Here is a 57,671-nt window from a genome sequence, read left to right on the forward strand (position 1 = left end):
CACACTGATACATCCCGAACTCAGAGGTGAAACGCTGCTGCGGCTACGATAGTTGGAGGGTTGCCTCCTGCCACAATTGCTCGGCGCCAGGTCTCTTTTTCCTAAAAAGCTCCTTAGTTCTAACATTGTACTGAGGAGCTTTTTAGTATTTATCTCTCTACTTTTAATATCCCTCTTCTGTAAAACCTCCTGGTATTACTACTTTAGTTCGTGGTCTTGAGCAGTTTGAATCCACCTTTTTTGGCTGGAAACTCGCTCTGGGTAAACTTGTGTGTACACCGTAGCCAGCAAGACGGGAAGAAAATCAACTCCAGTAGAAGTGATATTAAGGATGCTAGTCCTAAAACACTTACGCGGACTTAGTTACGAAAACACAATTAAAAATGTGAGAGAAAGTTTAATTTTGAGGCAGTTTTGTCGAGTATATTTTAATCCTCTGCCAAATAAAAGCACATTGATCCGTTGTGCGAATACTTTGAATGAAAAAACGTTGGAGGAGATTAATCAAAGACTGGCTCAAATTGCCACCCAGTTAAAAATAACTCAGGGTAAAAGAATGAGGACAGATGGTACAGTAGTGGCAACTAATATTCATTGCCCTTCAGATAACAGTTTATTAAGTTAAGTAAGAAATATGAGCAGAAGTTGATGCCTGGAGTCACCAAAGTAAAAATAGAAGAGTCAGCAGAGGAATTACGTGAGCTGCTGAAAAAACAAAAAACAGCATTAGGAAAAGAACGGATTCAAGCGTTGTATTTACTGAAAATACAGCAGGTAAAGACAATCCAAGATTTGGCAGTAGTGTTGGGAAGAGGAAGTGCCACAGTGCAAAGGTGGTTAAAGGCTTATGCAGAATCAGGAATTGAGACCCTGGTATCAAGAAAAAAGGGTTCAGGACGACCACCAATCATTAACACGGATGTTCGAGAACAACTTTTAAAAGAACTAGAAGACCCCCAGGGATTTAAAAGTTATGAAGTAATCCGAACATGGTTAAGAGCACAGGAGGGAGTAGAAGCTTCATACAAAGTAGTACATGACACGGTACGTTATCAAATGAAAGCGAAGCTAAAAGTGCCGCGTACAGTAGGTATAAAACACCAGCCCGAAGCGGAAGAGGAGTTTAAAAAAAACTGCCACAATACATAGAAGTAATTAAGAAATATGTCATACCACCAATAGATAAACAAAGAAGAACTAGATATTGGTGCGAAGATGAAAGCCGTGTGGGGTTAAAGACTCAAGCGGGTAGATTAATTACCAACTTTGGGACTAAACCTATCGGTATCATACAATGGAAACGGGAGAATTTTTATTTATACGGATTAGTAGAACCGTTAACGGGTGAATATTTTATTTGGGAATTTTCTCATTTAAATGCAGATTGTTTTCAGATTTTTTTAGAAAAATTCTCTGCTAATTATGCCCAAGATATACATATTATTCAGTTAGACAATGGTGCTTTTCATTTTAGTCAACATCTTCAGATACCAGAAAATATAATTTTGTTATTTCAACCCCCACACACCCCGCAAGTTAATCCAATTGAGCGATTATGGGAAGAAGTTAAAAAACATCTGGCTTGGGAAAGTTTTGGAACTTTGGATGAATTAAGACAATTTATCTGGAAGCGTTTGGAGAAATTAAACACATCAATCGTTGCTTCTATAACAGGGTGGGATTTTATTCTTGATGCTTTATTTGAATCAAATTTTTCGTGAATTGGTATAAGGCGGCAATTAAACAAGCTGAAACAGTGAAGTCAATTCTAGTGCAATTGGATGCCGTTAAATCACAGAAAATACTGCAAACATGGGAAATTTTTCTCCCACGTATAGAACAAGTTGTTGCACAAGCATCCCGCAGAGTTTTAGCTCAAGAAAAAGTTAGTGCTGCGGAGAAAATTGTGAGTATATTTGGAGTGCATACAGATATTATATGTAGGGGTAAACGGCATAACGGTATAGAAGGACGTATTAGTTTTTTGAAAAGATGCTTTGGATTCCAACGTTGTTTGTATAGAGGAGATAGGGGATTAAAACGTTGGGTAGGCTGGAGAATAATCGCTCATAATTTAACTATTATTAGTCGATGTTTAATTTCGCAGACTAAGACTATTAAATAAATTGAGATTTTTTATTCTACAAAACCCATTTCATATATATTACTTTCTTGACGAAGATAATTGAATTTCACTAATTTTTTGTTTGCTGCTATTATCGCTCTCCATTTTATCTTTTCTCTTCTAGCTTTAATAATACTTTTTCTTTATGCTGTCTTTAGTTTCGCACCGCGAACTAGCCTAAACTCCAGTTAATTAGGTTGAGCTACTTATTTTTGTCATACTAATTACTGAAGAACCGTACTTTATAGACTGCATAAACGAAGAACTCGCGCCTATGCGGATACGTGATAATTGCTACTAAAGTGTTTTGTTGTTGAACAGCTTTAATAGCTAAGGTCTCTCGTTTATGTTTTTTAATGACATAGACAGTAGCATAAGCATAGAAAGGCTTTTAAGCTAAATTCTACTAAAACATATCGTTATTACAGAACGATCGCCAAACTTTTCGGTCTACTGAGATTTAGTATTACCACTCCCTAATTGGTATGAAACGCCCTATCTTATACGTAGCTATAACTAATCACGGTTTTGGTCATGCTACTCGCACGGCATCTGTAGCTGCAACTATCCAAAAATTGTGTCCTAATGTACTTTTAATTATGGTGACGACTGCGCCGCGTTGGTTGCTGGAGTCATATATAGAAGGTGATTTTATCCATCGTCCCCGCGCTTTTGATTTGGGTGTCATACAAGCTGATAGTTTGACAATGGATAAAGAGGCGACTTTAGCAAAACTCTTAGAAATTAAAAAGCAGCAAAATTCTTTAATTGCGTCGGAAGTTAATTTTATCAGACAAAATCGGGTTGATTTAATCTTGGCTGATATTCCGTTTCTTGCATCTTTATTTGCCAAAGCTGCAAATATTCCTTGCTGGATGATGAGTAACTTTGGTTGGGATTTGATATATAGAGATTGGGGTGGTGAATTTGTGGCGATCGCAGATTGGATTAGTGAGTGTTATTCTAAATGCGATCGCTTGTTTCGTTTACCCTTTCATGAACCAATGCCGGCTTTTCAAAATATCACCGACGTGGGTTTGACAGGTGGTTCACCGCGTTATTCTGCTGATGAATTACGTGCTAATTGGGGCATAAATGCACCACAAGATAAAACTATTTTACTCACCTTTGGCGGCTTAGGTTTACAACAAATACCTTACGAAAACTTGCAAAATTTCCTAGATTGGCAATTTATCACCTTTGATAGTTCTGCACCGGATTTACCAAATTTAGTCAAGATTCATGATAATAAATATCGCCCTGTTGATTTTATGCCAATTTGCGGACGCATAGTTTCTAAACCGGGTTATGGTACTTTTTCCGAGGTGACAAGTTTAGAAATTCCTCTAGTGACAATTCCCCGCGATGATTTTGCCGAAGCTAGTTATCTTTTAGAGGGAATTACGAATTACAACCATCATCAAATTGTCACACCGACAGAATTTTTTACAGGTAATTGGAATTTCCTTTATGAATTACCCCAACCACCGCAGCAAAGCCAAAAAATCGCCAAGGATGGAAATGAAGCGATCGCACAAGCTATTATCAAGCAACTCACTTAACAATGAAGGCTACTGCATTTTACTTAAAGAGCTGATTCATAAAGAAATTGATGGGTCTGCGGTTACTCAAATTCATCAATGCTAGAAGCAGGTGTAGATTTTTTCTGTTTAGCAATATGAACCTCATACCAATTCATTAAAGGAGTTGCACTAATACCATGTACAATTACTGATGCCACAATGGTTGTATAAGTTATCCAGGCAATTTGTTCAGCAGCTTCTCCCTTCAAACCATTACCAAAAGTATAAGCCAGATAATAAAGGGAACCAACTCCACGAATTCCAAACCAACCAAACAGCCAGCGAGTTCCAGGATGTAGATGATAGCGATGGGAACTAAGGGGATGTTTACTAATTGTGCTGATCCACGCACCTAAAGGTCGTATCAACAAGAACAAGAAAATAATTACAACTAAAGATTGCCAAGCATAATCAACCATAGGCTTTAATAGTAAGATGGAGCCTAATAATAAAATTGTGCCAACTTCTAACAGCTTTTCTAATTGTTCGATAAATTCTAATTGAGCTAATGGCTTTTCTGGATTGTTATAACTGCGTTGTACTACTAAGCCAGCGACAAATACTGCTAAAAAACCATAACCATTAACAAATTCTGTTAAAGAATAAGTCAGCAAAATGATACTAATGCCAACAAAATCTTCCATTAATTTGTCAGCAGAACGACGCTTTTGGATATGTTGATCAAACCAGACGATGATTTTCGGAACTAAAATTCCCATGAATATTCCTGCTGCGATCGCCCAAAATATATCTATCACTATCCATTGTTTAAACCAATTATTCCAGTTATGATCTTTTAAAGCATAAATACCAAAATAAACAAAGGGAAAAGCTAAGGCATCATTTAAACCACCTTCGGAGGTTAAACCAAAACGTAACTCATCTCTATCATTAGTATCAGTCAGTTGCACTTCTGAAGCTAATACAGGGTCAGTAGGTGCTAAAATAGCTCCTAACAATATAGCTTCTCCCCAATTCATCCCTAAAAATAATTTGCCCACAGCAGCCAAGCTCAAAATAGAAATTGGCATTAATATTCCAATCAGGCGAGATGTAATTCCCCAAACTCGGAGATTTAGTGGCCGAATGATTTTTAAGCCACAACTAAACACCGAAATAATCACCACAAATTCTGTTAGCCTTTCTAGTAATTCCGCATTGAATACATCATCTCGACGTAATTGAATTAAACCTAAACCATAAGGGCCAAGGAAAATCCCAACCAATAGGTAGATAAGAGCAAAAGATAAAGGTAAGCGAGTAATCCAACCGGATGCTAATGTAACTACCAGTAAGACTAATCCAATCAAAAACAAGTCGATAATATAGATATCAAACATAGAAATTAGTATAAAAAAGTATACTAATTTGCAAGTTTAGTTGTAATATTTCTAGCAATAAATTACCTATAGGTAGATTTCAGCAAAAAACAGTCCGGTAATTAATACTCTTCTTAAGTTAGTGAAAATAGCAGTACCAGGAGCATTAGTTATGCAACTCCCAGAGAGTCCCAAAATCCCCAAATTCATGCAGTTATTACAATGGATTTATCAGCCATTGCAATTAATGGAAAATTCTGCCAAAGCACATGGTGACTGTTTTACATTATGGCTAACCAACAAACAGCCAATGGTGTTTCTCAGTAATCCACAAGCAATTCAACAATTATTTACAGAAAACCTCAGTAATTTAGATTCTAGAGGTTCTGCTCAAATTTTGCAGCCTTTGTTGGGCGAAAATTCTTTAATATTATTATCTGGCACATCTCACCAACGCCAGCGTAAGTTATTAACACCGCCTTTTCATGGCGATCGGATGAAAGCCTACGGTAATATAATCGCCGAAATCACCAAAGAAGTCATCAGTCAATGGAAATTTGGTCAACCGTTTTCTGCCCGCGACTCTATGCAAGAAATCTCTCTGAGAGTGATTTTGCAAGCTGTGTTCGGACTAACTGAAGGAGAACGTTATACTCAATTACAAAAACTGCTGGCTTCCATATTAGATTTAACTGGTTCTAGTTTACGTGCCACGATATCGTTTTTGCCAATAATGCAAGTAGATTTAGGTTCATGGAGTCCTTGGGGCATTTTTTTGCGTCAACGAGAGCAAATTGACCAACTACTGTATGCTGAGACTCAAGAACGTAGAAATCATCCAGAAACCTCTGGGAGTGACATTTTATCTTTAATGATGTCAGCGCGTGATGAAAACGGCGAACTTATGACTGATGTAGAGTTACGCGATGAATTGATGACTTTATTGGTTGCTGGTCATGAAACCACGGCTTCAGCCTTAACATGGGCATTGTACTGGATTCATCGCCAACCACAAATACGTGAAAAGCTTTTGTCTGAATTAGATAGTTGTGGAAACAATGCAGATTTAGAAGAAATTACTCGCTTACCTTATCTAACAGCAGTTTGCCAAGAAACTCTACGGATTTATCCCATCGCGATGATTACTATTCCTCGGATTGTGAAACAACCTATAGAAATTATGAATCATCAATTTGAACCAGGAACATTACTCGTAGGTTGTATTTATTTAACTCATCGCCGTTCAGATTTGTATGCAGAACCACAACAGTTCAAACCAGAAAGATTTTTAGAAAGACAATATTCTTTATATGAATATTTACCTTTTGGTGGAAGTAACCGTCGTTGCTTGGGTATGGCATTTGCCTTATTTGAAATGAAACTGGTGCTAGCAACAGTATTATCCCACGTAGATTTAGCATTAGTAAACAACTCTAGTGTTAAACCAATACGTCGTGGTATTACTTTAGCGCCTTCAAATGGAAAGTGGTTAATGGCAACCGGACTACGACAAAAAGCGAGTACTCCGATAAAAGTGTAGTTATTCACAACCTTTGCCAATTTAAGAGGATGAGTTGATGTATAAACTTCTATTTTTCTGAGGCTGGGCAAAAACAATAAATTCTCAAAATTCCTTCAAGGTTTCCCGTAAGCATTTTTTAATGTATCGCACATGGTATCAAGAATTTGAGCTTTCTAGCTCCCTGATGGGACTTAAGTATAAAAACGAAAAATCAAGGGTTGGGGAGAGGTGTAGGGTATATGTATCTACAACCCTTACACCTATTCTTCGCAGATAATCTTGGTCGTATGTCCTATGATTTATAAACCTCTCTCTCTTGTCTCCCTTGTCTGTTTTGTTCATCAAATAGGACTGCTATATTGACTAAACTTCTTTATTTGTTCGACTAATTCATCCATTTCTGACTCTAAAGTAAAGTAGTGGACGGTGGCGCGAATACAATCAGGTTTGGCAATTGTGCGGGTGAATATCTTGTTAGTTTCCAGAAACTGTACTAATTTGAAACTAGTTTGAGAATCATGCTGGACAAATTGAAAAGAAATTAAACCGCTTTCCGGTGGGGAAGTTCGCAGACATTTAATTTGCGGTAAGGCGGATAATTTGCGCCAGAGATATTCACTATTGCGGCAAATTTGTTGATAACGTTCCTCGGCTGTACCCCATTGTTGATGAAGTGCGATCGCCTCTACCAATCCCGCATAAAATGAATAAGCCGATGTCCCGACTTCATATCTCCGTCCATCCCGAAACAAATCTATCGGCTGTCCTTGACTATCTTTAATCACACCACGCCAACCAATAAATGTCGGCGCAAGTTTTTCTAAGGCTTCGGGTTTGACACATAACCCACCCACACCCGCCGGGCCACACCACCATTTATGCCCAGTAAACGCATAAAAATCTGCCCCCAATTGCGTTAAATTTAACGGCAATAAACCCACAGATTGAGCAGCATCTACTAATATTAAAGAATGGTTATCTCTGCATACTTCTATAATCTTGTCAAGGGGTAAAACTTGACCAGTATTCCAAAGGACGTGGCTGAGAATTACTAAGCGGGTATTGGGGCGTAAATTTTGGGCAATAACCGCCACAGGATCACCTGCATTTAAAGTTGCCATTAACGGACAGGTGGTAACTTCTACATGAAACCGTCGCCCAATTTCTTTAGCTGCGGCAATTACCCCTTGATGTTCACAGTCCGACAATAACAGATGGTCGCCTGGATGCCAATCAATCCCCCACAAAGGAATATTACAGCCCACAGTCACATTTTCTGTCAGAGTGATAGTTTCAGAGGGGGCGTTGAGTTCCGTGGCGATCGCTTGTTTGATAGTTTGAGTATAAGAACCTATCCAGCGTCCAACTTCATTACCAAAGGGGCCTAGCTGCTGAATATGAGTTTCAGTTTGAATTATGGCTTCAATTGCCTGTTTGGGTAACGGCCCTTGTCCACCGTAGTTAAAATAAAGCTTATTAGCTAAAGCAGGAAATTGCTCTCGATGGTGATGCAAGTCGGTTTGAATAGCAGAAACACTAGTCATGTGTCGAATCTCAATATTTTTACTCTCAACCCTTGGGGCAGGGGACAGTGACAAGTAAACAGAATAATTTCTGTAACCTGTAACTTGTAACCTTGATCTCAACCCCAAAAAGCCACAATTATTGTTAGCTTAAATGAATGTTGATTAATGCTGAACATTTACTACAATACCAACGCTGTAAACGCCGACCAATTTTAGATATTAATGCTGACAAAAGCCTGAGAGATGCACCGAATGACTTGTTGTCTAAATTGCAACAAGACAAAATTATCTATCATCAAGGGATTTTGGCAGGGTTTGACTATGAAAAACCGCAATATCCGCAAGGAAATCGGGAAGCAGCCCAAGCCGCCACATTAGAATTAATGCAGTGTGGCGTTGAGTATATTTATCAGGGAGTACTGTTAAGTAATTATCAAGACTGGGTAGAAACCGCCAGCGAAAACTATACACTCCTCAGCCGTCCAGATTTATTGGTAAAACAGTCAGGAGAGTCTTGCTTTGGTGATTGGATGTATGTTCCTGCGAATATGGAACTCGGTAAACGTCCCAAACAAGAATATCAAGTTATGTCAGCATTTCACGCCCAAGCCTTAGCCACAATTCAGGGAGTCACACCGGATAAAGCTTGGTTAATCTTACGTACCAAAGACATTAGTTATCCCGTAGATTTGGCGAAATGGACACCACAGATGTTGCAAATTCTAGAGGAGTTCATTGCAGCAATCAAATCACCAGAACCGCCAGAGATGTTTATTTCACGGCAAAAGTGTAATCTTTGCCACTGGCATAGTCAATGTTACGCGATCGCCCAAGCACAAAAACATCTTTCTTTATTACCAGGAGTCACACCCGTCCGCTACGCCCAACTCCAAACCCTTTCCCTCACCACCCTAGAATCTTTAGCCAATACAAATCCCACTATCTTAGAAGACTTACCAGGATTTGATAGTGTAGTAGCAACCAAGTTAACTATTCAAGCCCAAGCTGTTATTGAACAGCGTCCGTTAATTTTACCAACTTCTTTACCGCCAGCAGAACTGACCTTTACTGCGCCTGTAGAACTGTATTTTGATATTGAAGCCCAGCCCGACTTAGATTTAGATTACCTTTTAGGTGTTTTAGTTGTTGATAGACAAAATAATACACAAAAATTTCATTCTTTTTTAGCTGAAAATCCAGAGGATGAAGAATTAGTTTGGCGACAATTTATTAACTTAGTTTGGCAATATCCCGACGCACCAATTTATCATTTTTGTGTTTACGAATTTGACACAGTAAAAAGATTAGCCAAGCTATATCACACACCAAAATCTTTAGTTAATCCTGTTCTCAATAGATTTGTAGATGTTTATGAACAATTAATTCAAAGCGTCGCCTTACCTGTAGAAAGTTATGCCCTGAAAGTAATTGCGCGATGGTTAGGCTTTGAGTGGCGCGATAAAGAAGCCAGTGGCGCTAAATGTATCTACTGGTATGATCAATGGTTAGAAACAGGCGATCGCTCTTTCTTAGAAATTATCCAACGCTATAACGAAGACGACTGTCACGCAACACGCAGCGTCAAAGACTGGCTAGTAAATTTTTTTCAAAATGAATGCAGCATAATTCAAGAATCAGAAGTCAGTTTGTAAATCTATTCCAAAAATTTGTTTACTCAACAAAACCTCTATCCCCCTTGTCTTACTTATCCTCCTTGTTACCATTCTGAATAATAAGATATTTTTTTTGATTATGACGTTAGGGAGAGAGATATTCCATGATCGCTTACATTGTTTGCGAAGGAGCTTCCGACGTTGAATTACTTCAACGTGTTCTGCCAAAAGAACTACTGAATAACATTGAAATTGTTGCTGCTGGTGGATTATCTGCGATTAAATCACTGGCGCGTTCTTTAGTTGTTCGCCGACAAGTACCAATTGCTATTGTCGCTGATGCGGATTCAGTAGCTCCAGAGGTGGTTCAGGAACGTCTCAGCAGTATTGAAGAGATAGTGAAAAGTGTAGCTATTGATACGCAAGTTAATGAAATTGAGAGCTTGGTTTTTTGTCAGAACCTGATTGAGCAGATCAGGCTTTGCTGGTGATATAGGTGGGATTTGATGTGGCAAATAAAGCAATCTGGAGGCGATCGCGCAAATTCAAACGACTCAAGATATTGGTAATGTGATTTTTTACCGTTTTTTCAGAAATAAACAGCACCTCTGCAATTTCACGATTATTCGCCCCTTGAGCAATCAAGCGCACAATTTCCTGTTCGCGGCGGGTGAGTTTTTTCCACTCGACATCCAGATTAATCCCAGGATCGGGGATACGCTGAATTAACTTTCGTCCTACGCCCGGCCCTAATTGGGTATAGCCTTTGTGAACCGCCTGAATCGCTAGAGACAATTCTTCTACAGGGGTATTTTTTAACAGATAACCTGCTGCTCCATACCGCATTGCCTGAGCAATATTCTCATCATCATCATCAATACTAAGTACTAAAATTTTTGTCTCTGGAAATTGTTGGTAAATCACTCTGGTAGCTTCAACTCCTCCCATTCCTGGCATGACAATATCCATGAGAATTACGTCTGGTTTCAGAATTTCCATCTGAGCGATCGCCACTTCTGCGCTTTCCGCTTCCCCCACCAATTCCAGTCGGGGATCTTCGACCAGCAATAAGGACAACGCCCGACGGATTAGGGTTTGGTCATCAACAATCAGCACACGAATGGGCGGCATGGGTTAAGAAAAATGACTGAAAAAATAAACCGGACAATATACCTGGATTTGAAAGCTATTAGCTAATCGTCATTTAAACTGCACGCTTAATAGCTTACCAATTTCAATTCGGATGATTCCCTCAACCCTAACCTTTTCTTCTTTCAGTCGCAAGATTCTGCTGTCCTATTTGTTACTAGGACTTTAGACCTAGCTGAAATGGGGACGGATGTCTCATGTTTTCTGCATCTAGTTTTTTTAGGATGAACTCATTGAATGGAGTAAATCAAATGAGTACCGTCCTGGTTGTCGAAGATAGCTACACTCAACGTCATCTCTTAGAAGAATTACTGAAAGCAAACGCCTTTGATGTTAAGACTGCCTGTGATGGCATAGAAGCTTTGGAGCAAATTCAATTTGATTGCCCAGATATTATCATTCTTGATATAGTTATGCCCCGGTTGAATGGTTATGAAGTCTGCCGCAAAATCAAACGTAATCCTGAAACTCAGGCAGTGCCTGTCATCTTCTGTTCTTCTAATGCTGGCATGTCTGATCACTACTGGGGGCTAAAGATGGGTGCGATCGCCTACATCAGCAAACCGTTTCAACCCCAGGAACTGATCCAAACCATCAACCAGGTACTCAATCCTAATTAGTCTCACCAAAGTTTTCACTCAGTCCCACTTGTTATGTTAGTAAAATCACCTGCTCGTTTACTATGGGTGAATTAAGTGGCTATCTGCGATCGCCTGCTCTTGTAAGGTCATCAAAATGAAAATAGTTAAAAAAATTTGGCAATTACCCAAAATTATTTATTTAGGAATTGGGATTTTAATTGTCACAATTTTCATGATTAATTCTTCCTCGAATACTGTTGAAATCAGCAGTATAGATTTTATTGGAGAAGCAACATTAACCAAAAATTTATCTTTTCAAAAAACTGAAGTCGGTGGTTTATCAGGCATTACCTACGATGTCAAAAATGACCTTTATTATGCTATTTCCGACGATAGAGGGCAAAAAGCCCCCACACGTTTCTATACTTTTAAAATCGATTTGAGCAAAGGTTTGCTAGAAAATGATGATGTTGTGCCTGTCGGCGTAACAATGCTATTAAATCAAGATGGAAAAAATTTTCTCCCTGGAACCACCGATACCGAAGGAATTGCTTTAACTAATCAAGATACTGTTTTTATCTCCTCTGAAGGAGATAGGGAAAAATTAATTAGCCCTTTTATCAAAGAGTTTTCCTTAGCTTCTGGAAAAAGTATGACCACACTCAGAATACCTATAAAATTCTTACCAGATAAACAAGCGAAAATGGGTATTCGGAATAATTTGGCTTTTGAAAGTCTGACTATTACCCCCAACAATCAGTATTTATTCACTGCAACTGAAAATGCTTTAATTCAAGACGGTTCAGTGGCTAAACCAAATATTGGTACACCTTGCCGAATTTTGCAATATAATCTTCTCACCCAGCAGCCAGAAGGTGAATTTTTGTACCAAACTGAACCAGTCGCACCATTACTAGATATAGCTGGTAAGTTTGCTAGTGGCTTACCAGATTTACTCGCCTTAGATAATCAAGGACATTTTTTAAGTTTAGAAAGGTCTTTTACTGGATTAGGATTTGCGATTTTTTTATTTCAAGTTTCCCTAGCTGATGCTGATGATATTCACAATATTGACAGTCTTCTTAGCACCTCCAAAAATATTCACCCAGTAACGAAAAAACTTTTGTTCGATTTACGAACCCTAGACGTAGCCCTAGATAATCTGGAAGGGTTAACACTTGGCCCTTGGCTACCTAATGGACAACGTTCATTAATCCTGGTCAGCGATAATAATTTTAATTCTCTACAGCGTACTCAGTTTTTAGCTTTTCAACTTAAAATCGAACCACCTATTCTCAGATGGTTTCGGAGGATGCTAAGTTTTTTCCGTTGGTGATTAGCCTTCCTGGGAACTACTTGGAGTGCTGATTATTTTTAACCGTGGATTTACTGTTATTAGAACCCAGATATCGTCCAAGTATCCTTGGGTTCAGTGGATTTTCTCATTTATTTTCTTAATGAATATGTTACATAATGTTTAAGCGATTTTGCAGAACAATCAATTAGTGTTTTATTAAACCTTTATTCCCTCTTAAAGTGAGTTTTATAACTTATAATTGATTCTCTAAATTTAGTAAACTTATTAATGGTTACAATAAAAGCTTGAGCAATATTGATTTTAAAATTTTATAGCGTGACATTTCCAAATATGGTAGTGCCTAAAACCGACATCGATATTTATATTGGAAAGTTTTTAAACAATCGCTATTTAATAAAGGATTTGATTGGCAAAGGCGGGATGGGTAGGGTTTATTTAGCAGAAGATGCAGCAAAAGGTGGCCTTTTAGTTGCTGTCAAAATTTTAATGCTAAGTTTAGGAAATCAGCAAATATCGCAACGCTTTGCCAGGGAAATTTTTATTGGCGCTCAGTTAGGTCGTAAAAGTAAAAATATCGTTCAGGTATTAAGCTATGGCATGACAGATGATAAAACACCATTTTATGTAATGGAATATCTTCAAGGTAAAAATCTCAAGCAGATTTTGAAGGTACAACCATTAACTCTGGGAAAATTTATTGATATTTGTCAGCAAATTTGCTTAGGCTTACAGTGCGCCCATCAAGGTATTAGTCTAAAAGGCGAAATTTATCCAATTGTGCATCGAGATATTAAGCCAGAAAATATCTTTATTATTGATGATGCTCAACAAGGTGAGGTTGTAAAAATTCTTGATTTTGGCATTGCTAAATTTTTGACAGAACGTAGCGGTATGACGCTGACTGATTCTTTCATTGGGAGTTTACCTTATTGTTCTCCAGAACACATGGAAGGGCGTAAACTCCTAGATGTACGCTCTGATATTTACAGTTTGGGTGTATTAATGTTTGAAATGTTAACAGGAAAACACCCATTTCAAACAGATAGTAATACTTTTGGGAGTTGGTATCAAGCTCATCGTTTTCAAGCCCCACCCACACCTGAACAAGTTAATCCTGATGTCAAAATACCCCAAGCATTAAAAAAATTATTATTAACTTGTCTCGCCAAAGAAGTAACTGAACGTCCACAAACTATTAGTCAAATTTTAGTCGTTCTAGAGAAAATTAAGCGCCAGGTAGCGAGAGATATAGCCCTAGAAATTGATAGTAATAAATTGGAATATCCTGCAAACTTAGTTCCAGTAACTTCAATCTCAGAGAAAGAGTGCTTACAAAAAACATGGCCAAAAAATAAACCAATTGCTTCGATTGGGTTTCCTCATTTACTACATACTACCCAAGGCGTAATTCCCACTTTTTGGGCAATGTTACCAAAGCAAGAAATAATTAATTTTTGTGATAAATATCACAGTACAGAGTTTATTGACAAAATGAACTTATACCCGATGTTGTTGTGGGTGACTGTGTTATATAATGCTCAATACTCTCTAACGAAATGGCTATCTTATTTTTTAGATTTAAAAGATAACAGAGGTCAAAAAATTGCTCAACTTTTAGCTGACAGAGGCTATTATCACTTACTTTTTTTTGCATTGGAAGAACCAACTCAATGTGCTAATGTGATGACACTAACTCTGACAGCCAAACAAAGACAACAACTAACAGATTGGTTAGAAGTAGAGCAGAAATATAATGAAGCGATCGCCTCGGAACAAGCTAAAACAATTTTGAAATCAGAATACCAAAAGTTAAAGTCAGAAATTTTACAAAAATTAGTAGAAAGACAACAAATTGCCAAACTAGGTTTTAGAGCTTGGCTGTCTCAAATCTTTGATAAAATTCGCCAGATTTTATCAAGGCCTTAAAAAATATGAAATAAATTTTTAAGTATTTAATTGCGGCAATGTTAGAGGTTATAAAAGTGAATCACAGTGCATTCATCTCTCCACGGGTTACAGGATTGCTGGCCAATCGCTATCAGCTAAAACAGTTGATTGGTAGTGGTGGTATGGGTGAAGTTTTTTTAGCCGATGATATTTTATTAGGTGGAACACCTGTTGCCGTCAAATTTTTAACTCAAAAATTTTGTAGTGAAAAAATGCAGCAAGACTTTGCACGAGAAGCAATGTTGAGTGCTGCTTTAAGTCAAAAAAGTCTTCATATTGTGCGGGCTTATGATTATGGAATGAGTGCCGAAGGTAAGCCATTTTATGTTATGGAATATCTCAATGGTAAAAGTTTAAAAGATTTAATACCTATACCATTACCTAAGTTTTTGATTTTGACACGTCAGATTTGTTTAGGCTTACAATGCGCCCACCAAGGAATTAATATTGATGGCAAAGTTTATGCTTTAGTGCATCGAGATGTTAAACCAGCAAATATATTAGTTTTGCCAGATCCAATTTTAGGAAAGTTAGTGAAAATCCTGGATTTTGGCATTGCTAAATTTATTAATTATACAAACACAGTGAATACTAACAGAGGGTTTAACGGCACTTTACCTTATTGTTCTCCTGAACAATTAGAAGGTATAGACATTGATAGTCGTTCTGATATTTATAGTTTGGGTGTGATGATGTATGAAATGCTGACTGGGGCTAAACCTTGGCAACCAGAAACAGATTTATTTGGTGCTTGGTATAAAGCGCATCACTTTGAAGCACCACAAGCGATCGCATCTGTCAGTCCTGGCCTCAAATTACCCCCACAACTCAACAATTTAATCATGGCTTGCTTGGCAAAAAAACCAGGCGATCGCCCGCAAAACATGGCAGAAATTCTACAAGTCTTAGATAGTCTAGAAAAATCAAGCTGTCAGAATTTACCCACACCTTTAACTTCCACATACAATCCTCACTTAAATGTTGGTGCTGATTTACCTCCAACTCTGAAAACCAATTTGGCTAAACTTGTCTGGCCATCAAATAAACCCATTCAAGAAATTGTCTTTCCCCAAATCTTCCCCACACCCCAAGGAAACTTTGCAGCTTTGTGGCTGATGTTACCTAAACAAGAAATCAAAAAACGAGTTCTGTGTCAGCGTTACAACCATTTTGTCTTCATCACAACGCCTTACCCGATGCTGCTGTGGATCACGCTGCTTTACGATTCCGAACTCGGCCCGAAATGGCTACCTTGCTATTTAGATATGCAGAATACCCAAAACCAAGAACTGGTTTCGGCTTTGATCGAATATAGACGCTATTCCTTGATTTGCTTTACCTTGGAACTACCCAATAGCTGTGTTACAGTGCTGAACACTCATATTACTAATACCCAGCGCCAAAGATTAACACAGTGGCTTGAACAAAGTAAAATCTTGCCACACTCTGATCAAGCCCAGACAAGCAAGAATTTGCTCAAGCAGCAGTACAAGCAAATCCAATCTCAGATACTAGAACATCTATCTTCTCAACCACAGGTGGCGGCTTCCTCAACTTAGAAACTTAAATCAGCAACCCCTTGCCAAAATTATTTTAAACGCTATAATAGTAGATCGTTGAGTGAAAACGCAGCCGCCCTAAAAGCCAAAGCAAAAAAAGCACTTGACAAAGCTCAAAAAAAGAGCGATACTGATAAAGTTGCAAATTAAGGGACTGTAGTTCAATTGGTTAGAGCACCGCCCTGTCACGGCGGAAGTTGCGGGTTCGAGCCCCGTCAGTCCCGTTCAAAAACCAAACTGCTAAATGCTGATGTAAAGGATAACTCATCATCAGAAGCTTGGCAAAATGAAGTAATAATTCCACAAACCTATGCCGCTAGAGCGAAACTCGCTCAGTCTCAGCGTGTTATCAGTGGTGAAACACGACGCTAAATTGAAAATTTAGCAACCCATCAAGCAGTCTAAAATTAGTTGCGGGTCTTTTTCCGCCACTATATATTGATGCTGAATTTTGCTTTAAATTAATCATGCTTTGTGAAAGAGAGAATTAACTGTGACTGTTAGAGTCCGTATTGCACCAAGCCCAACTGGCAATTTACATATTGGTACAGCCAGAACTGCTGTATTTAACTGGTTATTTGCCCACCACCACGGGGGTAAGTTTATTTTACGTATTGAAGACACAGACCTAGAGCGATCGCGCCCCGAATATACCGAAAATATCTTAGCGGGATTACGCTGGTTGGGACTTAACTGGGACGAAGGCCCGTTTTTCCAATCCCAGCGCCTAGATTTGTACAAAACAGCAGTCAAAAAACTGTTAGATCAAGGATTAGCTTATCGCTGCTACACCACCCCAGAAGAATTAGAGGCTTTGCGCGAAACCCAAAAAGCCAAAGGTGAAGCTCCCCGCTACGACAACCGTCATCGCAACCTCACCCCAGAACAAGAAGCCGCATTCCAAGCCGAAGGACGTAGCTTTGTCATCCGGTTCAAAATCGATGATGACCGCGAAATTGTCTGGAATGACTTGGTACGAGACAAAATGGTGTGGCGCGGTAGTGACCTTGGTGGAGATATGGTAATTGCTCGTGCTTCCGCAGACGGCATTGGTCAACCACTGTACAACTTTGTGGTGGTAGTTGATGACATTGATATGCAAATTACCCATGTCATTCGCGGCGAAGACCACATAGCCAACACCGCCAAGCAAATTCTGTTATATGAAGCTTTAGGAGCAGAAGCCCCAGTATTTGCCCACTCACCCCTAATTTTGAATATGGATGGGCGCAAACTATCCAAGCGGGATGGTGTGACTTCGATTTCCGACTTTCAGAAAATGGGTTTCACCGCCGAGGCCTTGGTCAATTACATGACTTTACTGGGTTGGTCGCCACCAGATTCTACTCAAGAAATCTTCACCCTAGAAGCGGCTGCTAAAGAATTTAGCTTTGATCGGGTGAATAAAGCCGGTGCTAAATTTGACTGGGCAAAACTAGATTGGCTCAACAGTCAATATATCCACAATATGCCAGTGGATAAGCTGACAGATTTGCTCATACCTGTTTGGCAAGAAGCTGGATATAACGTAGAGGCGCGAGAACGTCCTTGGTTAGAGCAGTTAGTTGCTTTAATCGGCCCTAGTTTGACTCGTTTGGTGGAAGCTGTAGAGATGAGCAAACTCTTTTTCAGCGACACCGTAGAATTGAGCGAAGAGGGCAGTAAACAACTGCAACAAGAAGGTGCTTCTGCTGTGTTGAGTGCCATACTTGCAGCTTTAGAAAATCAACCCGAATTTACAGAAGCCATTGCTCAAGAAATTATTAAACAGGTGGTAAAACAACAGAACGTCAAGAAAGGCTTAGTGATGCGATCGCTCCGTGTTGCTTTAACTGGCGATGTTCATGGCCCAGACCTCATCCAATCTTGGTTACTGCTGAATCATCTTGGTTTAGACAAGGCAAGATTGAATCAAGCCATTAGTTCGTAATTCATCATTCGTAATTCGTAATTCGTAATTAAGTCTTTACGAATTACGAATTAGTTGAGAGTATTCCAAAAAATGAATTATCCCATTTGTTTACTCAACAAAACCTCTATCCCCCTTGTTCCCCTTGTCTTCCTTGTCCTCCTTGTCCCTCTTCTGAATAATGGGATATTTTTTTAATTGCAAGTCCTTAGTCAATTCCTCTCATCTTGGGAACTTAGAATGTAAAATTCGTGTCTTTCTAAGCACTGAGAAACCTGTGTAATCGCAATGTCGCAAACATCTTTAAATAGAGGGATACAATTATCTTTGGCAATATTGGCATTTTGTGTCGCATCCATAACTAATACCATCACTCATGCTCAAGAAGCACCAACAATATTTGGAGATGTGACCCTTAACCATCCCTTTTCCCCAGACCCTATTACCGTACGGGGAATGAGTGGCGGGTCAATTTCGGGAAATAAAGTTGCTGGGAGAAGAGAAACAATTACTGGGCCTTGTGATGGGTTTGTTGATGCAGCACCAGACCATACTTTAGAACTCAAGACTAAATTCGATTATCTCAGACTCCAAGTGCAAAGCCCTCAAGATGTTACCTTGATTGTGAGAGGCCCCGGTGGTACATGGTGTAATGACGATTTTGAAGGGAAAAATCCTGGGATGAGTGGTGAATGGCTACCGGGAAATTATCAAGTTTGGGTGGGTTCATACAATCAAGGTCAGTATTATCCTTATACATTGACCATTACTGAAGTGAAGTAGTCACTAGTACAACAAGGCAAAAGTAAAAAGTGAGCCATTGCGGTGGACGGGTTTCCCGGCATAAAGCAAATGGCGACCCGAAGGGCAAAAGGAAAAAGCAAGAATAGTTATAACACAAGCCTTTTAGCAATTCTAGATAGTCTGTTTATTTATGCCGAACTGTACTACCTGGATTTCTCTCTTGTGAGAAATCCAGGGGTGTGGGAGGAATGGGAAGGGTGGGAGGAGTGGGAGGATAGTGAACAAATCTTTCCCCCCACACTCCCCACCCATACGTGAGAAATTCGGGACTAGGGGTTAGAGGCTAGGGATTAGTTTTTTTCTCAGAAATCATCCCAATTCTATGAGAACAGCATTTAGTTACAAAGGCTGTCTGTGAAGAATGGTTGTCAGGGTTTTGCCGTAAGTCATATAGAAACTGCATTCGATAAAATCCTTGTAGAGACGTTGTATACAACGTCTCTACAACTTTTACTGCCACTTGGGCTGAATTGTTTCAAAGCTGTGCGATCGCAGCATTAGACTCTAAATATCCACATCTTAAATTTTGCTGTCATCATCCAAGCTGTATTAAAATTAAGTTAAATTTAATTAAGAATCTTTTCAGCGTCACACATTCATGGTGACGTGTGACTAGACATCAAATTAAACAAAATGGATTTATAGACATCCGTTGCAAAATCTAGTTACCAAGTGCGGCAATATCTTGCGGAAGATGATTCCCTAGATGAGTGCCAAGCTAGAAAGTAACTAAAAATGATTAATCGTATTGGCAGAGGCAAATTAAGATGAAATTTTCTTGGAGAGTCCTAGTACTCTGGACATTGCCTGCTTTGGTAATTGGCTTTTTCTTCTGGCAAGGAGCATTTGCGAATGCTCCTGCTGATATGGGTAAGAATGCTGCCAATACCCGCATGACCTATGGCCGTTTTCTAGAATACTTGGATGCCGATCGCGTCACTAGCGTAGATTTGTATGAAGGCGGTAGAACGGCAATTGTCGAAGCTATTGATCCAGATATCGAAAATCGCATTCAAAGATGGCGGGTAGACCTGCCAATTAGCGCCCCTGAGTTAATTAGCAAGCTTAAAGAAAAACAAATTAGTTTTGATGCTCACCCCATGCGTAATGATGGCGCAATTTGGGGATTATTAGGCAATCTTGTTTTCCCAATTTTATTGATCACTGGTTTGTTCTTTTTGTTCCGTCGCTCCAGCAATCTTCCTGGTGGCCCTGGACAAGCAATGAACTTTGGTAAATCCAGAGCGCGGTTTCAAATGGAAGCCAAAACAGGTGTAAAATTTGACGATGTGGCTGGTATTGAAGAAGCCAAAGAAGAATTACAAGAAGTTGTTACCTTCCTGAAACAACCAGAAAGATTTACTGCTGTTGGCGCACGCATTCCTAAAGGTGTGTTGTTAGTCGGCCCTCCAGGTACAGGTAAAACATTACTAGCAAAAGCGATCGCTGGTGAAGCTGGTGTACCATTTTTCAGCATTTCTGGTTCGGAATTTGTGGAAATGTTCGTCGGTGTCGGCGCTTCCCGCGTCCGCGACTTGTTTAAAAAAGCGAAAGATAACGCTCCCTGTATCATCTTCATTGATGAAATCGACGCAGTTGGTAGACAACGGGGTGCAGGTATCGGTGGCGGTAACGATGAGCGGGAACAAACCCTCAACCAGTTGCTGACCGAAATGGATGGTTTTGAAGGTAACACAGGGATTATTATTATCGCTGCTACCAACCGTCCCGACGTATTAGACGCAGCCTTGTTACGTCCCGGACGTTTTGACAGACAAGTAACTGTCGATGCACCAGATATCAAAGGACGTTTGGAAATTCTGCAAGTTCATGCACGTAACAAGAAATTAGACCCCAGCGTTTCACTAGAAGCCATCTCTCGGCGGACTCCTGGGTTTACTGGTGCAGATTTAGCTAACTTACTCAACGAAGCTGCAATTCTCACCGCCAGAAGACGTAAGGAAGCCATCACTCTGCGCGAAATCGACGATGCGGTTGACCGCGTAGTTGCAGGTATGGAAGGAACTCCGTTGGTAGATAGCAAGAGTAAGCGTTTAATTGCTTACCACGAAATTGGTCACGCTTTGGTGGGTACTTTACTCAAAGACCATGACCCAGTACAAAAAGTAACTTTGATTCCACGGGGACAAGCACAGGGTTTAACTTGGTTTACTCCCAACGAAGAACAAGGTTTAATTTCTCGTTCTCAACTCAAAGCCAGAATTACTGGTGCTTTGGGTGGACGTGCGGCTGAAGAAATCATTTTTGGTTCGGCGGAAGTGACAACCGGTGCTGGCGGTGACTTGCAGCAAGTAACCGGAATGGCGCGTCAAATGGTGACTCGGTTTGGGATGTCTGACTTAGGGCCACTTTCCTTAGAAAGTCAACAAGGTGAAGTATTCCTTGGTCGTGACTGGACAACCCGATCTGAATATTCCGAAGCGATCGCTTCTCGCATTGATGCTCAAGTAAGAGTTATCGTTGAACAATGCTATGAACACGCCAAACAAATCATGCGTGAACATCGCACCGTAACAGACCGCATCGTTGATTTACTCATTGAAAAAGAAACCATCGACGGCGAAGAATTCCGCCAAATCGTTGCTGAATACACTGATGTTCCTGAAAAACAACAGTATGTACCGCAACTGTAATTACTAAACGATATTTCTAGAGTATCGACTCAGTAATCAAAGCCTAACCCCCTAGCCAGGTTACAGCAGGCGAACATAGAGTAAAAAAAGGTGCAGTCAACTCCTGCACCTTTTTTGTTGAATTTTGGCTATGTATTTTTATCCTGGGGTTTTTTGAGGAGTCACATCATGTCCGTTGAAAATTGCTACAAACTGCGATTTCTCCCGGATGATTCTTTTCTGTCTATAGGAAAAACTTCAAAATCGAAAGTTGCAATCAGACGGTCATCAATGTATACCTGTATTTTATGTTTACCAGGAGGATCACCTGCTGCGATCGTCCAATAGTTTTGAATCACACCATCATTCGCTGTAGTTTTGCGCCTCATTACCGACTCTGTACCGTCAGCAGAGACTGAAAAGTTTTCACCATCATCTGTAGCCCAAGTTTCTGGGGGTTTTGGCAAACGTAAGACTTCTCGCCATGTAACTTCGCCTTGGTAGTCTTTGAGTTGAATCCGCCACCCATATTTACTACCTTCTTGTAGGGGGACTCTGAATGTGGGGATGAAGTTAACTTTACCTCTAGCATCAACTCTCGCTATCCCAAACTCAGCTTTATCAATCGCAATCGGCTTTTTAGTATTGCTTGCTTGAGAAATAGACCGAGATGATGCTGTTTTATCGGCGGCGATCGCTACTTTAGCATTGATTGGCTGAGAAGCTACCAACCCGGAAACTAGCCAAGAAGAAGTTAGTACAACTATTGCAGTCCAAATTCTCATTAGCAAAATTGTTGGTCATTTACTAGTACTTATTCCCATCCTCCCAATTAGCTTCCGGGTTTACTCCCAATCAACAGGCAAATTGGCAGAATAAATATTGAAGCATTAATAATCAGTTTATAGTTAAATTGACAACATCAATTCAAGCAATTAAAAATACTTTTCTCTCCAGCAACTTAGCAGAACTGCAAAAACTATCATCGCAGTTTGTCATTGTAGGTGCTAAATGTGCGTTGATTATTTTTAATACGGAATTTTTGATATGTAAGCAATTGCTGACAGAAAGTTACCGCTTGACCGGCTTGGGACAAACAGCAATATTCACAGCGATCAGCTGCTCTTTGAATGACTAATCGACGTAAAGCAATAGGGATTTTTACCATTTATCCTTGCTGCATTACACGTTGCGAGCGTAAATGTAGCAGAGATAAAAATTCTGCCAACTCGACTAACCCTTCCGCTTCCCTTTGTTCTGCATGGGTAAGCATTTCACCTGTATCTTGACGATCAAGTAGAACTTGAAGACGTTCTTGCACAGCTTCGGGAAGTTTAAAATGAGTTAGTTCAACTGGTATCTCGATAATTTCAGGCATACACAGTATGTGTATTAAAATTACAACCGCTTCTAGAGTTAGTTTAACTCAATGTTTTCCTATGAATCGCCTGCTGTGATTTTGTGCGATCGCATCTGTCTTTAAAGTTCTTCTACAATCACACCGCCTGATTTTAATAATTGAATGGCTTCCTCTTTTTGCATCCTAGCAGTGGCGATGAGGTCTGACCCTCTACCTAAACGATAAAAGACTCGCAGAATTTTCCCGTTCTCATCTTCTATTGTGACCAGAAAATTTCTTGTCGTAGTCATCACTCTACCCGCTTCTATAATTTCAACTCCTTTGCTTCTTGTCTGAACTACAAAGACTTGTCCTTCTTCCAAACTCTGTCTGTCAACAATTTCATCAGCAGCTTTTGAGCTATTGAGTACAGAATTTGCTGTATCAAAATCAGAAGACTGTGCGGTAGGAATTTTTACAAGTAAACTACCAGTCATAACTATCATACTTGCAAGCGGAAGTACGTAAAGCTTTGAAAGAGTCATTGATTTTTGTTGTTTACTGAGTAACTGATTCTTGTATAACGTAAGTAAGATAGTCTACGCAATGTATCGTGCGATCGCGCTAAAATATTGCTTAGAAGCTGAATGCTAAAGGATGAGCTTAATGTCAATTGTTGTAACCCTTAGCCCAGAATTAGAAGCATTACTACGTGATAAAGCTGCTCGCCAAGGTCAAGATATTAGTATTGTTGCATCTGAGTTACTAGCAAGTTTCCTAGAGTGGGAAGCACAGGAATCAAAAGAGGCTGTCAAGGGTATTCAACAAGGATTAGATGATTTTGATTCAGGCCGTTTTCGGTCTTTTCATGAGTTGGTTATTGAACGTGCTGTGAGTCAACTTTCACCAGAAGAACTGTCTGCTTTTCGTAATTGGTTTGCAGAATTTGATGCTGCTATTTGGGATCAACAGTTTGAGAAAGATGTACAAACAGGAAAGCTCAATAATCTTGCTCAGAAAGCATTAGAACATCTGCGGAAAGGACACTGTACGGATCTGTGAGACACAAAGCAACTCCAGACTTTTGGTATCACTACCGACAGTTACCATGCAATATTCAGGAACTCGCTGATCAGTGTTATGCTTTGCTCAAGCAAGATCCCTGGTATCCATCACTGCATTTCAAGAAAGTAGGGAGTTTTTGGTCTGCACGAATCGGCTTACACTATCGAGTATTAGCTGTTCAAGAAGATAACAAAATAGTTTGGTTTTGGATTGGCTCACATTCAGAATACGATAAACTTTTAGGGCAGTAGCACAAAAATAAATTACTGAAACTGTATCTGTAATGCGATCGCTCTCATTCAGAATATAGAGTAATGATATAGAAAAATCTGGGAGATTATAGGTATGACTCCAGTATCTAATGAGAAATCAGGTATTATCCGTACAGAACGTGGACTGACAATCGCTGGAACACGCATCACTATTTATGATGTTATGGATCACCTTTTGGCTGGATGGACACCTCAACTTATCCGAAATTGGCTTCCTTTAACAGAAGAACAACTTGATGCTGCACTTGCATATATTAACGCCAACCGTACTGAAGTAGAAGCAGAATATCAAACAGTCTTAAAAGAAACTCAAGAGCTACGTAAATACTGGGAAGAAAAAAATCGCGATTGCCTTGCACAGATAGCTAAAATGCCTCCAAAGCCTGGACAGGAAGAGATTTATGCTAAACTTCTGGCTTGGAAAGCTAAACTTGGTCTAATGTGCGATCGCTTTTAGCCAGCATTACCAAATTATACAAATAGCTGATTGCAGTGAATGAGCGATCGCCTGTGGTGATTTTGTGCGATCGCTGCTAGTTAGAATGCTGCATTACACTTTATGAGCGTAAATTAAGCAGAGATAAAAATTCTGCCCACTCAACTAACCCTTTGGTTTCCCTTGGTTCTGCAATTAGTGTTTTGATGCTTCTATTTCATAGCAACGCAAAATCAAAGGCTTTAGCTTATTAAAATCATCTATCGAATCAATCTTTATTTTTGACACAATTTCAGCATTCACTCCCGGTACATCCTGAATTTCAAAATCAGGAGCCAATTTTTTTGCTTCATCTGGATGTATTCTAGCAATAAAACTTTTCTTAGTTGAGGATAGATATAATCGCAAAAACCACCATGTTGTTTTACCAAGATTAATCCCAAAATATGAAACAGTATCCCTCTGTCGTATTTCCAAATTATATTTTGTGGAAGTTTTTGTAATTGACTGAATTGTATTAAAAGCCGCTAATTCTTCTGCTGTTGTAATAACCTCAGTTTTGTCCTCATCTTCAAAACTATTAGTGACATCTGTTTCTACCTGTTCTGAACCTGCAAAATCTCGATCTTTTGTCAAATGAGTCATTTCTTGATTCACTGAACGAGTAATCAATGATAATAAACTTGTTTGAATTGAGCGTTTAACAATGGGCTGAAATCTATTAATAACTTTTGTATTAACGACATTTCCTCGAAATTCAAACTTTGGTGCAACCGTACCAAGTTCCTTAATTAAAAAGTGAACAAATTTATCTGAAGGAGAAACTAAAAGTCCGTCTATTAATTCACTTATGCCTTGGGAGTAGAGCATTTCTTCAGCATCATTCTTAATCCTAGCCGCATCAAAGTTATCACGATGAAACAGCTTAAGATTTTCTATATCTTTTGGAGTATAGTCTAGAATATTAAATGTAAAAAATGCTTCTTTATCCATTATGTGGATATTCTCTAAATCAGTGAAAAATCGGTATTCAACACCATTGGTAACAATGCTAATTTGAGCAGTTAAAATTGCATTGAAGTAACTTCTCAACTGTCCGTCATGAACCTCTGGTTTTTCCTGACAAGACTTAGCCTCAACTAGCATAACAATATTGCCATTAATGGCGATCGCGTAATCTACTTTTTTTGGCTGTTTGATTTTTTTAGGTGAACCAAAATCAGCAAAGCATTCATGTTTAACTTCGGTTGGGTCGGTAATGTCATAACCTAAAATACTTAAAAATGGGGAAATAAAAGCAGCTTTTGTATTTTCTTCTCCTATGACGATAGCAAGCCTACTGCTAACTTTTTCAGATAATTTAGCTAAATCTTCCGCAAAACCCATACTAAAACCCTGCGTAATACTTTTGTCATAACAATAGTATTCCCGCCTTTATCTAGTAATTATCATCTGTTTGCTAAAATTCTGGTGATTTGGGTTTATGCTACTGCCTATTTTTCTCAATGATACATACAGAAAAATTCTGAGCAATTATCCCTACACCAGAACAAAAAACGCAATTGTATATATTGTGCTGCTGGTTTACAAAACTTTATTTCCATATCAATATTGTTCGGATAAATGAACGAACAGGAAATATATTCTTGCTCGCGGGCGAGGAAAATACTATAGAAATATACCCTAACGGACGGTGGAGGTACATCAGATGAGTAAGCCTAACTTTCAAGCTATGAGTCAGAAAGAATTACATGATTATGTTCTTGCTCATCGGGATGACCAAGAAGCTTTTTATGCTTATATAGATAAATTGCACGCGGAAGCAAATTGGATTGAAATGCCACCATTAGAATCATTGCAGGATTTGAATAATTATCCTGAATTTATGGAACGTTTTCGTGGCAATTCTCAAGCTTGATGTGATACGGAATAAGCTAATGACTAAATAACAAATAGCCATTAGCTATACTCATAACAAACTCTCTGCGTTTAAATTTACGCAGTCCGAAAACGTGCCAACTCCTCGCCTGTCTTCGCATCGTGGGCGTGGACTGTACACACAAGACAGGAATCAAAAGAACGCGCGACGTGTCCAACTTCTACAGGATCGGTCGGATCTTCGATAGGTGTCCCGACTAAAGCTTCCTCAATGGGGCCGCGTTTATCTTGACCGTCACGGGGGCCGATGTTCCAAGTACCAGGGGCAATTACTTGGTAGTTCTTAATCTTACCGCCTTCTATATCTACCCAGTGACACAAAGCACCCCGCGCGGCTTCGGTTGCGCCCCAACCTTTGCCGTCTTTTTCTGTGGGTTTGATATACCAAGGGTCGTTTAACTTGAACTCGCGCAAACAGTGTTCGGCTTGGCGATATAGTTTGACGATTTCGTGGAGTCTGGCTAATTGACGGACGTGAATGTTAGCACCGCCCATTTTCTTGAATACATCTAAGATGAAGCCATCATGATGTTGCCAAGATTCGCCGTGATTACCACCTGCTACTAACTGACGCGCTAAGGGGCCTGCTTCTAAGCGTCCGAAGTCTTTGTGTAATACTGCACTTGCCCAAGAATAGGCGTTGTCAAAGTCTTTTGTATTGTTAGCGATGGGTTTTGTAGTGCGATCGCTCGGATGAATATCTGCTGTCCCTTCATCGTACCAAGAATGGGTTAAATTCTCACGGGCGAAGGACTGATCCATTAGGCTGTGCGTGTCGGTGAAGCTGTCATACACGCCACCCTTCATAATCATCGCCGCATTGCGCCCTTCAATGGTGGGCTTTTGGTATCTATCCTCATGGGCTAAATATCCCCAAGTGACGTATTTACCAACACCTGCACCATATCTATCTAGACCAATATCTAGACCCATCCGCCAATAAAAGCCTAAGTCTGACTCACGATGTTTGATGTCTTCATCTAACCAGTTCATGAAGTCATCGTAAGTCTGAATTTCTTCGTAGCGTTCTAAAGAACAGCCTAACCATACAGGTTCTAACCAGTTGGTGCGGAAATATTCGAGAATTGCCCAGGCGCGGGTAATGTCGGTGAGTGTGGGGGCGCACATCACACCACCAGGCACCATATAACTGCTGTGCGGCCATTGTCCACCTAGTAGAGCATAAATTTCTACAGGTTTGGCGGAAATGGTCACACCGAGTTCGTAAGATTTCCCGGTGAAGGCAGAAAAGCGGCGGACTGCTTCATCATAGAAGCGACTACTACGGTAGTTTTTATTGGTTAAGTCAATGGCGAATAATCCATAAAAGTAGCGAGGGATACTTTGGATAGTTTCGACAATTTGACCGAGGTTTCTGGCTAAGATGGCGTTGCGTGGTACTTCTGTACCCCAGGCTGTATCTAACGCCCAAGATGCAGATGTGAGGTGAGAACCGCCGCAAATACCGCAAATCCGGGGCGTGACAATTAATCCGGCTTGGGGGTCTTTGCCACGGAGGATAATTTCAAAGCCGCGAAATAGTTCGGCGTGAGTCCAGGCGTTGACTACATAGCCGTCGGCAATTTCCACGCGGACATCTAAATCACCCTCGACTCTCCCGACGGGTGATATATCTAATGTTTGTTTTCCCATTCTCCTCTCCTGTTTTCATTGATATGCAGTCAGTGATGCGGTAATAACAGTTGAGGCAGTTGCGGTAGATATTAATTCAGATGTGGTTGATGCTTAAAGTTGCAAATGCTTATACATCGCATTCAGATATTCTGCGGAACTTCCCCTTGGTTTCCACTCATGAAAAATGATTATCCAATCATTTTGAGCAGGAAATACGAAAGTATTAGTTGTATCCCCGAAATCACCAAAGCTTCCTTGTTGAATATTCTCTAACTCTAAAGCATTCACAACAGCATTAACATCTGGACTTTTGATTGTCATCCAGTCAAGATCCAAATGAGGGTATAAATCTTCGTCATCATCAAGATTTTCTACACCCATATATTTACTCCTTTGTGGCTTCACTACAGTTGCAACTAATACGTAGTTTGCTCACAAAATATCACACCTTAATTGAATCTTGCCGTGAAATCAACAGTTTCCAAACACCGCCTCAACTCATCAACCAAAGCACTGTAATTAATTACTAAACTGTGAAAAAATCCTCCTCTGCCCATGCTGGTGCTGCATCTTTGGCGACCATTGTTAAGAGGGCGTAGTCTTTTTTGTTGACTCCTGGTGGTAGTTCTTTGGGAACTCCCATGACGGTTTGGGTTTTAAATACGGTTCCGGGTTTGAGGTCAAAGAAGGGAAATTCTGGTTCTGTACAACCTAAACACGGCATTCCGGCGCGGGTTTTGGAGGAGACGCGGTTCCAGAGGATGCGGTTGCAGGATGAATGAGTCATGGGGCCGCGACAGCCTAAGTCGTAGAAGAGACAGCCTTTGCGTTGACCAAATTCGGCGGTGGTGGCTTTGTAGGCAAAGTGGACGTTGCGGGTACAGCCTGTTTGGGTAAAGGTGTTGAAGAAGGTTTGGGGGCGATTGAGTTCATCTAAAGCAATGTCGCCGATGCGTCCGGTAGCGATCGCCACTAATATCTGCGTTATCCAATCAGGGTGCGCTGGACATCCCGGAATATTGATTACAGGTAAGCCAGATTTGGCACGGAAGTCTTTACCTAAAAAGCCGCCTTCTTGCCGCTTGAGAAATTGTAAGCCTTGGGATTCGCTGGGGTTGGGAGACATTGCGGGAATCCCGCCCCAAGTGGCACAATCGCCGACAGCAACTATAAAGCTGGCCGCTTGGGCTAGGTCGATTAACCAATCTTTCATGGCGCGATCGGCGAAACGATTCCATTCACCTGTGCCGTTGGGGGCGTTTACTACACTGCCTTCAAATACCAAAATATCTAAAGGAATGTTACCTAAGATGCAGTCCCACAGCAAGGTTTGTAAGTTATTGCCTAATTCCAACCCCAAGGAAGGATGCCAAAGCACTTTAATACCAAAGTCAGAGATGAGGTCGCATACTGTCGGTTCTTCGGCATTTAGAAACGACATGGTGTTGCCCGAACAGGCACCACCTTGCAGCCAGAGTACGTTAGTCATTGGCTATGTGTTGGTTGATTTTTTATCCAGGTGATCAGCGTTGTAGAGTCTCACCTGTTTTTGATGTTTATTATTCACCATAAGGTATTTTTTTATTATATTTTTATTTTTTCAAAAAAAATTAATTATCTTCAGGATGATGTCAATATGATGCAGAGGCAATAATAGTTTATATTTTGAGGGTTTTAATAGGTATTTATGGCTATCAAATAATATATTTAGTTTGCTAGTGATACAGAAAATAATTTTAATCAGGAGAGTATGGAATTTTGATAATAATATTGTTAATTCTCCTCTAGATTTTTGAAAATAGAGTGTTTTATAGTAAGGAAACTGGGGAATAAATATCTTGCATCAAGCCCCGACGAATGGAATTCGCGGCTATAAAAACTAAGTCCGCCTACGCGGACTAATGTAAAATCAAGGGTTTTGTTTGTGTAGCCGCGACTTCAGTCGCTAGGCGCAAGATGTGAAGTCTGAAGTCTGAAATTTATGCTTTGATGTCTCACTACAAACCACAGCATCAATAAGTTACCCATAATTAATTGCTATCTAGCTAAATATATGGGTGTTTTATTTCACACTTCATACTTTAATAGCCTTTGGTGTTGAGGGAATTTGTGTGTATTTTTAGGGCGGGAATCGAGTAATTTTCTTAATAGCTAGAGTAGGGTAATTATGACACCTAGCATTACAGATTCGGCGGTGAAAGCAGCTGTAGCAGCGATCGCTTCGGAGTCAGCAACGACAGCAGAAAAAATCCAGATGCTCATCGAAATGGCACAAGGGTTTCAAAAGAAGCCGAAAACTGCCCAGGATTTGCGAAATGCAGTTGGGTTGTATTATCGTGCTTATGAAATGTCTGGTAATGAGTATCCACTCCTGAAGGCTAAGGCGCAGGTGGGGATGGCTGGAACTTTGCAGATTATTCCCCACACGGATACGGAATTGCTACTACAAGCTAAGGCTGGTTATGAAGAAGCATTACCAGTTTTACAAGAGTTAGCCACGCCGGAGGAAGTTGCAGAGGCGCAGATGAATTATGGCTTGGTGTTACAATCTCTAGCGCCGTATAATTTAGCGCGAATTAGTGATAGTATTCAGGCTTATCATGAAGCTTTGCGGGTGTTTACCTGGGAAGATTACCCGCAAGATTACGCGATTTTATACAACAATATTGCGATCGCTTACCTGTCGATGCCAATGGCTTCAGAACGGGAATATTTACGCCAGGGGTTAGCAGTGCAATCATTTGAAGTTGCCCTGAAGCATATTAATTTGATTGACAACCCTAGAGAATATGCGATGCTGCAAAACAACTTGGGGAATGCTTTACAGTATTTAGTTAGTTCTCATCCCGTCGAGAATAATTTAAAGGCGATCGCAGCATACAATGAGGCGTTAAAAGTGCGTAATTCTAGGGATACACCTTTAGAATATGCTAACACAATTTCCAACAAAGCTAATGCCTTATTCAACTTACCTGATAATCCTGAAAAGCCAGAATTAGGTAATCCTAACAATCTTTTACAAGCACGTAATTACTATCAAGAAGCTTGGTCAATATTTACCGAACATCAACAGTTAGAACAAGCTGAGTTAGTCGTACAGGCATTAAAAGATGTAGAAGTGGAAATTATGGCTAGTAGTTAGGCTTACAGCTAGATTTATTGTCAGGAATTCAGGAGTAAGAAGGGTTAAAGAATTAGGGGAAGATTTGGTAAATGAATATCCTAGTTATATAACAGTCATTATAAATTCTGACTTCTGACTCCTGGGTGCTGAATTCTGACGATTTATTAACGAACCGCAAAGGACACAAAGAGCGCGTTCGCGCAGCGTCTCGCAGAGAAGGAAGAAAAATGAGTGAGTTATTGAGCAATTTTAGTGTGAGTGATTTTCTCACGAGTATGGTGTCTAGTGACATCAACATAGTTACTGGATTTTTGTGGCTAATTATCGCAACAGTTATCTCGATGATTGGCGGTGCAATTGGCGGGATGATTTTAGCAGGTAAAGATATTGGTTATTCTTTTTCGGCAATGTTGGGGGCGTTATTTGCTCCGGCTGGTGCAGTTCCAGCAATACTTTTAGGTTTTGCTTTATTAACTTTGTTAAATAAATACTAGGAGGAAAAATGTTTGAATTAGGTTGGTTTTCGGCTAAGTTATTTTTCCGAGGTAAGCTATTACGCGAACCTATGTATTTTGTGCAACAAACTGGCATTGGGATTAGTGTTGGTTTGCTATCACTATTAGCACTAGCCCAAGCCGAAATTCCTTTGTGTATTCCTATAACTCTATCTAGTTTAATTACGGGTGGTTTGATGCCTTTTTTACTGAAAGATTTCAAAATGAAGTAATGAACTAGTCAACATTTCACACTTCATACTTCATACTTCACACTTCACACTTTTCTTAATGACAAACCTCGAAGAATTCATTGAAGAAATTAACCGCTTTGAGGCAATTATATCTGAGTGGGATGAAAGTCAAAGGTGTGTAGCAGTCGGTTTAAAACGAGCAATTGAAGCTTTGCATAAAGAAGCACTGACAAGGTTAATTAAAAGCCTGAAACAAGATTCAGTGTCAGCTTTGCGCCATGCTGCTGATGATCAAGTTGTGTATGCAGTGTTGCTATATCATGACTTAGTTAAACCACCGTTACCACCAATATTACAACGCATTCAAGCCGCCCTTGATGAAGTACGTCCAGGGTTAAAAAGCCACAATGGAGATATAGAATTAGTTGCTTTTAAACCACCAGATACGGTAGAAGTTAGGTTAATCGGAACTTGCAGCAGTTGTCCAGCTTCTAATTTGACTTTATCTCAGGGAGTCGAACAGGCAATTAAAAATTATTGTCCAGAAATTACGCAAGTGGTTGCGGTTGGCGATCGCTCTACGGTAGATAATACCAATACTGGTTTAACTACTCCTTTTCCGCCCACAATTACAACTGCTTGGGTGAGGGTAGCAACAGTAGAACAAATTCCTGATGGGGGGATATTTGTCACCAAAGTTGGCGGACATTCACTGATTTTATATCGTCAAGGCGATCGCATTACCTGTTACCGCAACGCTTGTTCTCATCTCGCATCACCACTGGACGGCGGAAAGGTAGAAAATGGCATCATCACCTGTCCTACTCACGGGTTTCAATATCAACTAGATACAGGGAAATGTTTAACTGCTGATGTCCCTTTACATTCCTATCCAGTTCAAATTAAAGGTGATAAGGCGTTTGTCAAAATTTCCCGATAATCAGGATGTAGACATTTAAAACCTTTACACCAAGTCTCCACTAACAATCTTTATACATCCGTTCAGGTGGGCATTGCCCACCACAAGTTTCTACAGCTTAAACTTTTCAGTAATTCGCTTCATCGCTTCTTCGACATTTTCCCGGCTGTTGAATGCAGAAATGCGGAAGTAGCCTTCACCCGCAGCGCCAAAGCCAGAACCAGGTGTACCAACTACATTGCAAGTATGCAGCAATTTATCAAAGAAATCCCAACTTGATAGCCCATTGGGAGTTTTTACCCAAACATAAGGCGCATTGACACCGCCATAAACTGCGAGTCCGGCGGCGGTGAGTTTTTCTCGAATAATTTTGGCGTTTTCTAAATAGAAACTCACCAAAGCCTTGGTTTGTGCTTGTCCATCTGCAAAATAAACTGCTTCCGCACCCCGTTGCACAATGTAAGATACACCGTTGAACTTGGTGGACTGGCGGCGGTTCCACAGTTTCCACAGTTCCACATCCGAACCATCTGCGGCTTTGGCTGTTAAGGTTTTGGGAACGACAGTTAAAGCACAACGGGTTCCGGTAAAGCCTGCATTTTTAGAAAAAGAACGAAATTCGATCGCACAATCTCGCGCACCTGCAATTTCGTAAATAGAATGAGGTAAGCTCGGATCTGTAATATAAGCTTCGTAAGCTGCATCAAAGAAAATAATTGAACCATTGGCTTTGGCGTAGTCTACCCAAGCTTTGAGATGTTCTTTGCTTGCAGTTGCACCAGTGGGGTTATTGGGGAAACAAAGGTAAATTAAATCAACTTTTTCCTGCGGAATTTCCGCCGTGAAGTTATTTTCTGCTGTCACAGGCAGATATACTAAGCCTGCAAACTCACCTTTATCATTAGCTGCACCTGTATGACCTGCCATTACATTGGTGTCTACATATACAGGATACACAGGATCAGTTACAGCAATGACGTTGTTGTTACCAAAGATATCGAGAATATTACCAGTGTCGCACTTGGAACCATCAGAAATAAAGATTTCTGAAGCATCGATGTCTGCGCCGCGTGCTTGAAAGTCTTGAGCCGCAATTTTTTCCCTTAACCAAGCATAACCTTGTTCTGGCCCGTAGCCTTTAAAAGTTGCGCGATCGCCCATTTCTTCCACAGCTTTAATCATCGCTGTGCGGCACGCTTCTGGTAAAGGTTCGGTAACATCGCCAATTCCCAAACGAATAACTTTAGCATCAGGGTTAGCTTCCGCAAAAGCATTTACCCGCCGCGCAATTTCCGGGAACAGATAGCCAGCCTTTAGCTTCAGGTAGTTGTCGTTAATCGTCGCCATATTAGATAGTGAAATACGCACTACAACAGCTTACAGCTAATTGCTCTTAGGGATAGCACAGTTGTTTATGTTGAAGTCTCTTTATCTTTAACGATTGACATTTAGGTAATGTTTAATACATCAATCAAGATATAGCAAAATCTGTATATTGGCGCAGTTCTTCGGGATGGAAACCCAAAACAATATCTTCGTGCGGGATACCGGCAGCTAACAATGCTTCTGCCACCGGCTCAGACGTGCCATCATATTGAAGCCAAACTTTATGATTAATGATATCTATATGCACTATCGAACCATGCACACGTCGCACCCCATCCCAACCAACGTGTACAACTTCGTAATGGTCTCGCTCCGAGTCAATCACTGCTTCTGTATCTATTTGACCATTAGCAGGTTTGTGACCAGCATATTCAAATATTAATTGACGAATAATTTCCCGATAGCGAGTTAGTTTATCCATTGAATAATTCTCTCTAGTTGCTGGGCATCGGTAAATAATGAAACATCGAGTAGGCAAAGGCTTATAACTCTTACTAAAAGTATAATTTTTGTAAAAAAGCGATCGCCTCTTCTCAAACACAAGATGCGATCGCTTTACAAAAATTTAGATAACAGTAATAAGTTTGACAAGCCTCTAACAAAACTAGTTCCTAGTTTCTATTTCAGCTTTTAAACATCCTGTTCACTTAACTCGCGGGTGATATGGTCAAAAGGCTCATCAACAAAAGCAGCATTAGCTACGCCTGCTGCTGCTACTTGTTCCTTGACGATATCCTTCATAATTTGCACACCACGAACCGTCGGCCCAATAGGTACGCCTAAAGAATTGTAAGTTTCTCTCAAGCCTTGCAACACACGCTCATCTAACACATTGGTATTACCTGCAACTAGCGCATAAGTAGCGTAGCGGAGGTAATAGTCCATATCGCGCAAACAAGCCGCATAACGACGAGTTGTATAGGCATTGCCACCGGGACGAATCAATTCTGGTAATTCTTCAAATAATTTAGCACCAGCTTGCTTGACAATTGCAGCCGCATTTGAATTGATAGCAGCCGCCGCTTGTACCCGTGCTGTACCACTTTCAAAATAAGATTTCAGACTGTCGATCGCATTCCGGTCAAAATAACGGCCAGCTACGTCATAATTCTTAATTAAAGTTGTAACTGCATCGCGCATTCCTTTTCTCCCAATCTTTACTATCTATGGTTTGATATTTATTTGGCTGCACTTACGCACCAGTAAATTTTTGTGCTATTTAAAATAAGTTCTGCACAAAAACAATCTACCCGCTACTTAAGGATTCTATGCCAAAGTTGCCCCCGATGAAATGAACTTTCTTGTTTTTACAGATGCCGCGCGAAAGGTTAATATAACCTGTAATCCAGGGAATCTGTAACAAAGACTACATAATTATGTAATCTCAAATCTTTACGATAATCCAGGTGTGTCACAACTTGGTGCGGATCAGTAGGGTTAGAATGCTTTGGCAGATTCTGGTTTTACAATAGGAAATTGGCAGAGAAGGAGTAACAATGACAACCCCACAAGAAGTCTTGAAATTGATCCAAGACCAAAACATTCAGATGATTGATCTGAAATTCATCGATACACCAGGAACATGGCAGCACTTAACCGTGTACCATAACCAAATCGATGAAAGTTCATTCACTGATGGCGTACCTTTCGACGGTTCCAGTATTCGGGGTTGGAAAGGTATTGAAGAATCAGACATGACAATGGTGTTAGATCCCAACACTGCTTGGATCGACCCATTCATGGCAGAGCCAACCTTAAGCATAATTTGTAGCATTAAGGAACCCCGGACAGGGGAATGGTATAACCGTTGTCCACGGGTTATTGCCCAAAAAGCTATTGATTATCTAGTTTCTACTGGTATTGGTGATACTACTTTCTTTGGCCCTGAAGCTGAATTCTTCATTTTTGATGATGTCCGCTTTGACCAAACCGCCAACTCCGGCTACTACTATGTAGACTCTGTAGAAGGTCGTTGGAACTCTGGTAGACAAGAAGGCCCCAACCTGGGTTACAAACCACGCTTCAAAGAAGGTTATTTCCCAGTGTCGCCTACCGACAGTTTCCAAGACATTCGGACAGAAATGTTGCTGACAATGGCAAAATGTGGTGTCCCCATTGAAAAACAACACCATGAAGTAGCAACTGGTGGTCAGTGCGAACTCGGCTTCCGCTTTGGTAAGTTAATTGAAGCGGCTGACTGGTTAATGACTTACAAATACGTCATCAAAAACGTAGCTAAGAAATATGGCAAAACCGTTACCTTCATGCCAAAACCAATTTTTGGCGATAACGGTTCCGGTATGCACTGTCACCAGTCCATTTGGAAGGATGGCAAGCCTCTATTTGCTGGCGATAAGTATGCTGGTTTGAGCGAAATGGCACTACATTACATTGGTGGTATTCTCAAACACGCTCCAGCACTATTAGCTATCACCAACCCCACCACAAACTCCTACAAACGTCTAGTACCAGGTTACGAAGCACCTGTTAACTTGGCTTACTCCCAAGGAAACCGTTCTGCTTCTGTGCGGATTCCTCTCTCTGGCACTAACCCCAAAGCAAAACGCTTAGAGTTCCGTTGTCCAGACGCTACTTCTAACCCTTACTTGGCATTTGCGGCTATGCTTTGTGCTGGCTTGGATGGGATCAAAAACAAAATTGATCCAGGCGAGCCTCTAGATAAAAATATCTATGAACTGTCTCCAGAAGAGTTGGCAAAAGTTCCTTCTACCCCAGGTTCTCTAGATAAAGCATTAGCCGCCCTAGAGAATGACCACGCCTTCTTGACCGACACAGGCGTGTTTACAGAAGACTTCATCCAAAACTGGATTGACTACAAACTAGCTAATGAAGTTGAGCAGATGCAGTTACGTCCTCATCCTTATGAGTTCTATCTCTACTACGACTGCTAATTGTATTCAGTAGTAATTTTTTGAAAGCCACCTCTAGAGGTGGCTTTTTTTATGATTTAACACTACTGACTACTTTTTTAAAGAATAGTAACAGTGATGAGGACAAAAGACTTTTTACCCTATCACCTACTTTCAACCTAGCTCATCGAAGCGTTGCTACTGCCATAAATCGCGCGTGCAGTTTGGTCTACCTTGCCTTGAATGGGATTCCAATAATGGGAAACTTCTTCAGGAAGACCAAGTTCTTGTGCAGCACGCATCAGCATTGATTGTTGACGGTTTTTAACTTGTTGATGTTGGCGCACCATCAATGCACGAGATTTTTCTTGAATAGACATACTTCAGTCCCCCTTAAGGTTTAGTTATATTTTTTAGCTGATAGTTCTTTCATTTATTAATATAGCAAAAATTCTGTAGCTTAAGCTACCGTTTTAGCTTATAAGCCCATAAATCAATAAAACTTAATATTTGAAGGGCTGTGATGAGTATTTTTGCGTGAGGAAAAAACCCAAAAGTCATGATTTTCTGATATTTTTACCAAAAATTACTTTTAGGAAAATCAATCATTTCGGTTTTCGGCAAGGAAGAAAAAACTGAGATAGCATCAAAAATGACAGTTAATAAAACTTCATACTATGACAGTTACTTATCCACGGAAATTTCAGGATAATCTAGGTGCGAGAGATATCTTAAAGCGGGTAGTTGGCGATCGCGAACTACACCTGATAACCCTAAATCGCTACCGTTACAACGAACAGCGCAGTTGCAAAGACCTAACTGAACTAATTGAAAAACTCAACGGACAGCCACGAGAACTGATCAAGGATTTATCGCATCACATTGCAGATGAAGCGCGTCATGCTATGTGGTTAACCGATTTATTAATAGACCTGGGAGCCGATATCGGTACGCCCCCAGGAATTTCTTATATTGATGAATTTGAAAAGCTGATAGACCAATCTTCTTATGATGAAGCAGGGACGCTAGAAGATGGTATTATTGCTCCCCTAGCAGCAATTAACGTGACCGAAAAACGCGGTTGTGAGTATTTCTCCGCCCATATTTATGCCCTCAAGCAAGCACCACAAACCGAAGAAAACATCAAAATCCGCGAAACCATCGAAAAAATTCTGCCAGAAGAAGCCGGACACGTCCGTTGGGGAAACCGTTGGTTAGGCAAAATAGCCGATAAAAGTCCAGAACATCGGCAAAAAGTCGAGCAAGCCAAGCGTAAATATGCAGCAATAGAACAAGCTGCTTATGAGTCAGGGATGGATATTACCCTGGGTGCAGAACTTCGACGTGTAACAAGGTTGGTGGAAGTAGCCAATACGATGCCAATTTGGGAACGTCCCCAATACCTAATGGAACGCTTACCCCAAGCTTTACTCGCCCCAGAATTGCAATTTACCAGAATTCAAGCAGCACAAAAAGCTTGGCAGCGTAACCCACAAGAATTTATGGAAAAGTTTGTGCCAATGTTCATCAACGGCATCAAAAAGAGCGAGGTAGAAACAGAGAAAACAAAAGTTTAAATTAATTAGGACTTACGTAAGTGTCACAATTGGTGCTTGGTGCGTGACGCAACAAGAAGATTTGAACGTAGTCATCAGATTTATAGCGTCACGCTACTGGCGTGGCAAGGCTAAAGTAGTGCAAATATTTAGTTCTTGTGGTGTGGGCATCTTGCCCGCACCGGACGGGCTAGATGCCCATCCCACAAGAGAGTTTTAATGTAACATTTTAGCCTTGACACGCCACTACTTCAGATTTACTTTATAAGTCGTCTCTTAAAACTCATTCCATATCATTAGTTGGTTAGTGAGAATGCAGCTAAGACAGAAAGTTAGTCCGCAATTCTAACGTTGTACCTGTTGAATTAAAGTTTGTGTTTGTTGATAGCTTGTGGTGTCGCCTTGCTGGCGAAACAGTGTTGCTGCTTGCTGTAAATCCGCGATCGCGTTACGCTGATCTCCTAAAGCATATTTAGCCAGTCCGCGATTACCGTAAGCATTTGCTAAATTTGGATTCAAACTAATTGCTTGGCTAAAGTCAGAAATTGCGGCTTGGGGATTTTGTTGTTTAAAGTAAGCCAATCCTCGATTATAGTAAGCATCTACAGACTGCGGATCAATTTTGATTGTGCTGTTAAAGTCCGCGATCGCTTTTTGTAAATTGCCCATTTGGGCATAAACCGTTCCCCGACTATTATAGGCATCTACATGCTGTGGATTAAGTTGTAGTGCTTGGTTAAAGTCGGTAATTGCGGCGCTTAAGTCTCCAATTTGTGATTTGGCTAAACCCCGCAGACAAAAACCTTCGTAAAATTTGGGATTTTGCTGTACTACTTTATCAAAATCTGCTATTGCTTCCCGAAAATCGCCTTGTTCTAACTTCTGTACCCCTTGTTGATAAGATTCATGAAAATTTCTTTGATTATTTGGTGTTTTGCCATAAACAACCGTAGGTAATGCACCAAACAAAATTGTCATTCCCAAAACTGCAATTTTTTGCCGGATATGTTGCATAATTCTACCCCTTCACCCTTGCAGTACTAGTGAGGATTTTTCCTCTTTGATTATTTTAACCAAATAACCAACCAGAAATAGTTTGCAATAACAACCCAGCATTTAAAATGATTATGGCGATCGCTACTAGCCATGATAAGGTTTTTAACAACCAAGGATTAACAAATTCACCCATTAAGCGGCGATTACTCGTAAACATTACTAACGGCACTATGGCAAATGATAGCTGTAAACTTAAGATTACTTGGCTAAAAATTAATAAGCTACTTGTACTTTGTTCGCCAAAATAAATAATAGAAATTAAGGCTGGCATAATTGCAATCAGCCTTGTTACTAATCGACGTAACCAAGGTTTCAGGCGTAAATTTAAAAAGCCTTCCATGACAATTTGTCCGGCTAGAGTTGCCGTCAGGGTGGAACTTTGTCCAGAAGCTAATAAGGCTAAACCAAAAATGGCACTAGCAGCATTTACACCCAACAAAGGAGAAAGCAATTGATAAGCATATTGAATTTCCGCAACATCCTGATGTCCAGAAAAGTGAAATGTTGCTGCTGCCACAATTAATATTGCAGAATTAATCAATAAGGCAAAACATAACGCAAATGTCGAATCAAGCGTACCGATTTTAATCGCTTCCCATCGCTTTTCTGTAGTTGGTTTCCAAGCGCGTGTCTGGACAATTGATGAGTGCAAATATAAATTATGAGGCATGACTGTAGCACCCAAAATGCCAATAGCAATATATAGCATTCCAGGATTTTGTAAAATTTCTACTTTGGGAGCATAACCTAATAAAATTCTGCCCCAATCAGGACGCGAAAAAATCATTTCAATAGCAAAACATATACTGACAGTTCCTACTAACATAATTACTAAGCCTTCTGTGTAGCGAAAGCCTTTTTTTTGTAGTAATAACAATACAAATACATCTAGTGCTGTAATGCACACACCCCAACTTAGGGGAATCCCAAAAAGTAATTGTAGCGCGATCGCACTTCCTAAAACTTCGGCTAAATCACAAGCTGCGATCGCAATCTCACACAACAACCATAAACTAAAACTCACACGCGGGCTAAAATAATCTCGACAAGCTTGGGCTAAATCTTTTCCCGTCGCTACCCCTAACCGCACACACAGCGATTGCATTAAAATCGCTATCAAGTTAGAAAGCATAATCACAGTTAGCAGCGCATAGCCAAATTTAGCCCCGCCAGCTAAATCAGTCGCCCAGTTTCCCGGATCAATATATCCTACAGAAACTAGATATCCTGTCCCTGCATACGCCAATATCTTCCGCCAAAAATTTTTGCTCTGGGGGATTTTTATACTGCGGTGAACTTCAGGTAAACTAGGCTTTTTCGCCTTATTCTCCAAAAAGACATTTGCATATATTCTAATTTTCATAATTTTCTCATAATCTTACGAAAATTTGACACACTGGCATCTTTCCCCAGGTAAATTTATCCATATTCACATTGGCTGAAACTTTCTCACATCATTTCATCCAGTCATTCAATTAGTGATTGATAAAGATTCTCTTTCTTAAAAATTTAACTTGCATAAAATAGTGATTTCTCATAAATTTGAATATAAGCTCATATATTAAATAAACTAGTTTTTTGCCAAAATGCAACATAAAACACATTCCGAACATTCCCATTGTTGCGGTCACGATCATCATGATAATCATAACCATAATCATGATTATCATCACGATGATAATCATAACCATGACCACGGCGGAGAATTTATTTTCAAAAATGAGATATATTCTCTAATTGTGATTGGTATTTTGTATATATTTGGGCTAATTTTTGAACAAAAATTACATAGTACACCCTATGCAATTGGCGAATATTTAGTTTTTATTCCTGCCTACCTTCTGAGCGGTTGGACTGTATTAAAAACCGCCGGACGCAATATCATTAAAGGTAGAATATTTGATGAAACATTTTTAATGACAATCGCTACACTCGGAGCTTTAGTAATTCATAAATTACCTGAAGCTGTAGGTGTGATGTTGTTTTACAAAATAGGCGAATTATTTCAAGACGTGGCTGTAAGTCGTTCACGTAACTCCATCAAAGCTTTATTAGAAGTACGTCCAGATTATGCAAATATTGAGACAGCAGGCAATATCCAGAAAGTATCACCAGACGCTGTAAAAATTGGAGATATCGTAGTTATTAAACCAGGCGAAAAAATCCCCTTAGATGGAGAAATTATTACGGGAAATTCCCAAGTTGATACATCAGCTTTAACAGGAGAATCTGTACCACAAACAGTTAGGGTTGGTGATACAGTATTAGCTGGTTCTATCAATCAAGTTGGATTGCTCAAAATTCAAGTCACAAAACTATTTAATGAATCTTCCATCGCCAAAATTTTAGACTTGGTACAAAATGCCAGAAGTAAAAAAGCAGAAACAGAAAAATTCATTACAAAGTTTGCTCGTTATTACACGCCGATAGTTGTTTTCATATCTCTGGCAGTCGCCATATTACCACCTTTATTAATTCCTGGGGCGACATCTGCTGAATGGGTTTATCGAGCTTTGATATTATTAGTAATTTCTTGTCCTTGTGGACTGGTGATCAGTATACCCCTGGGTTATTTTGGGGGGATTGGTGGTGCAGCCAAACGCGGTATTTTGATTAAAGGTTCAATGTTTTTGGATACCTTAACCACAGTCAAAACGGTAGTTTTTGACAAAACAGGCACTTTAACAAAAGGCGTATTTAAAGTAGTAGAAATTGTGCCACACAATAGCTATAGTGAACAAGAAATACTGGAATTAGCAGCCAAAGTAGAAGCTCATTCTAATCACCCCATCGCTCAATCAATTCGAGCAGCGTACGGTGAAGATTTTGATATATCAGAAGTGTCAAATTATGAAGAAATAGCAGGTCATGGAATTAAGGCAAATGTAGGCAATAAGCTAGTATTAGCAGGAAGCGATCGCCTACTCCACCAAGAGCATATTATCCATCCTACTTGCGACCTAGAAGGTACAGTTGTACATCTAGCAATAGATAATATTTATGCTGGATATATCATCATTGCAGATGAATTAAAAGCCGATGCGAAAGCAGCGATACAAGCACTCAAAAAAATCGGCGTAAAAAAAACAGTCATGTTAACAGGAGATAATCAGTCGATCACGGCTCGAATTGCTCAACAAATTGGTATAGATACTTATATTGCCGAGTTATTACCAGAAGAAAAAGTTTCGGCAATTGAAAAGTTAATTAGCACTAATCCTAAACATGATAAAGTCGCTTTTATTGGTGATGGTATTAACGATGCACCTGTGATTGCTAGAGCCGATGTTGGTATGGCTATGGGTGGCTTAGGCTCAGATGCAGCAATTGAAACTGCCGATATAGTCATCATGACAGATGCACCTTCTAAGGTAGCCACAGCAATTCAAATTGCCAGAAAAACTCGCCAAATAGTTTGGCAAAATATTAGTTTTGCCTTAGCAATTAAAATTGCATTTATTGGCTTAGGAATTTTAGGTATAGCAACCATGTGGGAAGCTGTATTTGCTGATGTTGGTGTAGCCTTGCTGGCAATTTTTAACGCCACCAGAATTATGAAGTAGTCAGGGAACTGTCTGCTATAGGAGTCGTCAGTTTAACTCCTACTACTTAATAGAGAAATCAAGTGAATCTACCAATCAAAAACATCACAACTGCTATGTTAGCTTTATTAATTAGCTACTCAGCCAACCCAGCAATTGCATTAGCACAAAGTAACACTCATAATTTCACCATTGCTCAATCAAAACCTTTAAACGATACTTTAATTGTGCCTGGTGAAAGAGTCGGGCTAATTACCCGCAAAACCACCAAAAAAGATTTAGTCAAGCTATTTGGTACATCGCGCTTAACTGATAAAACCATTTATGGCCCAGAAGGAATCGGTCGTTTTGCCGCTACTCAGGTAAACTTAGGCCGAGAGCGATCGCTTTTGGTAGTCTGGAGTGATAACACTCGCACTAAACCGCTAGATGTGCGTAACTTAGGAACTGCGTGGAAAACTCGTGAAGGCATTGGTATGGGTACACCGTGGCGCGAGTTACGCCAAAAATTAGGCAACTTTAAACTTTATGGACTGGGTTGGGACTATAGCGGTACGATTTTGCTAGACAGCAGCAAACTATCCCGCTATCAAGGTAAACTCATCCTCCGCGTCGACTCTGCACCTAATGCTTACCAAAAATACCCCAAAGACTATCAAGCTGTTCTCGGTGATAGCACTTTTTCCTCTAGCAATTCTCACTGGAAATCTTTAGGGATGAGAGTGTCTGAGATGATTGTCATACTTAACCCCAGTCAGTATTAAGGGACTTCATCATTTACAGACAAGGGGGGCCACTGCGTTGGGCGGCTCTGCCGACTTGAAGCAAGTGGCGTGACAAGGAAGACAAGGAAGATATTAAGTCTTGTTGAGTCAAAAAATTGGATGATTTATTTTTTGGAGTTTAGCTGGCACATTAGTAGGAGTGACAATTTTATTGCTTACCGACAGAAAAAACGAAGCTCAAGTTAATTAGTGTCTATTTATACCATTTTCGATTCTGGGAATCGCTATACTTATCTTTAGGTTCTACCTGGGAATGATGAAGTGGCTTTGCCACTTCTTTTTATTTGAGCCATATCCCATACAAAAGTCAAAAGTCTGGTTTAACTTTTCACTTTTTCGCATTACCTAATCATTAGTCAAATCATCACGCCATTTATTGTGATTTTCTTGCGGTTCAACCTCACGTACTCTCGCTAATTGCCAAGTTCCCCACATCAATGGCTTTTGTCTTTCAACATGGTTAATAAACTGCACGATAGAGTGATCCGCTTTGATGGGTGTTTTTAAGTCAAAGCGAATAGTTTGAAAAATCTTACTATCACCTTTAACAAAATTTGTACCCACAACCTTGGCTAACCACAGCACAAATTTATTAAACAACCTGCCCAAAATTCCCCGACGTTTTTTCATCATAAAAATAGTTCGCCCTTCTGTTTTTCCCTCTGCTAAAAGACGTAGAGCAAACATAATATGAAACCCTAAAAAATCAGGGCCAAGGGTGACTATGTTAGTACTGCCATACCAATAACAAATACTATAGGTAATGGGGTGTTTAGAAAAAGCACGAATCAGTTTAATGAAGTTAGAATCTCTCCTTGGGTCTGTAATATTTGTGAAAATAATGGCATTATGATGATATTCCTGTTTGTCAAAAACAATGTTTAATCCTAGTTGATGAACTGTATTGAAATGTTGAGCGTCAATTGCATTCATCATCACTACATTAGGATGACAGTTTTTGACAAAATGAAACCCAAAAGCCACATCAAATTCATATTCTGCTAAATCTGGAATATATGGTAATCGGTGTTGTGGTGTTTCTCCAGTCCAAATCCAAATCATGCCATATTCTTCATCTGTCGGCCAGGTTTTTAACTTAATTGGTAATGGCTCATCTAAACAAGGAATTTCTACGCAAATGCCTTGTTCATTAAATTTCCAATGATGGAAAAAACACCGTAATTCTTTACCTTCTACTCTACCTTCTGCAAGATGAGCGCCCATGTGAGGACAGTAAGCATCACAAATAACTACTCTATTGTCTTGACCACGATAAACAACTAAATTTCTCCCTAAAATAGTAACAGGCTTTACCTCTCCTATTCGCAGATTTTGAGATGGCATTACCCAATACCAGCCCTCAATAAAACGCTCTGGATTATTAAAAATTTTAGGTTTACGCATCGAAATATTATTCTGCGAGTTAATAGTTATTTGTCAACTTCACTAGAAGTGAAGCGGTTCCTATAGAAATATCATTTCAATTACTAAAAAACAGTTATTTTGAGTACTAGGAAAGGTATCATAAAAACTAATCGAGCAGTTTTTGGGATATTTAAAGTAAGAGATTGTTATATTTATAGCCAACTAGTTTAAGTTGGTATTTGCTAAAATCTAATGATTATCAATGGTTGTAAAAATGAAACTACGTAAAATCCGAAACTCCTTTGAATTAGGCTAAATTTATTAATAATTTATAATTGATATTTAGCTTTATTTTTGATTAAGCTGTATATATAATTCGGTCTTACTTTCCCTTGAATGTGATGATGCGTAAGTAATAAATGAACAAAAGAGACAAGGTAGAGAGATGTTTGTATATCATTTCTGATTGCTATAGTACTATGATTTGATTTTTGAAATGTACGTAGAATTTGTTATTGAAGAGAGTACGGCATCTACGCAAAGTTTTCCGTGCGTTACGGCTTATGCCTAACACACCCTACTAAAATTTTTTTAGAAATCAAATATTATTCCCATAGGTAATTTGATTTTAATCAAATTAGTAAGATGGATGTTTGAACGTTTTTTATTTCAGAGATACTTTATCAAGTAAGGCTTAAATTATAGTTAATCTAACGCAACCAAAAATCTGTTACTCGACTGCTAATCCTGATGTAGCTGTAAAATAGCATACTTAATATTTACTTTAGAAATAGACTCTTAGATGTTGGATAAATTACTATAAAATTTCTACAGACTTGACTTAACTCGTCATTAGTGGAACTGTGCAAATTCATTCTCACTCCGAATTTGACCCTAGATCAAACCAACCGGTTGACCAGGGGTTACGAAGAGTTTTAGAGCGCCTTGTCAGAACAATGCGGCGTGATGCTTTGATTCGGCAAACAACGCATGAATTGAGAGAATCACTCCAGGCCGATCGCGTAGTCTTATATTACTTTTATTGGCAATGGCATGGCCAAGTTACATTTGAATCCTTAAGTTCCGATAAATATTCGATTTTGGGTTCCACAGGAGCAGATAATTGTTTTACCAATGAATATGCAGCTTTGTATTTAGCTGGTAGAGTAAGAGCGATCGCAGATACTAACCTTGAACCTCTACCAGCTTGTCACCGTGAGTTTCTCCACAGCATCCAGGTACGCGCCAACCTAGTAGTGCCGATTTTAGTTCCCAAAGGTTTGTGGGGGTTGCTAGTCGCCCATCAATGTCAAACACCCCGGATTTGGTCGCCAGCAGATATCAATTTAGTGCAAACAGCAGCGAAAACTCTCGCCACCGACGCGAATATTTTAGGAAGTTAAATTACTGGTACTGTGCTGATAGGAGAATCAACCATGAAACTGGGCTATACAATTATTTGGGTCAATGATGTCATTAAGACAGTGGAATTTTACGAAAAAGCATTCGGGCTAGTGCGTCGTACTCTCAAAGAAACAGATAAATCGATTTGGGCTGAAATGGAAACTGGCGAAACCACCTTAGCATTCTCCTCGACTAGTGAAGCCGAAACATTATTTCCGAGTGGTTTTCGCAGTCATGATCCTGCACAACCACCTGCACTAATGCAACTTTCATTCATCACACCGGATGTTGGCACAGCTTATATGAGAGCGATAGGTGCAGGGGCAAAACCTTTAGATGCACCTAAAGCCATACCAGGGGGACAAACAGTTGCGCGTGTGCGCGATTTGAATGGTGTGCTGGTGTCGTTAGTTAGTGCTTGAAGAGGGCAGGAGGCAGGGAGTAGTCCCGAATTTCTCACGTATGGGTAGCGGGTGTGGGGAGTGTGGGGAGTGTGGGGAGTGTGGGGAGTGTGGGGGGAATAGAATCTTTAACTCAGCACTCAGCACTCAGCACTCAGCACTCTAATTGAGTTTTCCAGTTAGCTAAGTCTGCCAAAGAGCGATCGCGGTAACGTCCATAACGCTCTGGCTTACTTTTAATTTTCACACCTAAATCTGGCAAAATGCCAAAATTAGGCGGCATTGGTTGAAAATGTTTCGGTGAAGCTGAACTAATAAACTCTAATAACGCCCCTAGCATTGTCGTAGGCGGTAAACTCAAAGGTTCTTTACCCAAAGCCAACCGGGCAGCATTGGTTCCCGCCAACCAACCACCAGCAGCCGCCGCCGTGTAACCTTCCGTACCAATCAACTGTCCAGCCGCTAGTAAAGTGGGACGTTGTTTAAATTGCAAAGTTGGCTGCATCAGTTGGGGTGCATTAATAAAAGTGTTGCGGTGCATCACTCCCAAGCGCACAAATTCTGCCTTTTCCAAACCTGGAATCAGTTGGAAAACTCGCTTTTGTTCACCCCAACGCAGATTAGTTTGGAAACCTACCATATTCCACAGTTGTCCGGCTTTATCTTCTTGACGCAACTGCACTACAGCATAGGGACGTTCCCCAGTCCGGCTATCAGATAAACCGACTGGTTTTAAGGGGCCGTAACGCATTGTATCTTCGCCCCGTTGTGCTAATTCTTCAATTGGTAAACAAGCTTCAAAAAACTTGGCTGTTTCCCGTTCAAAATCTTTCAATTCTGTTTGTTCTGCTTGACACAAAGCTTGCCAAAACTGCAAATACTGTTCTTTATTCATGGGGCAGTTGAGATAGGCGGCTTCACCTTTGTCATAGCGCGATGCCATAAAGGCAACATCACGATTAATCGACTCACCAACAATAATGGGGCTAGCCGCATCAAAAAAGCTCATGTACTCCATTCCCGTGAAGCGGCGCAAGTCTTCTGCCAATTCCGGACTAGTTAACGGCCCGGTTGCTAACACCACAATACCTTCAGGAATAGCCTTGACTTCACCGCGCCGAAATTCTACTAAAGGATGGTTCGATAAAGTTGCGGTTAAATCTTGACTAAATTGGCCTCTGTCTACAGCCAACGCCCCACCCGCCGGGACTGCATGTTCATCGGCCTTAGATATGACAATAGAATTTAATTGTCGCAGTTCTTCGTGCAGCAATCCCGCCGCGCGATCGCTCGCCAGCGCCCCAAAAGAATTACTACAAACTAACTCTGCCAAATGTTCTGTATGATGGGCAGGACTGAAGCGTTGAGGGCGCATTTCATGGAAAATAACAGGTACTCCAGCTTGGGCAATTTGCCATGCTGCTTCTGTTCCAGCTAGTCCACCTCCAATTACTTGTATCGGTTGTTGTTCCATAATCATCTGCGTCCGTCTGCGTTTATCTGCGGTTAATTACCACTGTAATGTATTAGTTCATCACATAGAGTTCAGGATGGGTTATTGGTAATTCCCAAGATGCAGGGATAGTGTATGTCCCAGCCGGATAAGGTGAAACCCAGGAATTAGGGTGATGTCCGGGTAAGACAATTTTGACTTTACTCTCCGATACCCACAGCACATTGTAGATATAACCACGGAAGTAGATTTGCTTACCGCTAATCAAATCATCCTTGCTTGCTTGCTTCATTACCATCTTGTTCGTACTGTTCCCACTGCTGGATTGTTTCGTCAATTTCCTCTGGGGTTGCTTCTCTTATTTCTCCTGAGTCTTCCTCAGTTACCCAGTCATTATCTTCTGGATCAATATTAGGTGCGTGGTGACATTTATTAACCTCAAACCAAGCTAGTCATCAACTTACCACACCTGATCAAAGCTCTCAATCTTTCTTGGTATTAGAGGTTGTTTGAAAGGTCGGCGCAGTATAGCAGTCGAAGTATAGGCGAGGAATAAAAAGCATGAATGCCAGACATAGTAAGAATTTTACCTCCTGCCTCCTGCCTTCTGCCTTCTGCCATAACGGTTGGCGAACCTTTCAAACAGCCGCTAGGTGAAGCTAAAAAAGACAGCGTTTAATTTACACTGCCCAAGACAATCTTAGAATCATCAGAGGAAGCTGTACTCACCATCGCCGAATATTCCCCGTTATAGTTGGTAAATGTCGATGGCGCTCTGCGAATATTAGACAGGCGAATTTGCCAATCGGAAACTTGGTCGTAAGTAAGATGACGAGTATTAGAAGTAGTTGTCCATACTCCCCAAAGACAGGTGTCTTCAAACTGTAGCATTCCGGTTTTGCGTAAGTTAAAAGATTGGGGTGTTCCGGGTAAGGGAATAATGCTGTAGCAAGAAGTTTGAAATTCCAATTGCGGATTAATTTCTACCAGTTCATCTACAAGGTCGGAAATCGCTTCCTCTAGACGTAACAAGTCTTCATGGTCATCATCTGGTAGCCCGATAATGATGCCATAGGTAATCACAGGTACACCAGTTCTCACTACGGCTTTCATCAATTCACAATGCTCTTGCCAGGGTAGCAGTTTTTTGTATGCTTCTCTGCCAAAAACTGGACGTTCCGCCGGGATGTAAGCTAAAGGACAACCGACTTTACCATCCCAGCCAAACAGTGCTTCAATGAGTTCCTCATCTGGTCTGAGGTCGGTGCTGTCGTAGTTCCGCCCCGCACCAAGCGTTGTTTTCCGCAATTCCAAACCATTGGGCCACATTAGAGTTATACCGATATCTCGCGCCCCATTGGTAATTGCAAGGATTTCTTCTCGTCCTCCGGGAAAGAGTACACGAGCCAAAAATTGATCGGAACCAATATTTATAGAACGCGCCCCAACTTCTTTTTGAATCTCCAACCATCTTAGGGCTGTTTCGGGGGACATCCGGCGAAAACCAGTACCGTAGGTGGGTGTCATACAAAAATCGCAGGTGCGATCGCAGCCAATATCAGCCACCAAAGAACCCACTGGTACATGTCCTTGGACATTTGGGAGTGTCCCTAAACATTCTTTCGCTACCTCCAATGAAGGTAACGCCCACTCATCAGGGCTTTTGGCTTTGGTTTTGCGGGGATATTGTTTCCCATCTGCCAAAATCACACCTGTGAGTTCTTCTCGTGGTGTTCTGCCCAATACATAATCAAAAATCGCCCAATTCGCGCCCCCAGATTTATCTTGAACCACTGCTGTTGCACCAGCCTGAAAATAGTGGTGTGGTTCCGCCAGTGCATCCGAACCGCCAACTACAATCGGGCGGCCTCCCTTAGCCAAATGCTCAATCACCATACAACTAACTTGACGGTCTTGGGAAAAATTCACTGTAATTCCCCAAGCATCATAAGCTTGCGGGTCGAGGGTCGAAATTCTGCCCCCTACATAAGTTTTCCGCAAGTTCATGCCTTTCCAGACAATCTCCCCAAACTCCTGACTATAATTGTCATCTCTGAGGTTAACCAAACGGGCATCAAATCCACCAGCTTGCAAGTCAGCCAGTAAAACTTGCTTACTAATTAAAGAGCGATGTCTATATAATGAAGTCCAATTTTTGCCTTCTGCATCGTATAGCCCCGTAGCTGGCGGTTCAATCAGTCCAATTGTGGGATGCTGTTTATCTGCCATAGTCACAGTTGCAGAATGTGAAGTAAAAGCAGAGTTTTTTTGCTGTGTCATAATTGGCAATCTTTAAGAGACAGTTTGCAAATTCAATATGCAGCCGATCCATAAAAATTTTATGTATTTTTTCGCAAAAAAGTCTCTAATTAGCCGATTATGAATAGTTAAATTTAAAATTTTGATGTATAACTTAACATACTTAGGAATAAACAAAAAAGCTCTGAAAAACTCATGCTTGCATAATCTCTGCATCTCTGTAGTACTCAGAGGTTCAAGCCACCACTAGGAAAATAACTTATACCAAATTTGACTAAAAAGCGATCGCACCCACTTATGCGATCGCCATCACAAAAATACATAAATTTTATTTACCCTTTGAAACCAACTGAATTATTAAGGTAAAGTTGGTTCCGAAAAGCTGAGGGGGTTTTTGACTTCAGCTTTGGGTGATTCATCAGCTACGCTGGTGGTTGATTTATCGCATTTTGCGGTGGTGTCATCAGTTTCGCTGGTTAACCTCCCAGGACGGAGGGCGACTAATGCAGTTTTGACAATCACAGCCGTAGGTACAGCGACAATTACACCCAATAATCCGCCAACTCTGGCACCAGTCAAGACAGAAATTAGTATCCACACTGGATTTAAGCCCGTAAAACTGCCCAAGATGCGCGGCGCAATTAAATTTTCTAAAATTTGCTGCACAATTACCGCTGCAAGTAAAACTCTGGTTCCCATCCAAAAGTCTTGCAACGCCACCAATGAAGTCGTGAGAATAATCCCCACAGAACCGCCAAAGGGGACTAGTGCCATAATCCCAATTGTCAAGCCAAATAACAACCCAAATGGCACCTTGAGCCATAAAAAGGCAGGAATTAAGGCGGATGCCATACAGGTAGATAAAATTAGCTGGGTGATAAAAAAGTTTTGGAAACTGAGGCGGACTGTTTGGGAGAAAGGTTCCCGAAATCTGCTGGGTAGCCATTCTACTAAACTTTGCCAGAGTTCATCGCCATGCTGCAAAAGATAGAAAGTCAAAACCATTGTCAGCAGAAAATCGAGCAAGCTGGTGAAGGTGACAACAGCCAAGTTGAGGACTTGTCCGGCGATCGCTTGTAACTGCCCCTTGACGCGATCGTTGATTTGGACTACAAGTGCATCAAGGTTAATTGGTAAGCCGAGAATTTCTGCTTTCTCGTTTAACATCATTAACTGCGATCGCCCAGAATCAATTAACTCTGGTATGCGAGCCACCAGTTGTTGCGCTTGGGTCAAGGCCAGGGGAAACAGAGTCACGCCCAATGCTAACAAAATTGATAACGCTAATAAAAACACCAGCACAGCAACTTGCTCTCGCTTTGCCCCGTGGCGTTCCATCCAGCTAACAGGGTAGTTGAGGAGAAATGCCAGTACTGAGGCTCCGACTAAAATAACTATTAGAGAATGGAAATAATCAAAAATTGCCGAAAGCGCCCACCCATTGAGGACTAGCACTGGTGCGAACAGAGCGATCGCTCCGATTCGCGCTATTGGTGTTAGGGTCTGCCACCAGTCGATTAGCTTGCGTGTCTGCATCTTTAGCCGCTTGCGAGATAAAACTAAATAAAATCTTTCTCTAAAGCCTATTATCTCTAACTACATTACAGTCTTTCATCCCTCTAGTTTAGGATTAGACTCAGCCAAATGGAAAATTTTGAACCAATTCATGATTCTTCCGGGAGAGAAGAAAGGCATCAGCCTACTTCACCTGAGATTTTTAGTCAAAACTCCCGCCTTAATCAAATAAATTTGCTGATTTATGTCATCCCAGTGATTGGGGTGCTGCCATCTCTGTGGACTCTCTACCGTCGTCAAGGAAGTCGGGAACAACTAATAGTTAGCCGCCAGTCTGTTACTATGACATTTGCTTGGCTATTAGCTTATCTCTTATTAGCAACTGGATCAGCATCTTCGGAATTTTTTGCCTTGCGTTTATTAATACTCAATAGCTTTCTGACATCTGGTTATTTTTTAGTGAGTATTTGGCTAATTTTTCGGATTATTCGCGGTCAATCTAGTCGTTTACCAGGGTTGAGCTACTTAGCAGAGCGAGTCTTGGGCAAGTATTTATCGTGATGCTGTTGTGTCAATCTCTAGACGGTATTTTTACTGAATTTTTATCTAATTACAAATTATTTCCTAGCGGATCTAGTCAAACTGACTTATTGTTGTCATACTTCAATAAAACATATCAGGATTTGCCTCAAAAAAGAAAAATCCTGCTATAAGTGTTGTGGTTGACATAATAGCGAAAAGTCAACATGGTTAATTAAGAGTTAACTATTATGAGTTGATTATTTGCATACTGATAAGGGTGCAAATTTACCGAATTTAATCAGCAAGTGTGAGGAAGTCTGTGACCATTCAAAGAACTTCGGCGGAAGAAAACCACTCAAAAACCCCCAATATGAAGGGCAGAAAGTCAATAACCCCTAAATCGGGACGTTGGTTGTGGTTCTGGGTCGGTATGAGCGGCATTGCAATGGTGTCAGCAATGGCTGGTGCTTTGTTGGCGGTTTCTTTAACTAGCACGCCTTTACAGCAAGCCGATCTCAGCCCCCAAGAAGAAGCCGTCTTTGACAGCGATGCGATCGCTGGTGGTGGATTGCGCTTTTCTGAATTAACTCGTCCGGTGAATCTTTTAGTCATGGGGATGAGCGTACTACCTCCCGATGTTCAAAATCCTCCCGAAGAAACCAAAAATCTCCGCTACTTGCCCCAAGTCAACTCTTTTGATGGTCTTTCGGATGTCATGCTGTTGGTCAAATTTGACCCACAGACCAAAAAAATAGTCATGCTTTCGATTCCCAGAGATACGCGCACCGAAATTGAAGGCTATGGAACAAGAAAAATTAACGCTGCTAATGTAGAAGGCGGCCCGGCTTTAACTGCCAAAACCGTCAGCAATCTCTTGGGCGGGGTTGGTATTGACCGCTACATTCGGATTAATGTTTTGGGAGTTGCTAAACTCATTGATGCTTTGGGTGGCGTTACAGTTTATGTTCCCAAAGACATGAAATATAAAGATGAATCGCAACATCTATATATTAATTTAAAAGCAGGCAAGCAACATCTCAACGGCGAGCAAACACTACAATTACTGCGTTTTCGTCATGATGAATTAGGTGATATCGGTCGGATTCAACGCCAGCAAATGGTCATGCGTGCCTTAACTGACCAAAGTCTCAACCCTGCTACCTTAGCGCAGTTGCCTAAAATTTTAAATGTCGTCAAAGAACACATTGATACTAACTTAACGGTAGAAGAATTAGTCGCCTTATTAGGTTTTGGTGTACGGACTAATCGCTCGAATATGGAGATGTTAATGCTACCAGGGCGCTTTAGCGAGAAAGGCGAGTATGATGCCAGCTATTGGTTGCCTAGTAAAGATAGCATTGCCAAACTTATGGCTAAACAATTTGGTTTAGAATCAAATGCTGAAAATACTGAGTCAGAAGTAACTGATCCTAGTTCTGTGCGAGTCGCCATTCAAGATAGTACAGGAAGCGATCGCACCGCCCTGCGGCCTTTAATTCGCGCTTTAGAAAGGGCTGGTTATCGGAATGTTTATATCGCCAAGCCTTGGAATGAACCATTAGAAGTCACTCACATTGTTGCTCAACAAGGAGATGGCAGTAGTGCTGAATCAATTCGGGATCTTCTGGGAATTGGCGAAGTTCGGGTTGAAAGCACTGGTAGTTTATATTCTGATGTCAGCATCCAAGTAGGCAAAGATTGGCTACAACACCAAATGCCTTTGGATGATTCGACTCAATCTTATTAGTAATTAATTAAATCACAGACTTTTTTAACAGCAGGGGAAAATGGATTCACCTTTCCCCTGCTGTTTCTTATTCCATACCCATTTCTATCTATTTCAGGAACGTGAACGAGTTCACCATTTGTTGATATGCTTGGCGGTAAAGAGCATCATTATTGCTGTTACCAGTTTTGGATAATGACACAACAATAATTCGAGAATCTTTTGGACTGATAAAAGCAACATTTTCGTTTTCGTATAAACCACTAGATTGAAATTTTACGCCTGTTTGTCCGGCAATTTTCGCAGATTTAAAGTCGCGGGTTGCGGAAAACTGGTTACTCTGTTTTACCCACTGCTGCAAAGAGAATTTGCGGGGATTATTGTATACAGCAACTTGAACATTTGCTGGATATTCTGTACCACCTTCATAAGCTCCAGCACGAATTTTTTGGGCGTGTTGTTTAGTCCAAATATCAACAGATGCGAGAGGTACATCAACATTATTTCTAGGAGTTGATATTTTGTTATCGATGACAAAATCTTTGGTGGAGTAACTAAACCGAAAACGAAAGCGATCGCTGCGGTAAATTCCTGGCGTTTGTGCTAATGTAACTACTGGTTTTGCGGCTTGCTTAGTTACAAAAGAATGAACTGGAGATTGGCAAGCAATTGTTCCAACTGCAACTAAACTCATCAAAATTGGTGACAAAATCCATTGCTGAATTTGCTTGTTGTGAATTTGCATAATTCACTCCTGGGAATCTGATCTTTTAAACTATCCAGAAATAATAACTCCAACTTTTCCACAACAATTTCCGCAATTTATAGCAGGTACAAAGAATAGGTAACAGAGACTCGTTTACGAGTATCAAAGACTCTCGCGGGAGTATCAAAGACTCGTTTATGAGTTAATAAGGTTTGATTATGAGTAAATTTTCTTTGAAAACGGGTTTTTTCACATAGACTTAAAACCGCTTGCCCCAGGCTACCACAGAAGAAGGAAGAAGAGGGCGATCGCCTGCTAAAATAAACGTCTTATTGCTGTTGCAACCAAGCTACTAAATCAGCTTCATTAGAGAAATCTAGTAAAGCTTCTGCTAAATCCTCTAACTGAGTTACAGATAATCCCCGCAGTTGTGCTTGTAATTCAGGAGTAATTGTACCAATGCGTCTTGTTAATTGACGCTGAATTACTTTCAACTCTCCTTGTTGTATTCCTTCCTCCATCCAACTGGTTACAATTTGCATAACTACCTCTTGTTGAGTTGGTTCAAATTGGGCAATTTCCGCCTGGAATATTTGATTTTCTTGGGCATTTAACCGTAGATAACTGTCAATAAACAGAAGAAGGTTGTGAGTAGTTCTTTGAACAGGCGATTGTGGTCTATCATGATTAGATTTATATCATGTTACTGATGAGTGATCGCTCAATATTTGCGATAGTAGGTATGTGATCGCTTGTTATCTTTTGATGGATAATTTAATTAAAATTACTATTTCACGTTTGCATACCAAATTCTTCTGGGTCGATATCCCAATTCACCCAGCGAATTGCTTCCCTTGCTGATTTCATGTAAGGTGGGACTCGCAACACATAAATAAACCCAGTACTAGGACAAGTCATTTTTAACAGATAAATTGCTTCAACATCCACAAAAGCATCTATTTTTAGTAGCACGTATTCATGCCAATAATCTAATTCAGTAGCTTGTAATTCTTGGCAGATTTTACTATATCCAATTCCTTGAATCAATACTCTCCTTAGTTCAGTATTTTTTTCTTCTAATAGCCATTTTGCTTGCCATTGATGAGGATGTAATTTTCCGTATCTTTCTGGTAGCGTAACACCATGATAAGAATAAAAACTATAGCCGTCAGCAAATCTAATTGCAGTTTCACCTTCAGCATGAAGACGGTTTTGAGAATCTAAATTTAAAGCTATAGGGCGATTAACTACGAGTAAAATTTGATTGTAAGCAGGAATAATACAGCCAACTTCTTCAATCATAGACTGCATAATTGGCCATTTATTAAAATCATACTTACAGTTAAACACTGAGATACAATAGTCTAATCTAGCTACATTTTGTACAAATATTCTCCATTGATACCAACCATAACCAATAGGACATAATATTTTAAAGTGATGTAAGTTAACATTGAGTTTTGTGCTGTATATTCTAGATAATTGTCTTTCTGTTTGTTCTAAAATAGGATCATAGAATTCTCTGCTTAATTTACGTTCCAAAGATTTGCTTAGATAGCAATTTGTATTATTTAGCAGATATACCCTGAGTCTATCCAGTATATCTGTATCAATATTTAAGATTATTATTCGAGATAGTTTATAGTATGTTATTGCAGATAAAGCGCAACCTAAAACAAGTATAAATCCACTAACATAATCAGATTTAATTTGTAGTGAATAAAAACACACTAACACTGGTATAATAATAACAAATAGAGGAAAAAATAAATAGGTTGCTTGTTTTTGCCAAGCGTATAAATTCTTTATATCTTCAAAAGCATTTAAGGGGCTGCTGACACACTTTATTTTAGGATTCTTGATAATTACACTATCAGCAAAAGCCTGCTTGATTATTTCGGTAGCTTTTTTAGGCTCAATTTGTTTATTTGACAATGCTATCTTTCGCCACTTATCTCGATACACGGAAATTAAGGCTTCTTGTTCTGGAGTCAGTGTTTCAATCATTATATAATTCTAAGTTTTACACGCAAAAATTGTTAGCTGCGATCGCTCTACCAATATGATGAAAATATTCATTTGGTAAAGCTCTAGGAAATTTAGCCATCACAAATACAGTTT

The 57,671-nt window shown here is 40.2% G+C and carries 57 protein-coding genes, 1 tRNA gene and 2 pseudogenes (1 of these 60 running past the window's edge); 34 read left to right on the forward strand and 26 right to left on the reverse strand.

All coding sequences use genetic code 11. The features are described from left to right. Positions 1-274 precede the first annotated feature (274 nt). From H6G74_RS21775 to H6G74_RS21795, 5 genes and pseudogenes are all read left to right on the forward strand, one after another. Positions 275-619, forward strand: a pseudogene (locus H6G74_RS21775) (transposase); the annotation flags it as partial. Positions 620-648: 29 nt separating this feature from the next. Beyond that, the gene (locus H6G74_RS21780; protein ID WP_190969659.1) at positions 649-1,149 is read left to right on the forward strand and encodes a helix-turn-helix domain-containing protein; all 501 of its coding nucleotides are present in this window, start codon (positions 649-651) and stop codon (positions 1,147-1,149) included. A 29-nt stretch (positions 1,150-1,178) separates the two neighbouring features. Then, the gene (locus H6G74_RS21785; protein ID WP_313888508.1) at positions 1,179-1,721 is read left to right on the forward strand and encodes an IS630 family transposase; all 543 of its coding nucleotides are present in this window, start codon (positions 1,179-1,181) and stop codon (positions 1,719-1,721) included. 8 nt (positions 1,722-1,729) lie between these two features. Next, positions 1,730-2,125, forward strand: a pseudogene (locus H6G74_RS21790) (hypothetical protein); the annotation flags it as partial. A 485-nt stretch (positions 2,126-2,610) separates the two neighbouring features. Then, complete coding sequence (locus H6G74_RS21795) at positions 2,611-3,687, forward strand: glycosyl transferase (protein ID WP_190969660.1); 1,077 nt, start codon at positions 2,611-2,613, stop codon at positions 3,685-3,687. 62 nt (positions 3,688-3,749) lie between these two features. Here H6G74_RS21795 and H6G74_RS21800 read toward each other — a convergent pair whose 3' ends face one another. Next, on the reverse strand, positions 3,750-5,048 hold the full coding sequence (locus H6G74_RS21800; protein ID WP_190969661.1) for a cation:proton antiporter: 1,299 nt from the start codon (positions 5,046-5,048) through the stop codon (positions 3,750-3,752). Positions 5,049-5,199: 151 nt separating this feature from the next. Here H6G74_RS21800 and H6G74_RS21805 point away from each other — a divergent pair, with 151 nt between their 5' ends. Continuing rightward, complete coding sequence (locus tag H6G74_RS21805) at positions 5,200-6,567, forward strand: cytochrome P450 (RefSeq protein WP_190969662.1); 1,368 nt, start codon at positions 5,200-5,202, stop codon at positions 6,565-6,567. Positions 6,568-6,890: 323 nt separating this feature from the next. On the opposite strand, the gene H6G74_RS21810 is transcribed toward H6G74_RS21805, so the two are convergent. Further along, a complete protein-coding gene (locus tag H6G74_RS21810) occupies positions 6,891-8,093 on the reverse strand; it encodes an aminotransferase class V-fold PLP-dependent enzyme (RefSeq protein WP_190969663.1) in 1,203 nt (400 codons plus the stop codon). A gap of 137 nt (positions 8,094-8,230) precedes the next feature. On the opposite strand from H6G74_RS21810, the gene H6G74_RS21815 reads away from it, so the two are divergent. After that, positions 8,231-9,727, forward strand: a complete 1,497-nt coding sequence (locus H6G74_RS21815) for a TM0106 family RecB-like putative nuclease (protein WP_190969664.1) — start codon at positions 8,231-8,233, stop codon at positions 9,725-9,727. Between the two features lie 125 nt (positions 9,728-9,852). Next, positions 9,853-10,179: a DUF3226 domain-containing protein gene (locus H6G74_RS21820; protein ID WP_190969665.1), complete on the forward strand. Its 327-nt coding sequence runs from the start codon at positions 9,853-9,855 to the stop codon at positions 10,177-10,179. On the opposite strand, the gene H6G74_RS21825 is transcribed toward H6G74_RS21820, so the two are convergent. Further along, positions 10,163-10,819 carry a response regulator gene (locus tag H6G74_RS21825; RefSeq protein WP_190872226.1) on the reverse strand — a complete coding sequence of 219 codons (657 nt, stop codon included), beginning with the start codon at positions 10,817-10,819 and terminating at the stop codon, positions 10,163-10,165. The two genes, H6G74_RS21820 and H6G74_RS21825, sit on opposite strands and share 17 nt — an antisense overlap. A 269-nt stretch (positions 10,820-11,088) precedes the next feature. Between H6G74_RS21825 and H6G74_RS21830 the strand changes: the two genes are divergently transcribed. From H6G74_RS21830 to ftsH2, 9 genes are all read left to right on the forward strand, one after another. Continuing rightward, positions 11,089-11,457 (forward strand): response regulator, encoded by a 369-nt coding sequence (locus H6G74_RS21830; RefSeq protein WP_190671190.1) that lies wholly within the window; start codon positions 11,089-11,091, stop codon positions 11,455-11,457. A 115-nt stretch (positions 11,458-11,572) separates the two neighbouring features. Next, positions 11,573-12,754: an esterase-like activity of phytase family protein gene (locus H6G74_RS21835; protein WP_190969666.1), complete on the forward strand. Its 1,182-nt coding sequence runs from the start codon at positions 11,573-11,575 to the stop codon at positions 12,752-12,754. Positions 12,755-13,066: 312 nt separating this feature from the next. Next, a complete protein-coding gene (locus tag H6G74_RS21840) occupies positions 13,067-14,662 on the forward strand; it encodes a serine/threonine protein kinase (RefSeq protein ID WP_190969667.1) in 1,596 nt (531 codons plus the stop codon). Between the two features lie 56 nt (positions 14,663-14,718). After that, positions 14,719-16,242 (forward strand): serine/threonine protein kinase, encoded by a 1,524-nt coding sequence (locus H6G74_RS21845; RefSeq protein WP_190969668.1) that lies wholly within the window; start codon positions 14,719-14,721, stop codon positions 16,240-16,242. Between the two features lie 150 nt (positions 16,243-16,392). Beyond that, positions 16,393-16,466, forward strand: a tRNA-Asp gene (locus tag H6G74_RS21850). Positions 16,467-16,735: 269 nt separating this feature from the next. Further along, complete coding sequence (gene gltX, locus H6G74_RS21855; protein WP_190969669.1) at positions 16,736-18,172, forward strand: glutamate--tRNA ligase; 1,437 nt, start codon at positions 16,736-16,738, stop codon at positions 18,170-18,172. 267 nt (positions 18,173-18,439) lie between these two features. Continuing rightward, complete coding sequence (locus H6G74_RS21860) at positions 18,440-18,934, forward strand: hypothetical protein (RefSeq protein ID WP_190969670.1); 495 nt, start codon at positions 18,440-18,442, stop codon at positions 18,932-18,934. 69 nt (positions 18,935-19,003) lie between these two features. Further along, positions 19,004-19,213 carry a hypothetical protein gene (locus tag H6G74_RS30955; RefSeq protein WP_206756993.1) on the forward strand — a complete coding sequence of 70 codons (210 nt, stop codon included), beginning with the start codon at positions 19,004-19,006 and terminating at the stop codon, positions 19,211-19,213. 509 nt (positions 19,214-19,722) lie between these two features. Further along, entirely contained in the window at positions 19,723-21,609 is a 1,887-nt protein-coding gene (gene ftsH2, locus H6G74_RS21865) for an ATP-dependent zinc metalloprotease FtsH2 (protein ID WP_190969671.1), read from the forward strand. Between the two features lie 185 nt (positions 21,610-21,794). On the opposite strand, the gene H6G74_RS21870 is transcribed toward ftsH2, so the two are convergent. The 4 genes from H6G74_RS21870 to H6G74_RS21885 form a co-directional block, all read right to left on the reverse strand. Beyond that, a complete protein-coding gene (locus tag H6G74_RS21870; protein ID WP_190969672.1) occupies positions 21,795-22,373 on the reverse strand; it encodes a hypothetical protein in 579 nt (192 codons plus the stop codon). A gap of 197 nt (positions 22,374-22,570) precedes the next feature. Continuing rightward, the gene (locus H6G74_RS31310; RefSeq protein ID WP_242051310.1) at positions 22,571-22,756 is read right to left on the reverse strand and encodes a hypothetical protein; all 186 of its coding nucleotides are present in this window, start codon (positions 22,754-22,756) and stop codon (positions 22,571-22,573) included. Then, positions 22,757-22,966 carry a hypothetical protein gene (locus H6G74_RS21880; protein ID WP_190969673.1) on the reverse strand — a complete coding sequence of 70 codons (210 nt, stop codon included), beginning with the start codon at positions 22,964-22,966 and terminating at the stop codon, positions 22,757-22,759. A 101-nt stretch (positions 22,967-23,067) separates the two neighbouring features. Further along, complete coding sequence (locus tag H6G74_RS21885) at positions 23,068-23,472, reverse strand: hypothetical protein (RefSeq protein WP_242051311.1); 405 nt, start codon at positions 23,470-23,472, stop codon at positions 23,068-23,070. Positions 23,473-23,593: 121 nt separating this feature from the next. Here H6G74_RS21885 and H6G74_RS31315 point away from each other — a divergent pair, with 121 nt between their 5' ends. From H6G74_RS31315 to H6G74_RS21905, 3 genes are all read left to right on the forward strand, one after another. Then, complete coding sequence (locus H6G74_RS31315) at positions 23,594-23,989, forward strand: hypothetical protein (RefSeq protein ID WP_242051312.1); 396 nt, start codon at positions 23,594-23,596, stop codon at positions 23,987-23,989. Continuing rightward, positions 23,986-24,243 (forward strand): ParE family toxin-like protein, encoded by a 258-nt coding sequence (locus H6G74_RS21900; protein ID WP_190969674.1) that lies wholly within the window; start codon positions 23,986-23,988, stop codon positions 24,241-24,243. The genes H6G74_RS31315 and H6G74_RS21900 overlap by 4 nt, the downstream gene beginning before the upstream one ends. A gap of 94 nt (positions 24,244-24,337) precedes the next feature. Further along, positions 24,338-24,721 carry a DUF433 domain-containing protein gene (locus H6G74_RS21905; RefSeq protein WP_190969675.1) on the forward strand — a complete coding sequence of 128 codons (384 nt, stop codon included), beginning with the start codon at positions 24,338-24,340 and terminating at the stop codon, positions 24,719-24,721. 174 nt (positions 24,722-24,895) lie between these two features. Here H6G74_RS21905 and H6G74_RS21910 read toward each other — a convergent pair whose 3' ends face one another. After that, entirely contained in the window at positions 24,896-26,086 is a 1,191-nt protein-coding gene (locus H6G74_RS21910) for a type I restriction endonuclease (RefSeq protein WP_190969676.1), read from the reverse strand. Positions 26,087-26,235: 149 nt separating this feature from the next. Between H6G74_RS21910 and H6G74_RS31850 the strand changes: the two genes are divergently transcribed. Both H6G74_RS31850 and H6G74_RS21915 read left to right on the forward strand, forming a co-directional pair. Next, positions 26,236-26,412 carry a DUF6888 family protein gene (locus tag H6G74_RS31850; RefSeq protein ID WP_390849974.1) on the forward strand — a complete coding sequence of 59 codons (177 nt, stop codon included), beginning with the start codon at positions 26,236-26,238 and terminating at the stop codon, positions 26,410-26,412. Beyond that, positions 26,409-26,618, forward strand: coding sequence for a DUF6887 family protein (locus tag H6G74_RS21915; RefSeq protein WP_190969677.1), 210 nt, complete (start codon positions 26,409-26,411; stop codon positions 26,616-26,618). Before H6G74_RS31850 ends, H6G74_RS21915 begins: the two co-directional genes overlap by 4 nt. Positions 26,619-26,695: 77 nt before the next feature. Here H6G74_RS21915 and H6G74_RS21920 read toward each other — a convergent pair whose 3' ends face one another. The 3 genes from H6G74_RS21920 to H6G74_RS21930 form a co-directional block, all read right to left on the reverse strand. After that, the gene (locus H6G74_RS21920) at positions 26,696-28,291 is read right to left on the reverse strand and encodes a nickel-dependent hydrogenase large subunit (RefSeq protein ID WP_190969678.1); all 1,596 of its coding nucleotides are present in this window, start codon (positions 28,289-28,291) and stop codon (positions 26,696-26,698) included. 93 nt (positions 28,292-28,384) lie between these two features. Continuing rightward, entirely contained in the window at positions 28,385-28,654 is a 270-nt protein-coding gene (locus tag H6G74_RS21925) for a hypothetical protein (protein ID WP_190969679.1), read from the reverse strand. A gap of 145 nt (positions 28,655-28,799) precedes the next feature. Continuing rightward, complete coding sequence (locus H6G74_RS21930; RefSeq protein WP_190969680.1) at positions 28,800-29,762, reverse strand: hydrogenase small subunit; 963 nt, start codon at positions 29,760-29,762, stop codon at positions 28,800-28,802. A gap of 678 nt (positions 29,763-30,440) precedes the next feature. Here H6G74_RS21930 and H6G74_RS21935 point away from each other — a divergent pair. The 4 genes from H6G74_RS21935 (at position 30,441) to H6G74_RS21950 (ending at position 33,025) form a co-directional block, all read left to right on the forward strand. Next, positions 30,441-31,415, forward strand: a complete 975-nt coding sequence (locus H6G74_RS21935; RefSeq protein ID WP_190969681.1) for a hypothetical protein — start codon at positions 30,441-30,443, stop codon at positions 31,413-31,415. Between the two features lie 209 nt (positions 31,416-31,624). Continuing rightward, positions 31,625-31,891 carry a hypothetical protein gene (locus tag H6G74_RS21940; protein ID WP_190590198.1) on the forward strand — a complete coding sequence of 89 codons (267 nt, stop codon included), beginning with the start codon at positions 31,625-31,627 and terminating at the stop codon, positions 31,889-31,891. An 8-nt stretch (positions 31,892-31,899) separates the two neighbouring features. Then, a complete protein-coding gene (locus tag H6G74_RS21945) occupies positions 31,900-32,124 on the forward strand; it encodes a hypothetical protein (protein WP_190969682.1) in 225 nt (74 codons plus the stop codon). A gap of 58 nt (positions 32,125-32,182) precedes the next feature. Continuing rightward, positions 32,183-33,025 (forward strand): NifU family protein, encoded by an 843-nt coding sequence (locus tag H6G74_RS21950; protein WP_190969683.1) that lies wholly within the window; start codon positions 32,183-32,185, stop codon positions 33,023-33,025. Positions 33,026-33,115: 90 nt separating this feature from the next. Here the strand turns inward: H6G74_RS21950 and H6G74_RS21955 are convergent, their stop codons facing one another. The 3 genes from H6G74_RS21955 to apcB all read right to left on the reverse strand — a co-directional run bounded on the left by H6G74_RS21955 (position 33,116) and on the right by apcB (position 35,530). Continuing rightward, complete coding sequence (locus tag H6G74_RS21955; protein ID WP_190969684.1) at positions 33,116-34,351, reverse strand: LL-diaminopimelate aminotransferase; 1,236 nt, start codon at positions 34,349-34,351, stop codon at positions 33,116-33,118. A 124-nt stretch (positions 34,352-34,475) separates the two neighbouring features. Further along, the gene (locus H6G74_RS21960) at positions 34,476-34,811 is read right to left on the reverse strand and encodes a XisI protein (protein ID WP_190969685.1); all 336 of its coding nucleotides are present in this window, start codon (positions 34,809-34,811) and stop codon (positions 34,476-34,478) included. A gap of 209 nt (positions 34,812-35,020) precedes the next feature. Next, on the reverse strand, positions 35,021-35,530 hold the full coding sequence (gene apcB / locus H6G74_RS21965; protein WP_062297507.1) for an allophycocyanin subunit beta: 510 nt from the start codon (positions 35,528-35,530) through the stop codon (positions 35,021-35,023). 356 nt (positions 35,531-35,886) lie between these two features. Between apcB and glnA the strand changes: the two genes are divergently transcribed. Then, positions 35,887-37,302, forward strand: a complete 1,416-nt coding sequence (gene glnA / locus H6G74_RS21970) for a type I glutamate--ammonia ligase (RefSeq protein WP_190969686.1) — start codon at positions 35,887-35,889, stop codon at positions 37,300-37,302. Between the two features lie 137 nt (positions 37,303-37,439). Here the strand turns inward: glnA and H6G74_RS21975 are convergent, their stop codons facing one another. Then, positions 37,440-37,640, reverse strand: coding sequence for a hypothetical protein (locus tag H6G74_RS21975; RefSeq protein ID WP_190590188.1), 201 nt, complete (start codon positions 37,638-37,640; stop codon positions 37,440-37,442). A gap of 297 nt (positions 37,641-37,937) precedes the next feature. On the opposite strand from H6G74_RS21975, the gene H6G74_RS21980 reads away from it, so the two are divergent. Further along, entirely contained in the window at positions 37,938-38,837 is a 900-nt protein-coding gene (locus H6G74_RS21980; RefSeq protein ID WP_190969687.1) for a ferritin-like domain-containing protein, read from the forward strand. A 324-nt stretch (positions 38,838-39,161) separates the two neighbouring features. On the opposite strand, the gene H6G74_RS21985 is transcribed toward H6G74_RS21980, so the two are convergent. Both H6G74_RS21985 and H6G74_RS21990 read right to left on the reverse strand, forming a co-directional pair. After that, positions 39,162-39,830 (reverse strand): tetratricopeptide repeat protein, encoded by a 669-nt coding sequence (locus H6G74_RS21985; RefSeq protein WP_190969688.1) that lies wholly within the window; start codon positions 39,828-39,830, stop codon positions 39,162-39,164. 55 nt (positions 39,831-39,885) lie between these two features. After that, positions 39,886-41,235 carry an Nramp family divalent metal transporter gene (locus H6G74_RS21990; protein ID WP_190969689.1) on the reverse strand — a complete coding sequence of 450 codons (1,350 nt, stop codon included), beginning with the start codon at positions 41,233-41,235 and terminating at the stop codon, positions 39,886-39,888. A 223-nt stretch (positions 41,236-41,458) separates the two neighbouring features. Between H6G74_RS21990 and H6G74_RS21995 the strand changes: the two genes are divergently transcribed. After that, a complete protein-coding gene (locus H6G74_RS21995) occupies positions 41,459-43,435 on the forward strand; it encodes a heavy metal translocating P-type ATPase (RefSeq protein ID WP_190969690.1) in 1,977 nt (658 codons plus the stop codon). A gap of 62 nt (positions 43,436-43,497) precedes the next feature. Next, positions 43,498-44,178: a hypothetical protein gene (locus tag H6G74_RS22000; RefSeq protein WP_313888507.1), complete on the forward strand. Its 681-nt coding sequence runs from the start codon at positions 43,498-43,500 to the stop codon at positions 44,176-44,178. Between the two features lie 366 nt (positions 44,179-44,544). On the opposite strand, the gene H6G74_RS22005 is transcribed toward H6G74_RS22000, so the two are convergent. After that, positions 44,545-45,633: an aromatic ring-hydroxylating dioxygenase subunit alpha gene (locus H6G74_RS22005; protein ID WP_190969716.1), complete on the reverse strand. Its 1,089-nt coding sequence runs from the start codon at positions 45,631-45,633 to the stop codon at positions 44,545-44,547. Between the two features lie 794 nt (positions 45,634-46,427). On the opposite strand from H6G74_RS22005, the gene H6G74_RS22010 reads away from it, so the two are divergent. Both H6G74_RS22010 and H6G74_RS22015 read left to right on the forward strand, forming a co-directional pair. Next, positions 46,428-46,967 carry a GAF domain-containing protein gene (locus H6G74_RS22010; protein WP_190969691.1) on the forward strand — a complete coding sequence of 180 codons (540 nt, stop codon included), beginning with the start codon at positions 46,428-46,430 and terminating at the stop codon, positions 46,965-46,967. A gap of 33 nt (positions 46,968-47,000) precedes the next feature. Continuing rightward, the gene (locus tag H6G74_RS22015; protein WP_190969692.1) at positions 47,001-47,390 is read left to right on the forward strand and encodes a VOC family protein; all 390 of its coding nucleotides are present in this window, start codon (positions 47,001-47,003) and stop codon (positions 47,388-47,390) included. A 133-nt stretch (positions 47,391-47,523) separates the two neighbouring features. Here the strand turns inward: H6G74_RS22015 and trmFO are convergent, their stop codons facing one another. The 4 genes from trmFO to H6G74_RS22035 form a co-directional block, all read right to left on the reverse strand. Next, positions 47,524-48,843: an FADH(2)-oxidizing methylenetetrahydrofolate--tRNA-(uracil(54)-C(5))-methyltransferase TrmFO gene (gene trmFO, locus H6G74_RS22020; protein WP_190969693.1), complete on the reverse strand. Its 1,320-nt coding sequence runs from the start codon at positions 48,841-48,843 to the stop codon at positions 47,524-47,526. Positions 48,844-48,895: 52 nt separating this feature from the next. After that, entirely contained in the window at positions 48,896-49,114 is a 219-nt protein-coding gene (locus H6G74_RS22025; RefSeq protein WP_190591854.1) for a hypothetical protein, read from the reverse strand. A gap of 383 nt (positions 49,115-49,497) precedes the next feature. Then, positions 49,498-51,102, reverse strand: a complete 1,605-nt coding sequence (locus H6G74_RS22030) for a radical SAM protein (protein ID WP_242051313.1) — start codon at positions 51,100-51,102, stop codon at positions 49,498-49,500. Between the two features lie 336 nt (positions 51,103-51,438). Further along, a complete protein-coding gene (locus tag H6G74_RS22035; protein ID WP_190969694.1) occupies positions 51,439-52,617 on the reverse strand; it encodes an AI-2E family transporter in 1,179 nt (392 codons plus the stop codon). 108 nt (positions 52,618-52,725) lie between these two features. Between H6G74_RS22035 and H6G74_RS22040 the strand changes: the two genes are divergently transcribed. Both H6G74_RS22040 and H6G74_RS22045 read left to right on the forward strand, forming a co-directional pair. Then, entirely contained in the window at positions 52,726-53,157 is a 432-nt protein-coding gene (locus H6G74_RS22040; protein ID WP_190969695.1) for a hypothetical protein, read from the forward strand. 280 nt (positions 53,158-53,437) lie between these two features. After that, positions 53,438-54,865 carry an LCP family protein gene (locus H6G74_RS22045; protein ID WP_190969696.1) on the forward strand — a complete coding sequence of 476 codons (1,428 nt, stop codon included), beginning with the start codon at positions 53,438-53,440 and terminating at the stop codon, positions 54,863-54,865. An 88-nt stretch (positions 54,866-54,953) separates the two neighbouring features. Here the strand turns inward: H6G74_RS22045 and H6G74_RS22050 are convergent, their stop codons facing one another. The 4 genes from H6G74_RS22050 to H6G74_RS22065 form a co-directional block, all read right to left on the reverse strand. Next, a complete protein-coding gene (locus tag H6G74_RS22050) occupies positions 54,954-55,589 on the reverse strand; it encodes a hypothetical protein (RefSeq protein ID WP_190969697.1) in 636 nt (211 codons plus the stop codon). A 290-nt stretch (positions 55,590-55,879) separates the two neighbouring features. Continuing rightward, positions 55,880-56,092: a DUF4351 domain-containing protein gene (locus tag H6G74_RS22055; protein ID WP_242051314.1), complete on the reverse strand. Its 213-nt coding sequence runs from the start codon at positions 56,090-56,092 to the stop codon at positions 55,880-55,882. A gap of 250 nt (positions 56,093-56,342) precedes the next feature. Further along, a complete protein-coding gene (locus H6G74_RS31320; RefSeq protein ID WP_242051315.1) occupies positions 56,343-57,557 on the reverse strand; it encodes a DUF6745 domain-containing protein in 1,215 nt (404 codons plus the stop codon). Between the two features lie 16 nt (positions 57,558-57,573). Further along, positions 57,574-57,671 carry the 3' portion of a hypothetical protein gene (locus H6G74_RS22065; RefSeq protein WP_190969698.1) on the reverse strand. Its footprint extends 73 nt past the window's final position, so only the last 98 of its 171 coding nucleotides appear in the window; its start codon lies off the right edge, out of view; its stop codon occupies positions 57,574-57,576.

This window comes from Nostoc spongiaeforme FACHB-130 (genome assembly GCF_014698475.1).
Lineage (GTDB): Bacteria > Cyanobacteriota > Cyanobacteriia > Cyanobacteriales > Nostocaceae > Nostoc_B > Nostoc_B spongiaeforme.

Coding starts and splice junctions, on each gene's coding strand:
- H6G74_RS22025 (WP_190591854.1), bottom strand. CDS start 49,114: ATGAAGCAAGCAAGCAAGGATGATTTGATTAGCGGTAAGCAAATCTAC.
- H6G74_RS21825 (WP_190872226.1), bottom strand. CDS start 10,819: ATGCCGCCCATTCGTGTGCTGATTGTTGATGACCAAACCCTAATCCGT.
- H6G74_RS21920 (WP_190969678.1), bottom strand. CDS start 28,291: ATGGGAAAACAAACATTAGATATATCACCCGTCGGGAGAGTCGAGGGT.
- trmFO (WP_190969693.1), bottom strand. CDS start 48,843: ATGGAACAACAACCGATACAAGTAATTGGAGGTGGACTAGCTGGAACA.
- H6G74_RS22035 (WP_190969694.1), bottom strand. CDS start 52,617: ATGCAGACACGCAAGCTAATCGACTGGTGGCAGACCCTAACACCAATA.
- H6G74_RS21980 (WP_190969687.1), top strand. CDS start 37,938: ATGACAGTTACTTATCCACGGAAATTTCAGGATAATCTAGGTGCGAGA.
- H6G74_RS21950 (WP_190969683.1), top strand. CDS start 32,183: ATGACAAACCTCGAAGAATTCATTGAAGAAATTAACCGCTTTGAGGCA.
- H6G74_RS21905 (WP_190969675.1), top strand. CDS start 24,338: ATGACTCCAGTATCTAATGAGAAATCAGGTATTATCCGTACAGAACGT.
- H6G74_RS21960 (WP_190969685.1), bottom strand. CDS start 34,811: ATGGATAAACTAACTCGCTATCGGGAAATTATTCGTCAATTAATATTT.
- H6G74_RS21995 (WP_190969690.1), top strand. CDS start 41,459: ATGCAACATAAAACACATTCCGAACATTCCCATTGTTGCGGTCACGAT.
- H6G74_RS21815 (WP_190969664.1), top strand. CDS start 8,231: ATGTTGATTAATGCTGAACATTTACTACAATACCAACGCTGTAAACGC.
- H6G74_RS21830 (WP_190671190.1), top strand. CDS start 11,089: ATGAGTACCGTCCTGGTTGTCGAAGATAGCTACACTCAACGTCATCTC.
- H6G74_RS30955 (WP_206756993.1), top strand. CDS start 19,004: ATGGCGACCCGAAGGGCAAAAGGAAAAAGCAAGAATAGTTATAACACA.
- H6G74_RS21910 (WP_190969676.1), bottom strand. CDS start 26,086: ATGGGTTTTGCGGAAGATTTAGCTAAATTATCTGAAAAAGTTAGCAGT.
- H6G74_RS22055 (WP_242051314.1), bottom strand. CDS start 56,092: ATGCAAATTGTAACCAGTTGGATGGAGGAAGGAATACAACAAGGAGAG.
- H6G74_RS31315 (WP_242051312.1), top strand. CDS start 23,594: ATGTCAATTGTTGTAACCCTTAGCCCAGAATTAGAAGCATTACTACGT.
- H6G74_RS22050 (WP_190969697.1), bottom strand. CDS start 55,589: ATGCAAATTCACAACAAGCAAATTCAGCAATGGATTTTGTCACCAATT.
- H6G74_RS21780 (WP_190969659.1), top strand. CDS start 649: ATGCCTGGAGTCACCAAAGTAAAAATAGAAGAGTCAGCAGAGGAATTA.
- H6G74_RS22040 (WP_190969695.1), top strand. CDS start 52,726: ATGGAAAATTTTGAACCAATTCATGATTCTTCCGGGAGAGAAGAAAGG.
- glnA (WP_190969686.1), top strand. CDS start 35,887: ATGACAACCCCACAAGAAGTCTTGAAATTGATCCAAGACCAAAACATT.
- H6G74_RS21945 (WP_190969682.1), top strand. CDS start 31,900: ATGTTTGAATTAGGTTGGTTTTCGGCTAAGTTATTTTTCCGAGGTAAG.
- H6G74_RS31310 (WP_242051310.1), bottom strand. CDS start 22,756: ATGGTAAAAATCCCTATTGCTTTACGTCGATTAGTCATTCAAAGAGCA.
- ftsH2 (WP_190969671.1), top strand. CDS start 19,723: ATGAAATTTTCTTGGAGAGTCCTAGTACTCTGGACATTGCCTGCTTTG.
- H6G74_RS21805 (WP_190969662.1), top strand. CDS start 5,200: ATGCAACTCCCAGAGAGTCCCAAAATCCCCAAATTCATGCAGTTATTA.
- H6G74_RS21835 (WP_190969666.1), top strand. CDS start 11,573: ATGAAAATAGTTAAAAAAATTTGGCAATTACCCAAAATTATTTATTTA.
- H6G74_RS22030 (WP_242051313.1), bottom strand. CDS start 51,102: ATGACACAGCAAAAAAACTCTGCTTTTACTTCACATTCTGCAACTGTG.
- H6G74_RS31320 (WP_242051315.1), bottom strand. CDS start 57,557: ATGATTGAAACACTGACTCCAGAACAAGAAGCCTTAATTTCCGTGTAT.
- H6G74_RS21990 (WP_190969689.1), bottom strand. CDS start 41,235: ATGAAAATTAGAATATATGCAAATGTCTTTTTGGAGAATAAGGCGAAA.
- H6G74_RS21885 (WP_242051311.1), bottom strand. CDS start 23,472: ATGACTCTTTCAAAGCTTTACGTACTTCCGCTTGCAAGTATGATAGTT.
- H6G74_RS21925 (WP_190969679.1), bottom strand. CDS start 28,654: ATGGGTGTAGAAAATCTTGATGATGACGAAGATTTATACCCTCATTTG.
- H6G74_RS21800 (WP_190969661.1), bottom strand. CDS start 5,048: ATGTTTGATATCTATATTATCGACTTGTTTTTGATTGGATTAGTCTTA.
- H6G74_RS21915 (WP_190969677.1), top strand. CDS start 26,409: ATGAGTAAGCCTAACTTTCAAGCTATGAGTCAGAAAGAATTACATGAT.
- H6G74_RS21880 (WP_190969673.1), bottom strand. CDS start 22,966: ATGCCTGAAATTATCGAGATACCAGTTGAACTAACTCATTTTAAACTT.
- H6G74_RS21940 (WP_190590198.1), top strand. CDS start 31,625: ATGAGTGAGTTATTGAGCAATTTTAGTGTGAGTGATTTTCTCACGAGT.
- H6G74_RS21975 (WP_190590188.1), bottom strand. CDS start 37,640: ATGTCTATTCAAGAAAAATCTCGTGCATTGATGGTGCGCCAACATCAA.
- H6G74_RS21795 (WP_190969660.1), top strand. CDS start 2,611: ATGAAACGCCCTATCTTATACGTAGCTATAACTAATCACGGTTTTGGT.
- H6G74_RS21870 (WP_190969672.1), bottom strand. CDS start 22,373: ATGAGAATTTGGACTGCAATAGTTGTACTAACTTCTTCTTGGCTAGTT.
- H6G74_RS21955 (WP_190969684.1), bottom strand. CDS start 34,351: ATGGCGACGATTAACGACAACTACCTGAAGCTAAAGGCTGGCTATCTG.
- H6G74_RS21935 (WP_190969681.1), top strand. CDS start 30,441: ATGACACCTAGCATTACAGATTCGGCGGTGAAAGCAGCTGTAGCAGCG.
- H6G74_RS21930 (WP_190969680.1), bottom strand. CDS start 29,762: ATGACTAACGTACTCTGGCTGCAAGGTGGTGCCTGTTCGGGCAACACC.
- H6G74_RS22015 (WP_190969692.1), top strand. CDS start 47,001: ATGAAACTGGGCTATACAATTATTTGGGTCAATGATGTCATTAAGACA.
- H6G74_RS21840 (WP_190969667.1), top strand. CDS start 13,067: ATGGTAGTGCCTAAAACCGACATCGATATTTATATTGGAAAGTTTTTA.
- H6G74_RS21820 (WP_190969665.1), top strand. CDS start 9,853: ATGATCGCTTACATTGTTTGCGAAGGAGCTTCCGACGTTGAATTACTT.
- H6G74_RS21810 (WP_190969663.1), bottom strand. CDS start 8,093: ATGACTAGTGTTTCTGCTATTCAAACCGACTTGCATCACCATCGAGAG.
- H6G74_RS21985 (WP_190969688.1), bottom strand. CDS start 39,830: ATGCAACATATCCGGCAAAAAATTGCAGTTTTGGGAATGACAATTTTG.
- H6G74_RS21860 (WP_190969670.1), top strand. CDS start 18,440: ATGTCGCAAACATCTTTAAATAGAGGGATACAATTATCTTTGGCAATA.
- apcB (WP_062297507.1), bottom strand. CDS start 35,530: ATGCGCGATGCAGTTACAACTTTAATTAAGAATTATGACGTAGCTGGC.